The organism is Aeromonas allosaccharophila, from assembly GCF_000819685.1.
Taxonomy (GTDB): Bacteria; Pseudomonadota; Gammaproteobacteria; order Enterobacterales; family Aeromonadaceae; genus Aeromonas; species Aeromonas allosaccharophila.
The window spans coordinates 1-57,671 of the sequence record NZ_CDBR01000017.1 but is presented as its reverse complement, the minus strand read 5'-3'; the positions used below and the strand labels follow the sequence as shown (position 1 = coordinate 57,671).

Here is a 57,671-nt window from a genome sequence, read left to right as displayed (position 1 = left end):
CTGATCGCGGATCCCTGCCAACTCGCTCAATCCCTGAGCCACCGCCTCATGAGCCATCCCCTGCTCTTGTGCCTGAAAATGGCGGATCGCCTCGTCAACCAACAGCGTTTGACGCGGCAGAACATCGGCGAATTTACGCCCCTGCGAGCCGATAAACCCCGCCGACATGCCCCGCTCCTTTTGCAGTTCATGCACCAGCTGGGCACTGCTTTTCACCACGGTGAGCTGCTGCAGGGCTTGCTCCATCTCATGGGCAGCCTGATACCTGTCGTATGCATAGTGGCTGGCGAAAAATAGCAACGCTAATAACGGCAGGCAAATTGCCAGCAACATCTTGCTAGCTAATCCGAGTCTGTTCATCCCGAGCTCCTGTTATTTTTGTCAACTCATTGATTATATTTAACCATCTCGCTGATACAGCCGGTTGTGCCGCTCATTCGCAAGAACTATGAGCCACATCAAGCATTTCCGATTAGAGCAGTATTGCAATAAATGTTTTTCATCTCTGGACAGTGTCAGCATATAGCCCCACTGGTTACACTACCGTTCACCTGCGTCAAGACAGCCCTAAGGAAGCTCGCTACAGTAAGGGCAAGGCCACCAGACTCCGCTGATCGGGAACCACGCGCATGCTCCGACCTTTATCCTCTTTATTGCTGATGTTGTTACCGATGCTGCTGGCGCTATCCGGCAGCGCCGTCCATGGCGCGACACAAGAGCAGGAGTGGGCACAGGATCGTGCCAATGCGGTGCTGTCGCTGATGACCTTCACCGTGGTGCCCGACATCACCGCCAGCAACCTGAATATCGGCAGCGGCACCGATCAATCCGCCGCCCTCAACATGACCCAGATCGGTGGCGGTGCCACCATGAGCGAGGCCGTGCCCATCTATCTGGAAGGGGCGATCGGTTTTAGCCGCTACGATCCCCAGTTTGTGGTGAGCAACGGCACCGATAGCCGCACCATCCCGACCAAATGGAACAGCGTGACCGCCTCGGGCGGGGTTGGCTGGGATATCGCCCTTCATGAAGACCAGCATGGCGGCCACTGGGTACTGCGCCCCATCGCCAACGTCTCGCTGGGCACCATGGCCAGCGATCTGCGGATCGGCAACTGGCTGCTGGATCGCACCAAGGGCTACTCACTGGATTTTCTCGATAACGGTCAGCTCAATATGTACGGGCTGGGGGGCTCGCTGATGCTCGACTACGAGCTATTTTCCAAAACCCAGGATATCGATGCCGAATTGCGTTACTCCTACCAGCACCTGCAGAGCTTTGGCAACACCACGCAAAGCGTACGCGGCAGCGCCGAGGCGGAGAACCTCGGCCTCTATCTGCGCCGCCGGGCCCCGGTGTTTGACTGGACCCTGCTCGATCGTCCGCTGCGCTATGTGATGGAGGGTGCGCGCACCGAATACCTCGGTGAGCAGCGCGGCCTGCTCGGGTTCAACTCCCTCAACTCCCTTGGTCTGGGGCTGGAGATCGACAGCAGCAAATACGACATCATCGTCAGCCGCACCCGTCTGGTCGCCCGCTATATGTTCAGCCACAACACCAACGGTTATTCCATCGGGCTGGCCATGAGCTTCTAAGCCGTTATTTTGTGCCTGCCTAGCGATGGCAATCAGGTCAAGCCGAGCCACAGCGGCCGCATCCTGTTCGATTGATAATCCCTACACATGCTTTGTCAGGCACCAATCCCCACCAAGGGGCTTTTTTGCACCTGCGATTTGCCATCAACCACAGCCTGCTCCGAAAAATCCCGCCTTGTCACAGAGTTAGTGCAATCAATCACATATTCCTTTTGATGGGATTGCTAGAATGGTTCACTTCGAAGCCCTATTGCCCATCTATCCAGGAGTGATCATGCGTTTCAAAGTCTTGCTGCTCTGCACCAGCCTGCTGACCCCGGCCGCCATGGCGATCCCGAATGTCTGGAGTAGTGGCTTCGGCCAGGGGGTCGCAGAACATCTCATCAAGAATGAACAGGGGGATACCTTCACCCTCAGCTGCGACGTGGGCTATTCAGAGAATGGCGAACTCACCGGTGTCAGTTTTGCCCTGGCGAACGGACAGGATCTTTCCCCCGCAGATAACCGCAAGGTAGAACTGCTGATCGATGGCAATGGCTACTGGCTACCGGAGAAACTGGGTTGGCGCAATGGAGACAATGCTTGGGCCTCTTTCCTTGAAGTCATCACCAAGGCCAGCGCATTCGACGTCTATGTCGATGACAAGAAGGTGGCCAGTTTTGCTCCCACCCCGCAGAGCACCAAAACGGTGCTTGGCGACCTGAGTGACTGCGTCTATCGGCCAGCGGGGATGTGATCCCTTCCGCAACATCTCAATCCTGACAAGCGAGCTGACATGGACGTCACTGCCATCATTGTCCTTCTGCTGGGCCAGCTCTGGTATCTGCTGCCCCTGCTGTTGATTGTCACCCTGATCAAAACGCTCTGGTTCAAGGGGATGATCGGGGAGGCATTCATCAATCTGGGCATCCGGCTTTTTCTCGACAAACGGGAGTACCACCTGCTCAAGAATGTGACACTGCCAACCCCGCAGGGCACTACCCAGATCGACCATGTGATCGTCTCGCGCTTCGGGCTGTTTGTGATCGAGACCAAAAACATCAAGGGGTGGATATTTGGCAATCCGGCCCATAAGAGCTGGACCCAGCAGCTCTATCGCCGAAGGCATACCTTTCAAAATCCGCTGCGCCAGAACTATCTGCACCTGATGACGCTCAAATCCCTGCTGGGTCTTGCTGATCATCAGCTCCACTCGATCATCTACTTTATTGGCGACTGCACCTTTAAAACCCCGATGCCGGATAACGTGATGAACCGCGGGCTTATTCGCTATATCAAAGGCAAAACCACGCCGGTGTTGACCCCTGCCGAAGTTACTCGGGTGATCGACACCATCCAGCGGGGACGACTGGCCGCCAATTGGCTGACCCATAAACAGCATGTAGCGCAGTTAAAAGCGCGTCACAGCGAGGTTCCCCAGCCGCTTTTATCCGTAGCTGCGATGCCAGTCGTCAATCAGGTGGTGAACGCCGCGCCAACCATCACCGAACCACTCACAAAACCGAATCCGCTATGCCCCAAATGCGGCAATCTGATGGTATTACGTACCGCCAAACGTGGGGATAACAAAGGCAATCAGTTTTGGGGATGCAGTGGATATCCAACATGTCGGGGAATTACACCACACCAATAAACATGCCGACTTAAAGTACGGCCCGAGCCATAAAATTTTCACCCATATTCACATTCACATTCACAAACCAAAATACATCTATTCAAAGGGAGTTGATTAATGAACATCAAGAAAATGTCGGTATTAGCAGCAGTGGCCAGCATCAGCATGCTAATGACATCCTGTGCATCACCACCACAACCGACATGGAAAAAAGAAGGCGTTACAGATGACGATACCCTCACTGCATTATCTCAATGCAAATATGAGATACGTCTTAACGATATTTCTGCTGAAGAAAAAAACGAAGTCATCACGGATTGCATGCAAGCTAAAGGCTTCCGTTGGAGAGTCTATTAAGCATGTCTGCTGGTTGCCATTAACAATGGCAACCAGCATGGCAACTTGTCTCGAAGTAAACCCAGTCCTACCTAATCGTCGCCATCTGCCGCACGCAGCGCTGTTCCCGGTCATCCACTCGCTTGGCAAACCAGGCGGTGGTGAGGTTGCGGGTAATTTTCGGGCTCTTTAGCACAATGCCGGGCAGGATGGCGCGGGGCTGCCGCTTGCCCGCTTGCTGGTCGGCCAGGGTAAAGACTCGATGGTAGAGGTCGGTCTCGGCAAACTCGGCGGTATCGCCAAGTTTGAGGCTCTGGTGGATCGCCTGTTTGCTCATATTGACTCGGTTGGCGAGGGTGTAGACGGCCAGTTCGGTGTTGCCCGGCAGATCCGAGTCATAGCGGATCAGATCCCCGTCCAGCGCCAGAGTTTTGCCACTCAAGCGGCTGACGGCGGCCTGAAAGGCGGCGTTACGGCTGGCATACCAGCCGGCGTTGAAATCGGCAAAGCGGTAGAGGGTATCCGGGTAGTCAACGGGATAACCGAAAATATGCTTGGTGCCAAACCAGATGCCGCCGCGACGGGTAAAGACTTCGTGACGAATGGAGTTCTTGACGGGATAGGGGTAACCGCGAGCGTTGGCCTCGGCAAAGGCGATACTCACCTGCATCGGGCCACCGGTATGCACCGGGTTGAGGTTGCCAAACAGCGTCTTGCCCATCGGCAACATGCTGATCATGTCTTCGAAAATTTCGCTCATCTCCCGCTCGGTACGCAACTTGTCGATGCGCTCGGCGTAGCTCTTGCCGGTCGGCGAGTTGATAGAGAGCGCGGCCCGCACCATAAATTCGGGGATCAGCAGCTTGGCTGCCCGTGAGTTGATCTCTTTCCAGGCGATCTTGCCAAGACCCGGCACCACGGGGTCGGCCTGATAGGTGGCTTCCTGCTCCGCCACCGCCAGCACGCTACAGACGTTGTGATCACTGACCGTCACCCCCTGGGTGGTGAGCGCCGTCACCACGTCGTTGGCCCACCCCTGTTTGTCCGGCACCTGACGGGGCAAGAAGCGCACGATGCGGCTCTTCATATCCGCCGGTTTGCGCGGCTGCATGGCTGGCGGCGTTTTGGGGTTACTCACGCTCACCTCTTTGGTTGGTGCAGAGGCGGGATCACTGGCACAACCGGCCAGCAGCAAGGCAGAGCAGAAGGCGAGAAGACGACAGGAAGGCAAAGCGGTCATAAGCATGTCCATTTTTGTTGGCCCTACAGGCAGCGCCGCTGGCACTGCACTGACAAGCAAAGTGGCGCCATTGTAGAGGATTGCCTGCTGCAGTTGAAACCCGCGCTCGCGGCATTCCCTCCCCTTGCCTGCTTTTGCCACCCCACACGCCATCCGCTGTCTGCAATGCAGCACTCATCACCGTCATCAATGACTCACCCGGCCCGAACCGAACGGTTAGCGACAGATAAAAAGAAACCCCCGCCATCGCTGGCGGGGGTTGATCGTCTGGCGAGTCGGGCTGATGCCCGCGGCAAACCGCTTAGCGGTTTTTCACCTTCTGGTGCAGCTCCTGCACCGAATTGACGTTGGCGGTGGCATCCACGCTGATGGCCATGCAGGTGGCAAACGCCTCATTCATGGTGGTGGTATAAGCCACCTTGTTCTGCAAAGCGGCGCGGCGCAGCTGCTTGGAGTCCTGGATCGCTACCCGCCCTTCGGCGGTGTTGACGATGTAGGTGTACTCGCCATTCTTGATGCGGTCGAGAATGTGCGGGCGCCCCTCGTGCACCTTGTTGACCAGGCGCGGGTTGATGCTCGCTTCACCCAGTGCGACTGCGGTGCCGTGGGTGGCATCCAGCTCGTAACCCAGCTCCAGCAGCTTGGCGGCCAAATCAACCACCTGCGCCTTGTCGCTGTGACGTACCGACAGCAGGGCGCGGCCCTCTTTCGGTACGGCGTGGTTGGCACCCAGCTGCGCCTTGGCATAGGCCTCGGCAAAGCTGCTGCCCACCCCCATTACCTCACCGGTGGAGCGCATCTCTGGCCCCAGCAGCGGGTCAACCCCCGGGAACTTGGCGAACGGCAGTACCACCTCTTTCACCGAGTAGTAGGGCGGGATGATCTCTTTGGTAAAGCCCTGTGCTTGCAGCGACTGACCGGCCATCACGCGGGCGGCAATCTTGGCCAGCGGGGCACCAGTTGCCTTGGAGACGAACGGCACGGTACGGGCGGCACGCGGGTTCACCTCGATGAGGTAGATGTCATCGCCCTTGACCGCAAACTGCACGTTCATCAGGCCGATAACACCGAGCTCCAGCGCCAGCTTGCGCACCTGCTCGCGGATCTCGTCCTGAATTTTCTTGGACAAGGTGTAAGGAGGCAGGGAGCAACCTGAGTCACCGGAGTGGATACCGGCCTGCTCGATGTGCTCCATGATGCCGCCGATAACCACATCGGTACCGTCGCAGATGGCATCCACGTCCAGCTCGGTGGCATCGTCCAGGAAGCGGTCCAGCAGCACCGGCGACTCGTTGGAGACGCTCACCGCCTCGGCGAAGTAGCGACGCAGGTCGGTCTCGTCATAGACGATCTCCATGGCGCGGCCACCCAGCACGTAGGAGGGGCGCACCACCAACGGATAGGTGATCCGCTCGGCGGTTAGCACGGCCTGCTCCAACGCGGTGACGGTGCCGTTTTCCGGCTGCTTGAGGCCAAGGCGCTCGACGGCAGACTGGAAGCGCTCGCGGTCTTCGGCACGGTCGATGGCATCCGGGCTGGTACCGATGATCGGCACACCGTTGGCTTCCAGTGCGCGAGCCAGTTTCAGCGGGGTCTGGCCACCGTACTGGACAATCACGCCCTTGGGTTTTTCGATGCGCACGATTTCCAGCACATCTTCCAGGGTCACCGGCTCGAAGTAGAGACGATCCGAGGTGTCGTAATCGGTGGAGACGGTCTCCGGGTTGCAGTTGACCATGATGGTCTCGTAACCGTCTTCGCGCAGGGCCAGCGCCGCGTGCACGCAGCAGTAGTCGAACTCGATACCCTGACCGATGCGGTTCGGGCCGCCGCCGATGATCATGATCTTGTCGCGGTTGCTCGGAGCCGCTTCGCACTCCTCGTCATAGCTGGAGTACATGTAGGCGGTGTTGGTGGCGAACTCGGCGGCGCAGGTATCGACCCGCTTGTAGACCGGGAAGATGTTGTGGCGGGCACGCAGTTTGCGCACTTCGCCTTCGGCCACGCCGAGGATCTTGGCCAGACGGGCATCGGCAAAGCCTTTGCGCTTGAGGGCGCGCAGGAAGTCGGCATCGAGACCGGCCATGCCGCGCTCTTTCACCTCTTCTTCCAGCTTCACCAGATCTTCAATTTGCACCAGGAACCAGGGGTCAATCTTGGTCAGCTTGAAGATGCCATCCATGGAAAGACCGGCGCGGAACGCATCGGCGATGTACCAGATACGGTCGCAGCCAGCGTCCTGCAGCTCGTGGCGAATGCGGGTCAGGGAGTCCGGGGCATTGAGGTCAACCATGGGGTCGAAGCCGGTCTTGCCGGTCTCGAGGCTGCGCAGCGCCTTGTGCAGGGACTCCTGGAAGTTGCGACCGATGGCCATCACTTCACCGACCGACTTCATCTGGGTAGTCAGACGGTCGTTGGCACCGGCGAACTTTTCAAAGTTGAATCGCGGCACCTTGGTGACCACGTAGTCGATGGCCGGCTCGAAGGAGGCCGGAGTGCGACCGCCGGTGATGTCGTTCATCAGCTCGTCGAGGGTGTAACCGATGGCGAGCTTGGCCGCGATCTTGGCGATGGGGAAACCGGTCGCCTTGGAGGCCAGCGCGGAGGAGCGCGACACCCGCGGGTTCATCTCGATGATGACCATACGGCCATCTTTCGGGTTGATACCGAACTGGACGTTGGAGCCGCCGGTCTCGACACCGATCTCGCGCAGTACCGCCATGGAGGCGTTGCGCATCAGCTGGTACTCCTTGTCGGTCAGCGTCTGGGCTGGCGCGACCGTGATGGAGTCACCAGTGTGGATACCCATGGGGTCGAAGTTTTCGATGGCGCAGACGATGATGCAGTTATCGTTGCGATCCCGCACCACTTCCATCTCGTACTCTTTCCAGCCGATCAGCGACTCGTCGATGAGCAGCTCTTTGGTCGGCGACAAATCCAGACCGCGCTCGCAGATCTCGACGAACTCTTCGGTGTTGTAGGCGATGCCGCCGCCCGAGCCGCCCATGGTAAAGGAGGGACGGATGATGCAGGGGAAACCGACCATCTGCTGCACGCCCCACGCCTCTTCCATGTTGTGGGCGATACCGGCGCGCGGGCACTCGAGGCCGATGCTCTTCATGGCGATGTCAAAGCGACGGCGATCTTCGGCCTTGTCGATGGCATCGGCAGTGGCGCCGATCATCTCGACACCGAACTCGGCCAGCACGCCGTGCTTCTCCAGATCCAGTGCGCAGTTGAGCGCAGTCTGGCCGCCCATAGTGGGCAGGATGGCGTCCGGGCGCTCTTTCTTGATGATTTCGCGCACCACTTCCCAGGTGATGGGCTCGATGTAGGTGGCGTCGGCCATCTCCGGGTCGGTCATGATGGTGGCCGGGTTGGAGTTCACCAGAATGACGCGGTAGCCCTCCTCACGCAGGGCTTTGCACGCCTGGGCGCCGGAGTAGTCAAATTCGCAGGCCTGGCCGATGACGATGGGGCCGGCGCCGAGGATCAGGATGCTCTGAAGGTCGTTACGTTTTGGCATGGCTTCTCTTTTCCTCTTAAGCGCGATACTGCTTGATCAATTCAATAAAGTGGTCAAAGAGACCGGCACAATCGTGCGGGCCCGGGCTCGCTTCGGGGTGTCCCTGGAAGCTGAAGACCGGACGGTCGGTGCGATGGATACCCTGCAGGGAGCCATCGAACAGGGAGACGTGGGTGGCGCGCAGGCAATCCGGCAGGCTGTTCTCGTCTACCGCAAAACCGTGGTTCTGGGCAGTGATCATCACGGTGTTGTCATCGAGGCTCTTCACCGGGTGGTTGGCACCGTGGTGGCCAAACTTCATCTTGACGGTCTTGGCACCGGAGGCCAGACCCAGCAGCTGGTGCCCCAGACAGATGCCGAATACCGGCGTGTTGGTATTGAGGAAAGCCTTGATGGCCTCGATGGCGTAGTTGCAGGGCTCGGGGTCGCCGGGGCCGTTGGAGAGGAAGATGCCATCCGGGTTCATCGCCAGAACTTCGGCGGCCGGTGTCTTGGCCGGTACTACGGTCAGGCGGCAGCCACGGTCAACCAGCATCCGCAGGATGTTGCGCTTGACGCCAAAGTCATAGGCCACCACGTGGTATTTGAGCTGGTCGGCATCCGGGGTGACGTGCCCCTTGCCAAGCTGCCAGCTCCCTTCGGTCCAGTTGTACGCCTCACCAACCGTCACCTCTTTGGCCAGATCCATCCCTTTCAGACCGGGGAAGGCGCGGGCCTGTTCGAGGGCGAACGCTTCATCTATCTGCTTGCCAGCTAGAATGCAGCCAGCCTGAGCGCCTTTCTCGCGCAAGATGCGGGTCAGTTTGCGGGTGTCGATGTCGGCGATGCCAACGATGTTGTGAGACTTTAGGTAATCGGAGAGGGATTGCTGATTGCGGAAATTGGAGGCAAGTATCGGAAGGTCCCGGATGATCAATCCCTGAGCATGGATTTGACTGGACTCTTCATCTTCGCTGTTGGTGCCGGTGTTGCCTATATGGGGGTAAGTGAGGGTGACTATCTGACGGGAATAAGAGGGATCGGTGAGGATTTCCTGATAGCCCGTCATCGACGTATTGAAAACCACTTCACCAACGGAACATCCCTCGGCGCCTATCGACACGCCTTTGAACACAGTTCCATCTTCCAGCACTAGCAATGCAGTGTGATTCAAGACAACCTCCAGTTATTTAGCTTTAAATTCAGCAATTTACCTGGGTGTTGCGGGCTCGGTTCCGGTCTTGGACAGGACTCGAACCCGGCAGATTTCTGGCAAATTGGGCGCATTCTACTTAAAAAAAGTGGCATTTCAACGTCTTTTCTCAGATGAAATGCATCTAAATTCAATAAACAAGCAACATTACCCATTATCTATGCACTCTATCGCTTTGCAACCCCCTCTCGCGAAAGAAAAGGAAAAACCACTACCAAAAGACGCACCCAAGCCCGCAATAGCGACAAAAACCAACAAAAAACCCAATAAAAACAATGCAATTTTTTTCAAAATTAAAATGATTAATGATTAATCCGACTTCTTTTAGGTGACAAGATTGAACGAGAAAAATAGAAAACGTTTTTCTGCGTTTGAATTTTTAGTCTTTTTTGTGGTGTGTAAAAAAATGGCTGTATCAGCCATAAAGATGCTCAAATCCGTTACCTGGCGATGACATTTAGAAAGGAAAAATCTGGGGGATAAAGCAATGATGCGATTTATAAGGCATTCAGAGATAAAACAGCGGCAGAGCCTTATTTTTCACACACTCTGAATGGCAGGCAGCAAAAACCCCGGCAAGCCGGGGTTCTTCACTGGGTACCAGTCGCACAACCGTGCCGCACAGAGGCATCACTTGAGATTGAGCACGTCCTGCATGTCATAAAGACCGGCACCCTGCTGGCCAAGCCATTTGCCCGCCCGCACCGCACCGTTGGCGAAGGTCAGGCGGCTGGAGGCCTTGTGGCTGATCTCCACCCGCTCGCCGATATCGGCAAACATGACGGTGTGCTCCCCCACCAGATCGCCGGCGCGGATGGTGGCAAAGCCGATGGTGTTGCGATCCCGCTCACCGGTGATCCCCTCACGGCCATAGACGGCACACTCCTTGAGATCGCGGCCCAGCGTTTTGGCGACCACCTCCCCCATGGAGAGCGCGGTGCCGGAGGGCGCATCCACCTTATGGCGATGGTGCCCTTCGATGATCTCGATGTCGGTGTAGTCGCCCATCACCTTGGCGGCCTGCTCCAGCAGCTTGAACACCAGGTTGACCCCGACCGAGTAGTTGGAGGCGAACACGATACCGATCTGCTTGCCAGCCTCTTTCAGGGCGGCCTTGCCTGCCTCGTCAAAGCCGGTGGTGCCGATCACCATCTGCTTGTGGTGGGCCAGCGCAAAGGCCAGATTGGCCAGCGTCACCTCGGGGCGGGTGAAGTCGATGATAAGATCAAACTCATCGCGCACCTTGTCCAGACTGTCGCTAATCGCCACCCCCAGATGGCCCAGGCCGTTGAGCTCACCGGCATCGAGACCGATCACCGCAGAGCCCAGCCGCTCCAGCGCCGCCCCGACCACCACGCCATCGGCATGAGTAATGGCCTCCAGCAGCACCTTGCCCATACGACCATTACAGCCCATCACGGCCACACGGATCGGATTGTCCATCTCCACCCTCTCATCTCTTTATTATGGAAAGAGACCGTTTTACCAGCCCGCGCCCGCTTTGAAAAGCTCACTCTGCACCACCACACCACCTCGACATATAAACGGAAATATTGGATAAATCAGAATATTTAACGGAATTAATCACACAGACAAAATCACCAAACAAAAACACCTATCCGTCTGGACGTCTATCTTGACCTTGCAGGGTTGACTCACTACTGTGGGCCCCCAATGCGGCAGGATGCCCGCCCTGTTTTCCCCCTATCCCTATCCCTATCCGATACAGGCACAAAGCAGTTCATGACAGGAGGTCATTGTTCAATTTCAGAGGAACACATGATCCAGACTCAACCCAGTGCCAGGGCCTTGCTGCCACTTCTGGTTTTTCTCGCACTCTTTATCGGTACCGGTACCTGGCTGACCCTGCAGGGGGTCGAATTCGCCTTCTATCAGCTGCCTGCCCCCGTCGCGGCCCTGCCTGCCGTGATGCTCGCCCTGCTGCTTGGCAAAGAGGGCTTCAACAGCAATCTGGAGACCTTTTTCAAGGGGGTCGGCCACAGCAACATCATGGCGATGTGCCTTATCTATCTGCTGGCGGGCGCCTTTGCCAGCGTGGCCAAGGCCACCGGCGGCGTAGATGCCACTGTGGCGCTGGGTCTGTCGCTCATCCCCGGCTGGGCGCTGTTGCCCGGACTGTTCCTGATCTCTGCCTTTATTGCTACCGCCATGGGTACCTCCATGGGCACCATAGGCGCCGTAGCGCCCGTGGCCCTTGGCGTGGCGCAGGCGGCCGGCATCGATCCGGTGCTGATGGCGGGCACCATTCTCTCCGGCGCCATGTTTGGCGATAACCTCTCCATCATCTCAGACACCACCATTGCGGCCACCCGCAGCCAGGGCTGCGAGATGAAGGACAAGTTCCGCGAGAACTTCAAGATTGCCGCCCCCGCCGCCATCACGGTGATCCTGCTCTATCTGACCCTGGGGTCTGTGGGTGAAGCCCCTGCCAACGACACTGCCATCGAGCTGTTCAAGGTGATGCCTTACCTGCTCATTCTGGGGTTGGCGCTCGCCGGGGTGAATGTGTTCGTGGTGCTGGGGATCGGCATTCTGGCCGCCGGTGCGGTGGGCATGGTCAACGGCTACGCCATCGGTCAGTTCAGCAAGGATATCTATCAGGGCTTTACCGGCATGCAGGAGATCTTCCTGCTCTCCATGCTGATCGGCGGCCTCGGCGCCCTGATGGAGCGTCAGGGTGGTCTGGCCTGGATCAGCGAGCGCATCAGCGCCCTGATTGCCCGTTTCACTCGCGAGCACAACGGCGAACAGAACGAGAAAGCGGCGGAGCTCGGCATTGCCGGGGTGGTGAGCCTCACCAACCTCTGCACCGCCAACAACACGGTGGCCATTATTGTCGCCAGCAAGGTGGCCCGGGATCTGGCCGAACACCACGGTGTCACCCCGCGCCGCGCCGCCTCCATGCTCGATATCTTCTCCTGCGTGGTACAGGGTCTGATCCCCTGGGGCGCACAGGCGCTGCTGTTGGGCTCCATCTTCGCCCTGTCGCCGTTGGCCGTGGTGAGCATGAGTTTCTACCCGATGGCACTCGCGGTAGCGGCACTGATTGCCGTGTTCGTGAAGCACCAGATGCGCGGCAAGGCTGACAAGTAACAGACCAGACACTGGCGTGCTGAGATGCCATCAACAGGGGCCGCACCCTAGTCACTGTTGATGCAATATCGGATACGCCAGCATTTATCCCCCCCGCCCCGGGCATCAGCTGTCCGGGGCGGGAGTTCTCCTGTCACCCCCCCTTAACGTCCAGAGTGAATGTGCTAAGGTAGAGCGCGTTCACGCCATCGATGCGCAGCTATACCAGAGGTTCCCCATGCATGAGTCCCAACCCGAACGTCAATCCCTGCGCCAGCTGGTTCGTCAACGCCGCAAAAATCTGAGTCCGGCCGAGCAGCAAGAAGCGGCCCAACAGCTGCTGGCCCAGTTCAAGCAGCACCCCGAGATCCTCGCCGCCAAACGCATTGCCCTCTATCTGGCCAATGACGGAGAGATCAACCCCCTGCCCACCATCCACTGGCTGTGGGCCCAGCACAAAGAGGTCTACCTGCCGGTGCTCCACCCCTTTACCCCGGGTCACCTGCTCTTTTTGCGCTATACAGCCACCAGCCCCATGGTGCGCAACCGCTACGGCATCGAAGAGCCGGAGCTCGATATCCTGCAGGTGGTGCCCCACAGCACCCTTGACCTGATTTGCACCCCGCTGGTGGCTTTCGATGCCCAGGGCAATCGCCTTGGCATGGGGGGCGGCTACTACGATCGCACTCTCGCCATCTGGCATGAACACAAGCTGGGCCCCAAACCCCTTGGCATTGCCCACGACTGCCAGCAGGTGGATGCTGTCCCGCAAGAGGAGTGGGATGTACCACTGCCCCAGATCATCACCCCGAGCTACTGCTGGCGCTTTGAATAGGCGGTTATTGGCCAGCTGACCCGGCTTTGTGCGCGCAAACGCAGAATAAACAGGCAAACGATTTACCAATCACCGCTTTTTACCCCGGAACGTGAGCAACAAGGTCGCGACGGGGTACAGGGTTGGATATAATGCGCCCGCTTTTTTCTTAAGGAACGATCATGACTCAAGATGAAATGAAGAAGGCGGCCGGTTGGGCTGCGCTCAAGTATGTGGTTCCCGGCACCATCGTCGGGGTGGGCACCGGCTCTACCGTCAACCACTTTATCGACGCGCTGGCGACCATGAAGGACGAGATCAAAGGGGCGGTATCCAGCTCCGTGGCCTCCACCGAGCGCCTCAAGGGCTTCGGCATCACCGTATATGATCTCAACGAGATCGACGCCCTCTCCGTCTATGTGGATGGCGCTGACGAGATCAACGGCACCCGCGACATGATCAAGGGCGGTGGCGCTGCCCTGACCCGCGAGAAGATCGTTGCCGCCGTGGCTGACAAGTTCATCTGCATCATCGACAACACCAAGACCGTCGAGGTGCTGGGCCAGTTCCCGCTGCCGGTGGAAGTGATCCCGATGGCCCGCGAATACGTGGCCCGCGAAATCCGCAAACTGGGTGGCAACCCGGTGTGGCGTGAAGGGGTGGTCACCGACAACGGCAACCACATTCTGGATGTGAAAGGCATGGCCATTACCGATGCCAAGGCGCTGGAAGTGCAGCTCAACGCCATCGTCGGCACCGTCACCAATGGCCTGTTCGCGGCTCGTGGTGCTGACGTTGTGCTGATCGGTACTCCGGACGGCGTGATTACCCAGTAATCCCAACGCGAGCAACACGGTGCAATGGCATATCCCCTCACCCACCATCGCCACGCAGCCTGCCTTGACGCAGCAGCGGCGTTGATTGGCCCCCGGGATGGGATGCGAAACCCAACATTGCACTATGAATAAATGACGGCGCCTGATGGCGCCGTTTTTATTTATCCCTCAACAAGTTGCATACGGATGTTTACAACATTCGTTGATAACTTCAAAGAATTTGACTTTCGTCACAAATATTCCCTCTCCCAAACGTTTTTGCTACTTTACGGTTTTCTTCGCACACCAAATCTGCACTTACGTTTGCACATACAGAGGGATCGTCATGACTGCCAAGTTTTCGTTGGACAAGGATAAAATCAAGGTTCTGCTGCTGGAGGGAGTCCATCCCAACACCGTAGAGACCTTTCGTGCCGCAGGTTACACCAGTGTGGAGTATCTCAAGACCTCGCTCTCCGAAGAGGAGCTGATCGAGCAGATCCGCGACGTCCATTTCATCGGGCTGCGCTCCCGCACCCAGATCACCGAAAAGGTACTCGACGCCGCCAACAAGCTGGTCGCCATCGGCTGCTTCTGCATCGGCACCAACCAGGTCGAGCTGGAAGCGGCCCAGATCCGCGGCATTCCGGTCTTCAACGCCCCCTTCTCCAACACCCGTTCGGTCGCCGAACTGGTACTGGGTGAGATCCTGCTGCTGCTGCGCGGCATCCCCGAGAAGAACGCCAAGTGCCATCGCGGCGTGTGGGAAAAACTCGCCAACCGCTCGGTGGAAGCGCGCGGCAAGAAGCTTGGCATCATCGGCTACGGCCACATCGGTACCCAACTTGGCATCATCGCCGAGAGCATCGGCATGAAGGTTTATTACTACGATATCGAGAACAAGCTCTCGCTGGGTAACGCCATTCAGGTGCCAAGCATGGTCGAGCTGCTCAATATGTCTGACGTCATCAGCCTGCACGTACCGGAGACCGCCTCCACCAAAAACATGATCGGTGCCGAGCAGCTGCGGATGATGAAACCGGGCGCCATCTTCATCAACGCCGCCCGCGGTACCGTGGTGGATATCGATGCGCTGGCTGACGTCATCAAGAGCGGCCATATCGCCGGCGCCGCCATCGACGTCTTCCCGGTCGAGCCCAAGTCCAATGACGAGGAGTTCCAAAGCCCGCTACGTGGGCTGGAGAACGTGATCCTGACCCCGCACATCGGTGGTACCACCCATGAAGCGCAGGAGAACATCGGGCTGGAAGTGGCCAACAAGCTGGTCAAATACTCCGACAACGGCTCCACTCTCTCCGCTGTCAACTTCCCGGAAGTGTCGCTGCCGGGCCACAAGGGCTCCAGCCGCCTGCTGCACATTCACCGCAACCAGCCGGGGGTGATGAACAAGATCAACCAGATCTTCGCCGAAGAGGGGATCAACATCGCCGGTCAATACCTGCAGACCAGCAGCCATATCGGTTACGTGGTGATCGACGTGGAGACCGAGCACAGCGAGAAGGCGCTCGCCAAGCTCAAGGAGATCAGCGGCACCATCCGCGCCCGCATCCTCCACTGATAGACCCGTTTATCCAAGCAGCAAAAAGCCCGTCGTGATGACGGGCTTTTTTATGATGCGACGCTCAACGCACATCCGCATCTTGGCTCTTTTGCCCCCTTCTCCCCTCGCGGGAGAAGGGTTGGGGATGAGGGGCGAGAAGATACAAGTCTCACCCTGCCCTCTCCGAGAGAGAGGGTGCCAACTCACCCGCAAGATATGTGATCTACCACCAACCCAGCAGATTACGGCCTACCAGCGCGCCCCAAACCAGCGCATTGAGGGCCAGCGCGATAAAGACGGCGGCGGAGCCCAGATCCTTGGCACGACCGGAGAGCTCGTGATGCTCGGAGCCCACCCTGTCAACCACCGCTTCGATGGCGGAGTTGAGGATCTCGACGATCACCACCAGCCAGCTGATGACGATAAGCAGCAGGATCTGGTTGAGAGAATCCCCCAGCCAGAAGGCCAGTGGCATCAGCAACAGGATCAGCATCAGCTCCTGCCGAAACGCCGCCTCGTTAATCCAGGCTGACTTGAGCCCCTTCATGCTGTAACCGGTTGCGTTGATGATGCGGGTGACCCCGGTTGCCCCTGGCTTTGCCACGCTATCTACCTCATTTGGAATCGATTTTGGCCTCACATCCTATCAGAGCCCCCCAAGGTTTCAATCAGGGGACTTTTGCTTTATTTTATCTCTTTGCTTTTTCGCCCCTTGCGGCTGACACCACCCACTCGAGACTTGAGTTGTATGTCCATTCACACAGATGAATTGCGCACCCGTCGCCTGGAGTCACTGATCACTCCGAGCGAGCTCGCACACGCGTTTCCGATCACCGATACCATTGCCCAGAATCTGCTGGATGCCCGTCGCGAAGTGGAAGCCATTCTGGCCGGAGAGGATCAGCGCCTGCTGGTCATCGTCGGCCCCTGCTCCATCCATGATCCCGCTGCTGCTCGCGAGTATGCCCTGCGTCTCAATGCCCTGCGCGAGCAGTATAAAGAGAGCCTCTGCATCGTGATGCGCACCTACTTCGAGAAGCCGCGCACCATCGTCGGCTGGAAGGGGCTCATCAATGATCCGCGCCTCGATGGCAGCTTCGACGTCAACGAAGGGCTGAAACTGGCTCGCAAACTGCTGGTCGACATCAACGAGATCGGCATGCCCACCGCCACCGAGTTTCTCGATATGGTGACCGGCCAGTATATTGCCGACCTCATCACCTGGGGCGCCATCGGCGCACGCACCACCGAATCCCAGGTACACCGCGAGATGGCTTCGGCTCTCTCTTGCCCGGTCGGCTTCAAGAACGGCACCGACGGTAACACCCGCATCGCCATTGATGCGGTGCGCGCCGCCCGTCACAGCCACATCTTCTATTCACCGGACAAGGACGGCAAGATGACCATCTACCGTACCGCCGGCAACCCCTTTGGTCATGTGATCCTGCGTGGCGGCCACCGCCCCAACTACGACACCGCCAGTGTCGATGAAGCGTGTGAAGCGCTGGCCGATGTGGGCCTGCCGGAGCGTCTGGTGGTCGATTTCAGCCACGGCAACAGCATGAAGGATCACCGCCGTCAGCTGCTGGTGGCGCAAGACATCTGCGATCAGCTGCGCCGCGGCCGCACCGGTATCGCCGGTATCATGGCCGAGAGCTTCCTGGTGGAAGGGCGTCAGGATGTGGAGAACGGCTGCGCCGCCACCTTTGGCCAGAGCATCACCGATGCCTGCCTGTCATGGAGCGATACCGAAACTCTGCTGACGATGCTGGCCGAAGCCGCGCAGGTTCGGTTGAACAAAGCAAACCTGCGGTAACGGCTGAGGCATCCCCCCTCGGCCTGAGCAAACAAGTTTGAACTGCGAATAAAACCAAAGGGGCCGGTATTGTTGATACCGGCCCCTTTTTCTTGCTGTCGGCCGATTACGCTTCGCTCATCGACCCTACATGCACACTCTTTCCTCTACACCCCGCTTACAAACTGGGCATAAACCACACGCGCCCTGCCGCTTCGATGCGGTCGGTACGGATCTGGAATACCAGCTCCAGCAGTGCCTGATCCACCAGCTCGACGCCCCCTTCACGCACAACCCGGCCCTGTTGCAGGCAGAGAATGCGGTCGGCCCAGTCGATGGCCAGATTGATATCGTGGATGGCGAGCACCACCAGCAAGCCCTGCCCGGCCAGGTTTTTCAGCAAGCGCAGCAGCGCCAGCTGGTGATGAAGGTCGAGCCCAGCCAGCGGCTCATCCAGCAACAGCACCTTGCCGGTTGGATTGAGGCTCGGCCACACCTGCAGCAGGGTGCGGGCAATCAGCACTCGCTGCTGCTCACCGCCCGACAAGCGGCTGAAGTCACGTGCCAGCAAAACCTCCAGCTCCAGGGCCTCGCACAGTGCGTTTATCGCTTCATTCTGTCTGGCGGGCACAACCGCCTCATTGAGCCCCAGGCTCAACACCTGAAACACCGGAATATGAAACAGCTGGGACTGGCGCTGGGGCAACATAGCGCGCCGTTTGGCAAGCTCGGGCCAACTCAGGTCAGTGAGCACTTCCCCACCCAGCAGGACGGTGCCTTCAGCGGGCAAGATCCCCGCCAATGCGCCGAGCAGGGTCGACTTGCCACTGCCATTGGGGCCGAGCAGTGCCACCAGCTGGCTGCCATGCCAGCGCAGATCGAGGGGGGAGAGCCGACCGGCAATGGCGAGTGCATGCGCCTCCAGCAGCGGAGCAGCAACAGAGATGGGATCAGCGGGCGACATCGGCATCTTGCCTCAACAACGGGTAAATAAGGAGAGTGCGCGCCCCGACCAAATCATGCAGATATTCATGCAGCACCATCGGCAGTTTGCCTCAATAGCAGGTAGATAAAGAGCGGTGCCCCCACCGAGGCGGTAATCACCCCGATGGGCAACTCACCGGCACTGAGTGCCGAGCGGGCTAACAGATCGGCGGCCAACAGCAGGGCTCCGCCACCGAGCGCCGAGGCGGGCAGCAGGAAGCGCTGATCGCTGCCACCACAGAGCCGCAGCAGATGGGGTACCACCAGCCCGACAAAACCGATGACGCCACACAGCGACACTGCCACACCAGTGAGCAGACAGACCGCCAGCACCAGCCGCACCCGCATCCTGTCCACATCCATCCCCATCAGGCGGGCCTGGGTCTCCCCCAGCAGCAACTGTTGCAGTGCCTTGCCCTGCCAGCAGAGCCAGCCCAGGGTGAGCGGCAGCACCAGCCACCACCAGCCGAACTGCTGGCTGCCGTAAGAGAGGCTGCCCATCATCCAGAACATGAATTCACGCAAGGAGCCGTCGTCGGCAAAGTACATCAGCCAGGTCATGGCGGCATTGGTGAGAATGCCGATGGCCACGCCAAACAGCAGCAAGCGCGCATGGCCGAGACGTGCGCGGCGAGCCAGCCGAATGAGCAGCATGGTCACCAGCAGGGCGCCAGCGAAGGCCGCCAACGACAGCCCCCAGCCGGGCAGATAGAGGCCGAGGGATTTGGCCACCGCCATCGCCACCATGGCGGCCAGTCCTGCTCCGCTCGAAACGCCAAGTAGCCCGGGCTCTGCCACCGGATTGTGCAGCATCACCTGCAGCACGGCGCCGCCACAGGCGAGCGCCGCGCCTGCCAAGAGGGCCAACAAGGCGCGGGGTAGCCGCAGCTCCAGCAGGATGCGCTGTTCGAGATCGCCAAGGGGCTGCCAGGGCAGCAGCACAAACTCGCCCCAGACGAGGGAGAAGAGAAACAGCAACAGGGTCAGCAGCGTCAGGCCACAGAGCCAGCGCCGCTGCCAACGCTGCTGGCGGGCGATAAGGGAGAGGTACAAGGATGATCCCCGACAATAACTAGGCTTTATCCCAGGCCCTGTCGCAGAGCCGGGGAGAAGCAGGAAAAGGGCATGATAACAGCGGCTTGCCACCCAAGGTCAAGGCTGGTAACGCTTGGCCATCACGCTTATCTCGCCACTGGCCACCAGATTTTGCAGCGCCACCAACAAGGGCTGGCGCAGTGACTGGTGAGGTGAGTGCTTGCTCATCCCCAGATAGAGGGTCACCGGACTGGCGGGGCGGTAGTCCGCCTTACTCACCCGGTTGGCATTTCCCTGACTCAGGGCATAGTCCACCTGGCAGTCGGTGCCAATCATCAGCGGCAGGTGACCGCGCTGCACCATGCGCAACAACTGCTCCTCGGTGGGCACCCCGTGCTTGTCGAGGCGACTGTCAGAGTTGAAGGGCTCAAAGTAGGCGGAGTTGAGCACATAGCCCACCTTCACCCCCTGCAAATCGCGGTATTGGTGGATCCGGGCCACATTGACCGGCTGACCATAAAACGCGGGCCAGCACTGGTAGTAGGCAGGCTGCAGATAGTCGATGAACTGCGCTCGCTCGGCGGTATAGGCGAGGCCAATCATCAGATCGACCCGACCGGTCTGCATCTGCTTGAGCGCCCGTCCCCAGGGCATCCGTTTCACCTTAAAGCGAATGCCACTGCGGCTCTCCAGCTGTTGCAGAATATCCATGTCCAGCCCGTAAAACCGGCCATCCGGTTGCAGGATACGAAACGGCGGCCAGAGATCGGTGGCCACCGTCAGCGTCGGGGTCGCTCGCACCGGCATGGCAAATAACAGTAATAACGCTATCCAACTTAACTTGCCCATCCCGTCGCATACCTCGCACGGCCCGATCCTGTTGGTTAAAAATACCCTTCCGCACCACGTATGAAAACCCGTGGTTCAGGGATAAAATGCGCCGGATTTTAAAGGAGAACCCTATGAACCCGATTTTCGCCAGTATCGGCCTGCTGCTGTGCAGCAACGTCTTCATGACCTTCGCCTGGTACGCTCACCTCAAGAGCATGAACCACAAACCCTGGATCATTGCCGCGCTGGTGAGCTGGGGCATCGCCCTGTTCGAATACCTGTTGCAGGTGCCCGCCAACCGCATCGGCCACACCGTGATGAGTGTGGGGCAACTGAAAATCCTGCAAGAGGTGATCACCCTCACCGTATTCGTCCCCTTCTCTGTCTTCTATCTCAAGGAAGATCTGAAATGGGACTACCTCTGGGCAGGGCTCTGCATTATGGGTGCGGTCTTTTTTGTCTTTCGCGAGAAACTGACCGGCGCCTGACGCTGTACACTCAATATCATCCCGCTCATGGCATCTCATTGATCGACGAGGCAAAAAAATGGAATTGCGAGACATGTTACAGATCCTGGCCAAGCAGGATGGCTCAGACCTCTATCTGTCGACCGGCGCCCCTCCCTGCGCCAAGTTCAACGGCGGCCTGCGCCCCCTGAATGAAACGCCGCTGGAGCCGGGAGAGGTGGCACGGATCGCCGCCGAGATCATGGATGGCGAGCAGAAACTGCAGTTTGACAAGGAGCTGGAGATGAACCTCGCCATCTCCCTGCCCCAGATCGGCCGCTTTCGGGTCAACATCTTCAAGCAGCGCAACGAAGTCTCCCTGGTGGCGCGCAACATCAAGACCGAAATCCCCCGCTTTGAAGACCTGAAACTCCCGCCTGTATTGCTCGACACCATCATGGAGAAACGGGGACTGGTGCTGTTTGTCGGCGGCACCGGCTCGGGCAAATCGACCTCGCTGGCGGCACTGATCGACCACCGCAACCGCAACAGCGGCGGCCACATCATCACCATCGAGGATCCGGTGGAGTTCGTTCATCGCCACCGCAAGAGCATCATCAATCAGCGGGAAGTGGGGGTCGATACCCGCAGCTTCCACGCTGCGCTGAAAAACACCCTGCGTCAGGCGCCGGACGTGATCCTGATCGGTGAAATTCGCGACCGCGAGACCATGGAGCATGCGCTGGCCTTCTCCGAAACCGGCCACCTTGCCATCTCCACCCTGCACGCCAACAACGCCAACCAGGCGCTGGATCGTATCATCAACTTCTTCCCCGAGGAGCGCCGTCCGCAGTTGCTCAACGATCTGGGCAACAACCTCAAGGCCTTTGTCTCGCAGCGGCTGGTGAAAACCACCGATGGCGGCCGCCGGGCCGCGGTGGAGATCATGCTCGGCACCCACACCATCCGCGACATGATCAAGCGCGGCGAATTTGGCGGCCTGAAAGAGGTGATGGAAAAATCCAAGGCGCTCGGCATGGTCACCTTCGACAGCGCCCTGTTCGATCTGGTGGTGGAAGGGGTGATCGAGGAGGAGGAAGCAGTGAAGAACGCCGACTCGGCCAACAACCTGCGCCTCAAGATCAAGCTGTGGAAGGAGAAGGGACAGATTGCCAGCAGCAGCGATGCCACCGGCTGGAGCCTCGAACCCACCAAGGACGAGAAAGACGATATGTTCTAATCTGCCACCAGCGAGAACCCCGGGCCTGCCCGGGGTTCTCTTTATCCGGCACACCCCATCCGGTTTATCCGCTCACCCCGCACAGGTTACTGCCCTTCAGCACCAGCGGCGAACGCGCTGGCAATACGCCACATACTCGTCGCCGAAGCGGGCGCGCAGCAGCCGCTCCTCCGGCACGATCTGGAAACGGGTCAACCAGCCCACCAACACGATTGGCCCAACCCAGACCCAGATTCCACCGAGATAACAGCCCCAGGCGGCCAGCCAGCAGAGCAGCCCCAGATACATGGGATTGCGGCTGAAGCGATAGACGCCACAGGTCACCAGACGGCTGGTGTGCTGAGGCCTGGTGGGACTGACCGTGGTCTGATGGTGACGAAACCGTTGCAGGGCGCCAAAGCCCATGATGGCCCCTACCACGATCAGCGCAGCCATCAGCACCATTGCCCAGATACCGGGCTGGCTCTCCCCTCTTAGCCACCACATGGTTCCCGCACAGAGCAGGAAGATCAGCGGTGGTGGCAAACGTAACTCAAGATTGACCATTTTATTCCCCTGACAAGTGTCAGCCGACCCCGTGTTGCGGTAGACTCCCAACCAGTCAGCGCCTGTTGAGAGTGACAAAGATCATAATAATAACAACAAGTTGTCGTTAGACCACAGCCAATGTTGACGCTCTCATCCAAACTATCCAACGCGAACAACAAAAAGGAATCACCATGCACAAGAAAACGCTATTGGCCACCCTGATCTTCGGCCTGCTCGCGGGCCAAGCCGTTGCGGCTCCCTATCTGCCCCTTGCGACGGATCATCGCAACGGTCAGGAGCAAACCGCCAGCAACGCCTGGTTGGAAGTGGATCTGGGCGCCTTCGAACACAATATCCAGACCCTCAAGGATCGCCTCGGTGACAAGGGTCCGCAGATCTGCGCCATCATGAAGGCAGACGCCTATGGTCATGGCATCGACCTGCTGGTCCCCTCCGTGGTCAAGGCCAATATCCCCTGCATCGGCATCGCCAGCAACGAAGAGGCGCGCGTCGCCCGCGAGAAGGGCTTTACCGGCCGTCTGATGCGGGTGCGTGCCGCCACACCGGCCGAAGTGGAGCAGGCGCTGCCCTACAAGATGGAAGAGCTGATCGGCAGTCTGGTGAGTGCCCAGGGGATCGCTGACATCGCCCAGCGCCACCACACCAATATTCCGGTACATATAGGTCTCAACTCTGCCGGCATGAGCCGCAACGGCATCGACTTACGTCTGGCCGATGCCAAGCAGGATGCACTGGCCATGCTCAAGCTCAAGGGGATCACCCCGGTCGGCATCATGACCCACTTCCCGGTGGAAGAGAAAGAGGACGTCATGATGGGGCTGGCCCAGTTCAAACTGGACTCCCAGTGGCTGCTGGAAGCGGGCAAGCTGGATCGCAGCAAGATCACCATCCACGCCGCCAACTCCTTCGCCACCCTGGAAGTACCGGATGCCTACTTCGACATGGTTCGCCCGGGTGGCCTGCTCTACGGTGACTCCATCCCCTCCTACACCGAATACAAGCGGGTGATGGCATTCAAGACCCAGGTCGCCTCGGTCAACCACTACCCGGCGGGCAACACCGTCGGCTATGACCGCACCTTCACCCTCAAGCGCGACTCCTGGCTCGCCAACCTGCCGCTGGGCTACTCCGATGGCTACCGCCGTGCGCTCAGCAACAAGGCCTATGTGCTGATCCAGGGTCAGAAGGTGCCTGTGGTCGGCAAGACCTCCATGAACACCATCATGGTGGACGTCACTGATCTCAAAGGGGTGAAACCCGGTGACGAGGTGGTGCTGTTTGGCCGTCAGGGTGAAGCCGAAGTAAAACAGGCTGATCTGGAAGAGTACAACGGTGCCCTGTTGGCGGACATGTACACCATCTGGGGCTACACCAACCCCAAGAAGATCAAACGCTGATACGTGACATGAAAAGGGCCCCCTATGGAGCCCATTTTTGTTATTGCTTCATTGTCTGCCGCGCTCAAGCGGCTTTTTTACGGGTCACAAACAGACTCAACCCCATGGATGCCAGCAGGATCAGCGCAACTACGCCCAGTGCAATGTCACTCAGGGGGATTTTGAACAGACCCCACCGAGATGATTGAGGCCGCTTCACACCGCCTTTTTACGGGTCACAAACAGACTCAGCCCCATGGATGCCAGCAGGATCAGCGCAACTACACCCAGTGCAATGTCACTCAGGGGGATCTTGAACAGACCCCACCGAGATGATTGAGGCCGCTTCACGCCGCCTTTTTGCGGGTCACAAACAGACTCAACCCCATGGATGCCAGCAGGATCAACGCAACTACGCCCAATGCAATGCCGGTCGGGATCTTGAAGATATCCAGCAGCAGCATCTTGACCCCGATAAACATCAGGATCAGCGCCAGACCGTACTTCAGCAGGGCAAAGCGATCAGCCACACCGGCCAGCAGGAAGTACATGGCACGCAGACCCATGATGGCGAAGATGTTGGAGGTCAGCACGATGAAGGGATCCGTAGTCACCGCGAAGATGGCCGGGATACTGTCCACCGCGAAGATGAGGTCGCTCACCTCCACCAGCACCAGAATGAGCAGCAGCGGAGTGGCATAACGCACACCGTCGCGCCAGACGAAGAACTTCTCCCCTTCCAGGGTCTCGGTCACCTTGAAGCGACGGCGCATCCAGCCCAGCAGCGGGTTGTTGGCCAAGTCAGGCTCCTTGTCGGCCGCCCACAGCATCTTGGCACCGGTCAGCAGCAAGAAGGCGCCGAACAGATAGAGGATCCAGTGGAACTGCTCGATGAGCCAGCTGCCCGCGAACACCATACCGGCACGCATCACGATGGCACCCAGTACCCCGTACAGCAGCACCCGGCGCTGCAGCTCGGCCGGAATAGCAAAGTAGCCAAACAGCATCAGCCAGACGAAGACGTTGTCCACCGCCAGCGCTTTCTCGATAAGGTAGCCGGTAAGGAACTCCAGCCCTTTCTGGTTGGCGATTTCACGGCCTGCGCTGTGATCCAGCCAGAGCCAGATCGCGAGGTTGAAGAGCAGGGCCACACTGATCCAGATGAGGGACCAGACACCCGCCTCTTTGAGAGACACCTTGTGTGACTTGCCGCCACCAACAAAGCGTATGTCTATCCATAACAGGACCAGCACTATGCTGAAGAAACCGGTCCACATCCACCATTCACCCATTTTCACTTCTCCCAAAAACGACAAAACCCACGACCGAGAGGCGTGGGTTTGCGTTTGGAGCAGATACACCTTGCCTCTCGGCAAGGTCTCACTTACAGCTGATTTTCATCAACTGCCCGGCTGCCGGGTGCACTGCAGGATATGGGTGCACCGTAATGACGACAAACCGGCGAGAAGTTACTCCCCTTGTGCGGCGGATATTAACAGCGGGAAAAGATAACGCCAAGAGGCATCTTCACTGTCGTCAAAAATAAATCGGGGCTCCATCAAGGAGCCCCGTAAACAAGTTCAAGATATCCCCATCAGAGCGGATCGACCTTGAGGCAGGAGACCGCGTGATCGAAATTCCCCTCCAGCACGGGCCGGGTCTTGGCGCACTCGGGGCCTGCCACCGGGCAGCGAGTACGGAACACGCAACCGGACGGTGGATTCATCGGTGAGGGCAAGTCCCCCTCCAGGATCTGGATCACCTTGTTGCGCTCCAGCTCCGGGTCCGGGATCGGCACCGCTGACATCAGCGCCTTGGTGTAAGGGTGCAACGGATTGGCGAAGATCTCCTTGCGGGTTCCCAGCTCGACGGCGTTGCCCAGATACATCACCAGCACCCGATCGGAGATATGTTTGACCACCGACAGATCGTGAGCGATGAAGATGAGCGACAGCCCCATCTCCTTTTGCAGCGACTTGAGCAGGTTGACCACCTGCGCCTGAATGGAGACATCGAGCGCCGAGACCGGCTCGTCACAGATGATCATCTTGGGCTCGAGGATCAGCGCCCGGGCAATCCCGATCCGCTGGCACTGGCCGCCGGAGAACTCGTGCGGGTAGCGGTTGACCAGGTTGGGCAGCAACCCGACCTTGCTCATCATGGCGCGCACCTTCTCCTTCACCTCTTCCCGTGGCAGCTTCGGGTAGAAGGTGATGAGCGGCTCGGCGATGATGTCGCCGATGGTCATGCGCGGGTTCAACGAGGCCAGCGGGTCCTGGAAGATCATCTGGATCTCTTTGCGCTTCTCGCGCAGGGCATTCTGGTCAAGCTTGGTGAGGTCATCGCCGAGCCACACCACCTTGCCATCGGTGGCCGGTACCAGACCGATGATGGCGCGGGCAAAGGTCGACTTGCCGCAGCCGGACTCGCCTACGACTCCCAGGGTCTCCCCTTCGTAGAGACGCATGGTCACGCCATCGACTGCTTTCAGATCAGACGGCTTGGCCCAGGGCCACGCCTTGCCACTCTTGATACTGAAGTGGACCTTGAGGTCAGACACTTCCAACAGCAATTTTTTGTCGGCACCCATTTAGTTGGCCCCCTTGTTGATGGCATCCGAAACCCAGTGGCAAGCACGCTCCCGACCGTCGTTGAACGGGGTCAGGATCGGTGACTGCTGGCCGCAAATCTCGCTGACCCGGTGGCAACGCTCCTGGAAGGGGCAGCCGGTCGGCAGACGCAGCAGGTTGGGCGGATTGCCCGGGATGGTGGGCAGCACTTCCCCTTCGGTATCGAGACGGGGAATGGCGCGCAGCAAGCCTTCGGTGTAGGGGTGGCTCGGGCGATAGAAGATATCGTCTACCTTGCCGTACTCCATGGTACGACCGGCATACATCACCAGCACCTTGTTGCAGATACCGGCAACCACGCCAAGGTCGTGGGTGATCATGATGATGGCGGTGTTGAACTCGCGCTTGAGCTCGTTCATCAGGGTCATGATCTGGGCCTGTACAGTCACGTCGAGCGCTGTGGTCGGCTCATCGGCGATCAGCAATTGCGGCCGGCAGAGCAGCGCCATGGCGATCATCACCCGCTGACGCATGCCGCCGGAGAACTCGTGGGGATACATCCCCATCCGCTTGCGCGCTTCGGGAATTTTCACCGCATCGAGCATCCGCACCGACTCTTCGAACGCTTCCGCCTTGCTTACCCCTTTGTGCAGCATCAGCACTTCCATCAGCTGATCCTTCACCTTCATGTAGGGGTTCAGCGAGGTCATGGGGTCCTGAAAGATCATGGCGATCTTCTCGGAGCGGATCTTGTTGAGCTTGGACTCCGGCAGGTTGAGGATCTCCTCCCCCTGAAACTTGGCGGAACCGGTAATAATGCCGTTTTTGGCCAGCAGGCCCATGATGGCAAAGGCAGTCTGGGACTTGCCAGAGCCTGACTCACCCACGATCCCCAGGGTCTCGCCCGCGGCGAGGGAGAAGTTGAGGTCGTTGACCGCCACCACATTGCCGTCCGGGGTCTTGAACTCGACCCGCAGATCTTTCACATCCAGTAACTTCATATAAAAACTCCTTATCGATCTTTCGTGATGCTTTCCTGTCGATCCGATGCTCGATTAACGATCTTTCGGATCGAGGGCGTCACGCAGACCATCCCCGAGGAAGTTGAAGCAAAACAGGGTCACCACCATAAAGCAGGCGGGGAACAGCAGTTGCCAGATGGCCACTTCCATCGACTTGGAGCCTTCATCCAGCAGGGCACCCCAGCTGGTCATCGGTTCCTGAACACCAAGGCCCAGGAAACTCAGGAAGGATTCAAACATGATCATGCCCGGCACCAGCAAGGTGGCGTAAACGGCCACGATACCGAGTACGTTCGGTACGATGTGACGGGTGATGATCTTCCACTTGGAGACGCCACAGACGTGGGCCGCCTCGATAAACTCCTTGCTCTTGAGACTCAGGGTCTGGCCGCGCACGATCCGCGCCATGTCGAGCCAGCTCACCGCCCCGATGGCGATAAAGATGAGCGCCAGATTGCGACCAAAGAAGGTGACCAGCATGATGACGAAGAACATGAAGGGGAAGGCGTTGAGGATCTCCAGTACCCGCATCATCAGGCTGTCGACCCGACCACCGATAAAGCCGGAGGCCGCGCCATACAGGGTGCCGATGATGACCGCCACCATGGCGCCCATGATGCCGACCATCAGGGAGATACGGCCGCCCAAGAGGGTACGCACAAACAGATCGCGCCCCAGACTGTCGGTGCCGAAGTAGTGACCCGCTTCCATATCCGGCGGCGACTGCATCGCACCCCAGTCCGGATCGTCAAAGGTGTATTGGGACAGATGGGGGCCAAAGATGACCGCCAGACCGATGATGGTCAGAATGATCAGGCTGGTCAGTGCCGCCTTGTTGCGCAGGAAACGGCGACGGGCATCCTTCCACAGGGAGCGCCCCTCCACCACTTCTACTTTTTGCGCGAACGCCTCGACGGCATCGCGTTTTTCAGTTGAAACAACCATGATGAACTCCCGAATTAGTAACGGATCTTGGGATCGATAAAGGCGTAGAGAATATCGACCACAGCGTTAAAGGTGATGGTGAGGGCGCCGACCAGAATGGTCAGACCGAGCACCATGGAGTAATCACGGTTAAGGGCACCGTTGACGAACAGCTGACCGATCCCCGGCAGGCCGAAGATGGTCTCGATCACCACGGAACCTGTGATGATGCCGACAAAGGCCGGGCCCAGATAGGAGACCACCGGCAGCATGGCCGGACGCAGCGCGTGTTTCAGGATGATATGGCGCAGCGGCAAGCCCTTGGCACGGGCGGTACGGATGAAGTTGGAGTTCATGGTCTCGATCATGCTGCCCCGCATGATCCGCGAGATCGCGGAGATGTAGTACATCATCATGCCAAACACCGGCAGCACCATAAACTGCACACCGCCACCCTGCCAGCCACCGGCAGGGAACCAGCCCAGATGAATACTGAAAAACAGCACCAGCAAGGGCGCCAGCACAAAGCCCGGTATCACCACCCCGGCCATGGCCGACGACATCAGCAGATAGTCGATGATGGTGTTCTGTTTCAGGGCAGCAATGGTGCCGAAGGTGACCCCCAGCAGCACGGCGAAGAAGAAGGCCGCGGTCCCGATCTTGGCAGACACAGGCAACGCCTGACTCACCAGATCATTGACGGTGAAATCCTTGTATTTGAAAGAGGGCCCCAAATCACCCTGCACCAGGTTACCCAGGTAGGTGAGATATTGCATGCCAATGGGTTTGTCGAGCCCGTATTTGGCCTCGATGTTGGCGATGACTTCGGGGGGCAGTGAGCGCTCGCTGGTAAAGGGGTTACCCGGGGCGAAACGCATCATAAAGAAAGAGACGGTGATCAAGACCAGCAGAGTCGGGATCGCTTCCAATAGCCGTTTAAAAATGAATTTCAACATAGACATTACCTGTCCTGAACTGCTTCCAAATGGTCGCGGTTGTAATAAAGGCCCGCCGTCTGGCGGGCCCTGCTTGTTATGCGACTTGTTGCTTTAAATCAGTGAGCAATGATGTACATATCTTTGCTGTAGAGGTTATCCAGCGGGTTGGCCGGGTAGCCGCCTACATAGGGTTTGACCATACGGGCAGTCACGTACTGGTAGATGGGCGCAATCGGCATGTCCTTGGCCAGGATCTCTTCAGCCTGGACGTAGAGCTTGTTGCGGGCAGCCACATCGACCTGATCACGGGACGAATCCATCAGCTTGTCGAACTCCGGATTGGAGTACTTGCCGTCGTTGTTGCCGTGGGTGGTCTGCATCAGATCCAGCATGGACGAGGCTTCGTTGTAGTCGGCGATCCAGCCGGCACGACCTACGTCAAACTGACCCTGTTTCTTGGTTTCCAGGTAAGTTTTCCACTCCTGGTTGACCAGGCTCACCTGCACGCCCAGCTTCTTCCACATGGAGGCAACGGCCACAGCCACTTTCTTGTGGTTGTCGTCGGTGTTGTAGAGCAGCTCGAACTTCAGCGGCTTGCTGGCATCGAAACCGGCCTCTTCCAGCAGCGCCTTGGCCTTGGCATCACGCTCGGCCTGAGTCATCTTCGACCACTCGGGGGCGACCGGCTTGAAGCCATCGACGAAGTCCGGCACCAGGGTGTAACCCGGCGTCTGACCCTGACCCATCACCTTGTCGGCGATCACGTTACGATCGATGGCATAGGAGAGCGCGGTACGGACACGCACATCGTCAAACGGCTTCTTCTTGACGTTGTACTGGTAGTAGTAAGTGCCGACATAGCCAGTCACTTTCAGCTCGTCCGGCTTCTCTTTCTTCATCTGCTTGAAGCGCTCGATGGGCATCTGATAGGTGATGTCCACTTCGCCCGCCAGATAGCGGCTCAGATCGGCGTTGGTAGACTGGATCGGCAGATAGACCACCTTGTTGATAACGGTCTTGCCATCGTTCCAGTAGTGCTTGTTGCGTTCCACTTCAACGCGCTCGTTCACCACCCAGCTCTTCAGGGCATAGGCACCGTTGGATACCATATTTTCCGGCTGGGTCCACTTGTCACCAAACTTCTCGATCACCTTCTTCGGCACCGGGTAGGTGGTGGTGTGGGAGAGCATGCTGACGAAGTAAGGGATCGCTTTCTCAAGCTGCACTTCGAAGGTGTAGTCGTCGGTCGCCTTCACGCCCAGCGTATCGGACGGCTTCTTGCCAGCGATGATCTCGGATGCGTTGGCAATGGTCGGGATCTCCAGATACCAGGAGTAAGGAGAGGCGGTTTTCGGATCGACGGCGCGTTTGAAGGCAAATTCGAAGTCGTGCGCGGTGACCGGGTCACCGTTGGACCACTTGGCATCTTTGCGCAGGTGGAAGACGTAGTGCTTGTTATCCTTGGTTTCCCAGGATTCGGCCACCGCCGGGAGAATTTCCCCTTTCGGGCCGGAAGCAACCAGACCCTCGAACAGGTCGCGCAGGATATTGGATTCGACCGTTCCTTCGGTCTTGTGCGGGTCAAGGGTCGCAGGCTCCGAGCCGTTGCCTTTTACCAGTTGCTGGACTTCAGCCAGCTTGGTTCCCGCCGGGACATCGGCAGCCTGAGCCACATTGACGCCACCAAACAGTGCAGCCATCAGCAGTGTGTTAATCATTGTTTTTTTATGAGTCATTTCCCTACTCCAACAAGAACATTCCATGCGTTTTTTAAAGTGACGGGGTTAAAACCCGCTCCCAGCATAATTCCCTGCCAATTCCGATAATGCAACAGATATTGTCAGGGTAATCGGCATTTTCTGGTCAAAAAACCAGCAGCAGCGTGCTTTCTCAGTATTAAAACACCAGCGCCACGCTCATTTTTTACACAAACGACCGATTCTAGAAAAGCGCGGGCAAAAAGCAACCAATAAAAAGCCGGTCACGAGGACCGGCTTTCATAAAACAGACCTGGCTCACATCAGGCTGGGGAAAACCCCCTTGATGCCGGCCACCATGATCTCGATGCCAAGGGACATCATGATAAGGCCCATGATACGGGTCACCACGTTGATGCCGGTGTTGCCCATGATCTTGAACAGCAGCGGTGCGGCGCGGAAGATGAGCCAGGAGCAGAAGGAGAAAACAACGACAACGACTGACATGCCGAGCAGTTGCTGCCAGTGACTCTGGCTGGCATAGACGATGACCGAAGAGATGGCACCGGGGCCCGCCATCAGCGGCAGCGCCAGCGGCACCACGGCGATAGACTCGCGTACCGCCAGTTCACCCTTCTCCTGCTTGTTGTGTTTCACTTCACCGAGCTTGCCCTGCAGCATCGACCAGGCGATCAGGGTGATGAGCGAACCGCCGGCAATGCGGAACGACGCCAGCGAGATGCCAAACCCATCGAGGATCAGCTGCCCCATATACATGGAGACCAGCAGGATCACCATCACCGCGATATTGGCGGTGGTATTGGTTTTCATCCGCTCGGCCTGGGTATGGTGGCTGGTCAGGCTGACAAACACCGGCAACAGACCCAGCGGGTTGATAATTGCGAACAAACCGACAAAAAACTTCAGATACAGCGAGACGTCAATTGCTGCCATAGGCGCCTTCCAATAGAGTTTCGGGCCCACTGGGCCAGTCCATTAATTTCGTGCGTAAATTTACATCATAGCCAGAGCGGGCACCAATCAAATAATCTCACCATTTTTGGGGGTTTTTAGTTAGTTCATCTAATGCATCCGCGCTAACTGGCATAAACAAATGCCAAAAGCCCCTGCCACCGCCCGACCCGCGTCACAAGAGTGAACGCGAGCCTGTTTAATCAGGCCCTGCAGCGCTGACGGTGACTGACTGGATGGAAAGGCGACCCGAGAGACTCCACCTGCGACGTTCCCCATCTTTCAGGCCCGGCACCACTGACATGAATCGGCCGGAGAGCCGCAATGCCAAAACGGGTAAAGCGGGCAGAAATGGCTCCCTCGGGCAATAAAGCAGATTAGTCATGGATTAAAACAACAATCATTTTCGCAACAAATGCGGAAATAAAGCGCGTTTGTCGGTGGTTTTGAAACCGATTCACTCATATTTGCTAACCAATACCGCCAAAACAGCTCTTCATCCCGATCTCAAAATGCAATTAACCATTTGATAAATGTGGTTTATTACCATGTATTAACAAGTCACTCGCCTTCCCCTTGCCAGCACACTCCTGTAACATCAGTCAAACAAGGATTGTGAAATAAAATTTCTTTTGTTCTTTTGTTACACATGATCCAGATCAAGTTTTTCTGAGTCAGCCCCGCTCTATAATCGACTCAGAAAGCGATTTAGTAAGGCATGTGAAAAAGCTGTTGCAACGATACCGCCTTGACAGGGCGACTATAATTGCCGGGCATTGCCAACGTCTTACTAAACAGTTTTCAAATAATCAGGAGATAAACATGGCAGTAACCAATATGGCTGAACTGGATGCACTGGTCGCCCGCGTTAAGGAAGCCCAGCGTGAATTCGCCAGCTTCTCACAAGAGCAGGTAGACAAGATCTTCCGTGCCGCCGCCCTGGCCGCCAGCAATGCCCGTATCCCCCTGGCCCAAATGGCCGTGGAAGAGTCCGGTATGGGTATCATCGAAGACAAGGTTATCAAGAACCACTTCGCCTCCGAATACATCTACAACAAGTACAAAGAAGAGAAGACCTGCGGCATCCTCAGTGAAGATGACGAGATGGGTACCATCACCATCGCCGAGCCGGTAGGTATCATCTGCGGTATCGTACCGACCACCAACCCGACTTCCACTGCGATCTTCAAATCCCTGATCTCCCTGAAGACCCGCAACGCAATCATCTTCTCCCCGCACCCCCGTGCCAAGAACTCCACCAATACCGCTGCCAAGCTGGTACTGGATGCAGCCATTGCCGCCGGTGCACCGAAAGACATCATCGGCTGGATCGATCAACCGACTGTTGAACTGTCCAACGCCCTGATGAAGCACAACGACATCAACCTGATCCTGGCCACCGGTGGCCCGGGCATGGTGAAAGCTGCTTACTCCTCCGGTAAGCCGGCTATCGGTGTAGGTGCCGGTAACGTACCTGTTGTTATCGACGAAACTGCCGATGTGAAGCGTGCTGTTGCCTCCATCCTGATGTCCAAAACCTTCGACAACGGCGTAGTCTGTGCCTCCGAGCAAGCCGTTATCGTGGTTGACTCCATCTATGACCAGGTGAAAGAGCGTTTCGCGACTCACAACGGTTATGTACTGACCAAAGAAGAAGCTGACAAGGTCCGTAAGGTCATCCTGATCAACGGTGCCATGAACGCCAACATCGTGGGCCAGCCTGCTACCAAGATCGCCGAAATGTCTGGCGTGACCGTACCTGCTACCACCAAGATCCTCATCGGTGAAGGTCTGGAAGTGTGTGAAGAGGAAGAGTTCGCTCACGAGAAGCTCTCCCCGACTCTGGGTATGTTCCGTGCCAAGAACTTCGAAGAAGCCGTCGAAATGGCCTGCAAAATGGTCAACCTGGGTGGTATCGGCCACACCTCCGGTCTGTACACCGACCAGGATCGCAACGCCGACCGCATCAAGTACTTCGGCGACAAGATGAAAACCGCCCGTATCCTGATCAACACCCCGACCACTCAGGGTGGTATCGGTGACCTGTACAACTTTGCCATTGCTCCGTCTTTGACGCTGGGTTGCGGTTCCTGGGGTGGTAACTCCATCTCCGAAAACGTGGGTCCCAAGCACCTGATCAACAAGAAGACAGTCGCAAAACGGGCAGAAAATATGCTGTGGCACAAACTTCCGAAATCCATCTACTTCCGTCGTGGTTCCCTGCCGATCGCTCTGGGCGACCTGGAAGGTAAAAAGCGCGCACTGGTCGTGACCGACCGCTTCCTGTTCAACAACGGCTACGCCGACGAAGTGGTTCGTCTGCTCAAGGGCCTGAAGATGGAAGTGGAAGTGTTCTACGAAGTAGAAGCTGACCCGACTCTGTCTGTGGTACGCAAAGGTGCCGAGATGGCGAACTCCTTCAAGCCTGACGTTATCGTTGCGCTGGGTGGTGGTTCACCGATGGATGCGGCCAAGATCATGTGGGTCATGTACGAGCACCCGGAAACTGCGTTCGAAGATCTGGCCATGCGCTTCATGGACATCCGCAAGCGTATCTACAAGTTCCCGAAAATGGGCGTGAAGGCCGAACTGGTCTGTATCACCACCACTTCCGGTACCGGTTCTGAAGTGACTCCGTTTGCGGTCGTGACCGACGACGCCACTGGCATGAAATACCCGCTGGCTGACTACGAGCTGACCCCGAACATGGCCATCGTTGATGCCAACCTGGTTATGGGCATGCCGAAATCCCTGTGTGCCTTCGGTGGTATCGATGCCGTGACTCACGCCATGGAAGCCTACGTCTCCGTACTGGCTAACGAGTACTCCGACGGTCAGGCGCTGCAAGCTCTGAAACTGTTGAAAGAGTACCTGCCGTCCAGCTACCTGAACGGTGCCAACGACCCGGTTGCTCGCGAGAAAGTACACAACGCCGCTACCATCGCCGGTATCGCGTTCGCCAACGCCTTCCTGGGTGTGTGCCACTCCATGGCTCACAAACTGGGTGCTGAATTCCACATTCCGCACGGTCTGGCCAACGCCCTGCTGATCAGCAACGTGATCCGCTACAACGCCAACGACAACCCGACCAAGCAGACTGCGTTCTCCCAGTACGACCGTCCGCAAGCTCGCCGTCGTTACGCCGAAGTGGCTGACCATCTGGGTCTGAGCGCTGCCGGTGACCGCACCGCTGCCAAGATCGAGAAGCTGCTGGTATGGCTGGACGACCTGAAAGCCACTCTGGGCATCCCGGCCTCCATCCGTGAAGCTGGCGTGTCTGAAGCTGACTTCCTGGCCAAGGTTGACCAGCTGGCCATCGAAGCCTTCGATGACCAGTGCACCGGCGCCAACCCGCGCTACCCGCTGATCAGCGAGCTGAAAGCCATCCTGATGGACACCTACTACGGCCGTCCGTTCACCGAAGGCGTTGCTGCTCCTGCTGCCGCCCCGGTTGAAGCCAAGGTTGAAAGCAAGAAAAAATCCAAGGCCTGATAACCAGCCCTGAGATTACAAGCCCGCGCATTGCGCGGGCTTTTTTTATCTGCCACTTATCACCACCCTCCTCTCCCTGCCGATTGCGGTATCTTCCCAACCAACCAACCAACCAACCAACCAACCTGCAAACCCTGCCCCGGCTAATCCGTTATCAGCATCCCGACCTGTGACCGGCATTGATGGCCACCCTGTGATCACAAGGGCGCGCCCCCATCACCTCGTCTCCCCTACCCGTAACGCAATTGCCCTGACCGACAGATGCGAGCAGTCAACGCCATCTAAAGAGCTGAGCGCGTGATAAACGGGATAAGTGGAGCCGCGCCATCACCACGCCACACAGCAGAGCGCCGAATAGCGTATGTTTGGGGCGAACCAGCCCACAGGATGCCAGGAATGACCATCAACAGAGAAAACGGAAGAGGAATGAGTGGAGAGCGCTGTTGCAGCGGCGGCTCACCTGACTCGTCAGCGGTTGCCCCGATGCAAGGATAAAAAAATGGCAGCCATCAGGCTGCCATCGGGAGAGCAAGCTTCAGCGATCAGAGGGTCGCAGCAACTTCATCGGAGATGGAGCCGTTGTGATAGACCTCTTGCACGTCGTCCAGATCTTCCAGCATGTCGATCAGACGCATCAGCTTGGGCGCAGTTTCAGCATCCAGCTCGGCTTCGGTGGAAGGGATCATGGTCACTTCGGCGCTCTCGGCCTTGAAGCCGGCGGCTTCCAGACCATCCAGCACGGTGCCGAAGTCGTTCGGGGTGGTATACACCTCGATGGAGCCATCTTCTTCAGTGACCACGTCATCGGCACCCGCTTCCAGTGCGGCGTCCATCAGGGCATCTTCGTCAACGCCCACGAAGGTCAGCAGACCTTTCTTGCTGAACAGATAGGCAACAGAGCCGTCGGTGCCGAGGTTGCCACCACACTTGCTGAAGGCATGACGCACTTCGGCAACGGTACGGTTGCGGTTGTCGGTCAGGCACTCCACCATCACGGCAGAGCCAGCCGGGCCATAGCCTTCGTACACGATGGTCTCGAGCTGTTCGCCATCGCCACCACCGGCGCCACGCTGGATGGCACGGTTGATGGTGTCGCGGGTCATGTTGTTGGTCAGGGCGGCAGTCACCGCGGCACGCAGGCGCGGGTTGTTGGCCGGATCCGGGTCACCAAGACGCGCGGAAGTGGTGATTTCGCGGATCAGTTTGGTGAAGATCTTGCCACGCTTGGCGTCCTGAGCGGCCTTGCGGTGTTTGATGTTGGCCCATTTACTGTGACCTGCCATAGAGACTCTCCGTTATTTTTTAAATGTCAGTAACACTGGTCATGACTAACCCAAGGAAAACACGGAGGCCGCACGGCGGCGGCCTCCGGTGCCGGTATCGGCTTACTCGTCGCCCTTGACGGTGGTTGCAATCGCCAGCTCACCCAGTTGGGCTGCGTTGGCAAGGCTGGGGGCGTCTGTCATCAGACAGGCAGCCGCGGTCGTTTTCGGGAAGGCAATCACGTCCCGAATGTTTTCGGTGCCGGTCAGCAGCATGCTGAGACGGTCCAGACCGAAGGCCAGACCGGCGTGCGGCGGGGTACCGTACTTCAGGGCATCCAGCAGGAAGCCGAACTTCAGGCGCTGCTCGGCCGGGGTGATACCCAGAATGTCGAACACGGTAGACTGCATCTCGCTGTTGTGGATACGGACAGAACCGCCACCCACTTCGTAACCGTTGATCACCATGTCGTAGGCGTTGGCGTAAGCCGCCACCGGGTTGGCTTTCAGCTCGCTCGGGCCCATGTTGCTCGGTGCGGTAAACGGGTGGTGCATGGCAGCCAGACCGCCTTCGCCATCTTCCTCGAACATCGGGAAGTCGATGACCCACAGCGGCTTCCAGCTGTTCTCCAGCAGACCCAGATCGCGGCCCACTTTCAGACGCAGGGCGCCCATGGCATCGCAGACCACTTTCTTGGAATCAGCGCCGAAGAAGATGATGTCGCCGTCAGCAGCGCCGGTACGGGCCAGGATCTCGCGCACGATCTCGTCGGAGAGGAACTTGGCAACCGGAGACTGTACGCCTTCGAGGCCGTTGGCGGCTTCGTTGACCTTCATCCAGGCCAGGCCCTTGGCACCGTAGATGCCGACAAACTTGGTGTACTCGTCGATCTGCTTGCGGGAGAGCTCGGCGCCGCCCGGGACTTTCAGGGCTGCCACGCGGCCTTTCGGATCGTTGGCGGGACCCGCGAACACGGCGAACTCGACGGAGGTCAAGAGGTCTGCCACATCGACCAGCTCCATCGGCAGACGCAGGTCTGGCTTGTCGGAGCCGAAGCGACGCATCGCTTCGTCGAAGGTCATGATCGGGAAGTCGCCCAGATCCACGTTCAGGATGTGCATCCACAGTTTGCGGATCATCTCTTCCATGATCTCACGCACTTGCGGCGCGGTCATGAAGGAGGTCTCCACGTCGATCTGGGTGAATTCCGGCTGGCGGTCGGCACGCAGGTCTTCGTCACGGAAGCACTTGACGATCTGGTAGTAGCGGTCGAAGCCGGACATCATCAGCAACTGCTTGAACAGCTGCGGAGATTGCGGCAGCGCGTAGAACTTGCCCTTGTGCACGCGGCTCGGCACCAAATAGTCACGAGCACCTTCCGGGGTGGCCTTGGTGAGCATCGGGGTCTCGATATCGAGGAAGCCGTGCTCGTCCATGAAGCGGCGTACGAAGGCGCTGGCCTTGGCACGGGTCTTCAGGTACTTGGCCATCTCGGGGCGACGCAGATCCAGGTAGCGATACTTGAGGCTGATCTCTTCGCTGTTGACCTGGTTGAAGTCAAGGGGCAGCGGCTCGGCACGGTTGATGATGTTGAGTTCGTGGGCGAACACTTCGATGGCGCCAGTGGCCATGTCGCTGTTGCGCTGGGAGTCCGGACGGGTACGCACCACACCGGTAACCTGGATGCAGAACTCACCGCGCAGCTCGGAGGCCAGCGCGAACGCGTCCGGCTTGTCCGGATCGAAGAACACCTGAACGATCCCTTCCCGGTCGCGCATATCGATAAAGATCAGACCGCCGAGATCACGACGACGATGAACCCAACCGCACAATGTAATGGTCTGCCCTGCATGGGCCTCATTGACCTGTCCGCAATAGATAGAGCGCATGGACTTCTTCCTTCGAAATTGTAGAGAGACGGTTAACCTTGGGCCGCCGGGCACGACTGGCAAGCACCGTCTGTCTCACAGCTGGCCAGATTCTTTTTCTTACCCGGTTTGAAATCAGTCTCGTACCATCCGGTTCCCTTGAGCCGGAAGCCTGCCGCCGATATCAGCTTGACCAGATTCGGCTTGCTACAGGCCGGACAGTCGGTCAGGGGGGCATCGGAAAGCTTTTGCAGTTTTGCCAATTCATGGCCACAGACGTCGCAACGATATTCGTAGATAGGCATGGGTCACAAGAAATTGAAAAACAAAAGGGCTGGCATTATAGAGGAAAACCCCCTTTTGGGTAAAATGGCCAGCAGCCTCCTTTCGCCAGTTTTTTGCACTCGATGGCAAAAAGCGGGCAAAAAATCGGCACGAATGCACCAAAAGCGAAGAGAATAGCCACCATGAGCCTCTATTTGGGCCTGCCACAGTGGTCCCACCCCAGCTGGCCCGGCCAGCTACTGGGCCTTGGCGCCAAGCCTGCCGAGCACCTCGCCCACTACGCCACCGTGTTCAATTCGGTGGAGGGCAACACCACTTTCTACGCCCTGCCGACCCCCGATACGGTGCAGCGCTGGGCCGATGCAGTTCCCGATCACTTTCGTTTCAACTTCAAGTTTCCGCAAACCATCAGTCACCAGAGCGATCTGGTGAGCGCAGATAAACAGGTGACCGACTTTATTCGGCTGCTTGCGCCGCTACACGACAAGCTGGGGCTGCTCACCCTGCAACTGCCTGCCCGCTTCGGCCCGGAGGGGTTGGCCAGACTGGCGGCCTTTCTCGAGCGGCTGCCGCGGGCGTTTCGCTACGCCCTCGAGGTGCGCCACCCCGACTTCTTCGCCAAGGGGGAGGCCGAGCGGGCATTGAACCGACTGCTGATGGAACAAGGGGTCAACCGGGTGATGCTCGATAGCCGCCCGCTCTTCTCGGTGCCAGCAACCACGGCGACCCTTGTCGATGCCCAGGGCAAGAAGCCGCGCCTGCCGGTGCATCTGCTGGCCACCGCCAGTGCCCCCATGGTGCGCTTTATCGGCCTGCCGGATCCGGCGGCGAACCACCCCTTCCTGCCAAGCTGGCTCCCTCACTGGCGTCAGTGGCTCGCGGAGGGGAAAGATCTCTACCTCTATATACATACTGCCGACAACGCCCGGGCACCGGAATTGGCCCGCCAAATCACCCGCTTGCTGGAGCAGGAGATGGCCCCCTGGCCGGGGGAAAACGATCGCGCGCGTCAGGGAGTGCTGCGCTTTTAGCCAACCCATTCTGCGGCCATCGTTTCGCTGCAAAAAAAGCGCTTTTTTGTGGCGAGGCAAGCCCTGGCGTCAAGACAAACGGCCATCAATCCTCTACACTACCGCCCCAAGTAAGGGTCCGGAACATGGCCCGTACGAACAGGACAGGTCCAAAGGATTTCATGACCAGCCACCCCGTTCGTAAACAGATGATTGACCTACTCTGATGGGTATCATCCAACGACTCAATTGAACAATACAGCCGGGTGATGTCCCGACTGTCAGGTTGCGCCAGCATGCAGACCAAAGACCAAATTTTTGCCGCCCCGATCGCCCGATTGGGCGACTTCTGTTTTGACGAACAGGTCGTCGACGTATTTCCCGATATGATCCAGCGCTCGGTGCCGGGTTACAGCAACATCATCTCCGCCATCGGCATGATGGCCGCCCGCTACGCCCAACCCGAGAGCCGACTCTATGATCTCGGCTGCTCACTGGGCGCCGCCACCCAGGCGATGCGTCGCCATATCAGCCAGCCCGGTTGCCGCATCACCGCGGTGGATCTCTCCCACCCGATGATCGAGCGCGCCCGCGCCCACCTCTCCGGTTTCAAATCCGAGGTGCCGGTGGAGTTGGTGGAAGCGGATATCTGCGACATCGAGATCGAGAACGCCTCCGTGGTGGTGCTCAACTTCACCCTGCAATTTGTCGAGCCAGAGAAACGGGCCGCCCTGATCCAGCGCATTCACGATGGTCTGCGCCCGGGCGGGATCCTGATCCTGAGCGAGAAGTTCCGCTTCGAAGATGAGCCGGTCAACGAGCTGCTTATCGAGCTGCACCTGGATTTCAAGCGGGCCAATGGCTACAGCGAGCTGGAGATCAGCCAGAAACGCACCGCCCTTGAGAACGTGATGCGCACCGACAGCCTGGAGACCCACCGTGCCCGCCTGCGGGATGCCGGTTTCACCCATCAGGATCTCTGGTTCCAGTGCTTCAACTTCGGCTCCATGATTGCCATCAAATCCAGCGACGCCCAGCCATGATCGACTTTGCCAATTTCTATCAACTGATTGCCAAAAACCGGCTGAGCCACTGGCTGCATACCCTGCCCGCCCAGCTGCATGCCTGGCAACATGACAACCAGCATGGCGATCTGCCGCGCTGGAATCGTGCCCTCAACAAGCTGCCGGTGGTATCCCCCGGCAACATCGAGCTGAAAAGCCGGGTCGAGATAGGCTCGGCCGAGAGCCTTGGCGAAGGGGAGCGAAAGAAGGTCGAGAGCCTGCTGCGCCACTTTATGCCATGGCGCAAAGGTCCGTTCACCGTGCACGGCATCCACATAGATACCGAGTGGCGCTCTGACTGGAAGTGGGATCGGGTGTTGCCCCATATCAGCCCGCTCGAGGGACGCTACGTGCTGGATGTAGGCTGTGGCAGCGGCTACCACCTCTGGCGCATGGTGGGTGAAGGGGCCAAGCTGGCAGTCGGCATCGACCCGAGCCCACTGTTCCTCTGCCAGTTCGAGGCTATTCGTCACTTCGCGGGCAATGATCAACGCGCCCACCTGTTGCCGCTCGGTATTCAGGAGTTGCCGGAGCTACGCGCCTTTGACACCGTCTTCTCCATGGGGGTGCTCTATCACCGCAAATCCCCCATCGAGCACATCGAACAGCTGCGCAATCAATTGAAAGACGATGGCGAGCTGGTGCTGGAGACCCTGGTGATCGATGGTGGCGTCAACGATGTGCTGGTGCCGACCGACCGATACGGCAAGATGCGCAACGTCTGGTTTATTCCCTCCAGTGCCGCCCTCAAGCTGTGGGTCGAGCGCTGCGGCTTCACCGACGTGCGGATAGTAGACGAGAATATGACCAGCACCGACGAACAGCGTCGTACCGACTGGATGATTAATGAATCCCTGAGTGACTATCTGGATCCAGACAATCCGGCACTCACGGTAGAAGGACACCCGGCGCCGAAACGTGCCGTACTGATTGCCCGCAAGGCCAAAGACTAGCCGGTGGCGCTTGTGGAAGTTACACTGACCCCATTCCAGGAAGCACAGTTAAATGAATGACATGAAAAGCAAATTAAAAGGAATGACCCTGCTCTCCCTGCTTAGTCTCGGCGGGTGTGTCAATATGGAAAAAGCGCCTCAGGTTCCAGCTCTGACGCTGGCCGAGCTTCGTAGCGAGCTGAGCCAGAGCGAGCAGCGCCTGCAAACATCCATGGAACAGCAACAGAAGCAGTATGTGCAGCAACAGCACCTGCTGGTTCAGCTCAACACAGATGTCACCAATATGAAAGAGTCCGTCAAGCAAGTAGACCACAAGCTCGCCACCCTCCCGTCCGAGCCGCCCAAGCCGATGGCCATCCCCACCGAGAAGTGCCCGGCCCCCAATCAGGGTCACACCATCGATGGCAAGCTGATGGTCGGTGAAGCAGAGTGGATCTGGGTTGATGCCGCCAACGACGCCTTCCAGGCACGGGTCGATACCGGTGCGACCACCTCCTCCATCAGTGCGCAGGAGATCACCATTTTCGAGCGCAACGGCAAAAACTGGGTGCGCTTCTTCCTGAGCCATCAGGATGTGGACGACAAGATCCAGATCGAAGCGCCGCTGGTACGTCACGTGCGGGTGCGTCAGGCCTCTGCCGACGATCTTGACCGCCGTCCGGTGGTGCGTCTGGCCGTGCGCATTGGCGACATGACCGAGAAAGCCGAATTTACCCTGAAAGACCGTAGCGACATGACCTTCCCTGTGCTGCTGGGTCGCGAATTTTTGAAAGACATCGCCGTGGTTGATGTGGCCCGCGAATATATCCAACCCAAACCCAAGCTCAAGGATGTGAAATAATCCATGGTTTCCCGTAAGCCGTTCTATTTGCTGGTAGCCCTGCTGTACATTGTCGGCCTGGGGATGACGATCTATCACCATATCGCGTTGGATGTGCCGCTGACGCCCGGTGAAAAGCGCCAGATCTGGTCCATCGAAGCCAAGCTGGAGTTCGAGGCGACCGGTGATCCGGTGATCGCCTCCCTGGCCATTCCGGGCACCCAGCCCGGTTTCACCCTGATGAACGAGAACGCCGCCAGCCCCGGCTACGGTCTCTCCTTTGTCGAGAAAGATGGCGATGCCCGCGCCGAGTGGTCCATCCGCACCGCCTCTGGCCGTCAGGAGCTCTACTACCGCGTCGACATGATGGCGGATGCCCATGCCAAACCGGCGGCCAATCCGCAGCCGCCCGCCATCGAGAAGCAGATCGAGAGTGAGCCTTATGCCACCGCGATGAAGCAGATCCTCGAGCGGGCGCAGGAGCGCTCTGCCGATGGCTACACCCTGACTCGCGAGATCATCAAGGAGATCGAGAAGCAGGAGCAGAACGCCGAGCTGCTGAAAAAGCACAAGAGCCGCGCCAACCTGATCGCCGAGCTGCTCAACAATGCTGACGTGCCGACCCGCGTGGTACATGCCCTGAATCTGGAAGATGGCCGCCGTCGTCAGGAGCTGGTGGATTACCTGCAGGTGTTCAACAGCCCGACCGACTACAAGCTGTTCAACCCGCAAACCGGTGAGCAGGGCCGTCCGGCCAACCTGCTGCTGTGGGAATACAACTCCGGCGCCCTGCTGGACGTGACCGGTGGTCATAACTCCCGAGTCAGCTTCTCGATGATCGAGCAGGAGCAGCCAGTCAGCGTGGCGCTGGCGCAGAAGTTCGAGAAATCAGAGATGATGAACTTCTCCATCCACAGCCTGCCGCTGGAAGAGCAGACCCTGTTCAAGGGCTTGCTGCTGATCCCGATCGGCGTGCTGATGGTGGTGTTCCTGCGGGTGCTGGTGGGGATCAAGACCTCCGGTACCTTCATGCCGGTGCTGATCGCGGTCGCCTTTATCCAGACCTCGCTGGTCACCGGTCTGATCGGCTTCCTGCTGATCGTCGGTACCGGTCTTGTTATCCGTTCCTATCTGTCGCGGCTTAACCTGCTGCTGGTCGCCCGAATATCGGCCATCATCATCATGGTTATCTCGATGATCGGTATCTTCTCCGCGTTCGCCTTCAAGCTGGGGCTGACCGACGGGATGAAGATCACCTTCTTCCCGATGATCATCCTCTCCTGGACCATCGAACGGATGTCCATCCTGTGGGAAGAAGAGGGCCCGAAAGAGGTGTTCCGCCAGGGTGGTGGCTCTCTGCTGGTTGCCGTCATCGCCTATCTGGCCATGGATAACGAGCTGATCCGTCACCTCACCTTCAACTTCCTCGGCCTGCAGCTGGTGCTGATGGCGACCGTACTGTTGATGGGTAACTACACCGGCTACAAGCTGAGCGAACTGAAGCGCTTCAAGCCGCTGGTGGACGAGATGAAATCTGGCGTCACCCCGGGTAAGGACAAGTAACCGATGTGGTTCTGGGAAAAATACACCACCCCGTGGAGCCTGTCCCAATCAGGCATCCTCGGCATGAACAAGCGCAACCACTCCTACATCAGCCGCTACAATCCGCGCAGCCTCTACCCGCTGGTGGATGACAAGCTGCAGACCAAGCGGATTGCGCTGGATGCAGGGGTCACCGTGCCGGAGCTTATCGGCACCATCCGTGCCCAGCACGATGTGGGTCGCATCACCGAGCTGGTCAAAGATTGGCCGGGCTTCTGCATCAAGCCGGCCCGTGGCTCGGGCGGCAAGGGGATCCTGGTGATCCTGCGTCAGGAAAATGGCCTCTTCTACAAGCCCAATGGCAGCGCCTCTACCGGTCAGGATCTGGAGCGCCATGTCTCCAACATTCTGGCGGGGCTCTATTCGCTGGGCGGCAAGCCAGACGTGGCGCTGGTCGAAGGCCTCATCAACTTTGATGATGTGTTCGACGGTTACTCCTTCGAAGGGGTACCCGATGCCCGGGTCATCATCTTCAAGGGGTTCCCGGTGATGGCGATGATGCGCCTCTCCACCGCCGCCTCGGACGGCAAGGCGAACCTGCACCAGGGCGCCGTGGGGGTGGGTCTGTGCCTGCGTACCGGTCGTGCCCTGCGGGCGGTGCAGTTTGGCAATCCGCTGCGTCACCACCCGGATACCGGCCTCGATCTCTATGAGCTCAAGGTGCCCCACTGGGATACCCTGCTCACCCTGGCTGCCTCCTGCTACGAGATGTCGGGTCTGGGCTATATCGGAACAGACATGGTGCTGGACAAGTTCCGCGGCCCCATGCTGCTGGAGCTCAACGCCCGCCCGGGTCTGGCCATTCAAATCGCCAACGGTCGCGGCCTGGTGCCCAATCTCAAGACCATCGAGAAGCTGGGCCAGGTGAAGATGAACGTGGAGCAGCGGGTCAATTTCGCCAAGGATCACTTCGGGATCTTTGAGGAGTAACGCCTCTGCTTGTGAACTGAGCGCGCCTATGGCGCGCTTTTTTTTTATGGCTCATGTTTGTCTGTCGGCCCATCCCGTTCCCAACCATAGGGTCAGCATCTCATCCCGAAACGGCGAGTGCGCCAGCGAACAGCAGCTTGGAATAGCGTGGAGCGAAGGAGCGAAGGAGCGAAGGAGCGAAGGAGCGAAGGAGCGAGAAGAGTGTGACCGCTATGTCAGGGGATAGGTAAATCGCAGGTATAAAAAAACCGGCGCCAAGGCGCCGGTTCTTCACGCAGAGTGCGACCCGATTACAGGGAGTCAGCATTCTCGGACAGGTACTTGGCAACGCCATCCGGAGAGGCTTGCATACCTTTTTTGCCTTTTTCCCACTGAGCCGGGCACACTTCGCCGTGCTCTTCGTGGAATTGCAGGGCATCGACCATGCGCAGCATCTCATCGATGTTGCGGCCCAGCGGCAGATCGTTGACAACCTGATGACGAACGACACCGTTCTTGTCGATCAGGAAGGAGCCACGGAACGCCACACCAGCTTCCGGATGTTCAACGTCATAGGCTTTGCAGATTTCGTGTTTCACGTCGGCGATCAGCGGGTACTTGACCTGACCGATACCGCCATCTTCCACTTTGGTATTGCGCCATGCGTTGTGGGAGAACTGGGAATCGATGGAAACACCGATCACTTCCACGCCACGCTTCTGGAACTCTTCATAACGGTGATCGAAGGCAATCAGCTCGGACGGGCAGACGAAGGTGAAATCGAGCGGATAGAAGAAGACAACGGCAGCTTTGCCTTTGATGTGGGATGACAGGTTGAATGAATCAACGATCTCGCCATTACCCAGAACAGCAGCGGCGGTAAAATCGGGTGCGGGACGGCCTACCAATACCATATTCAATTCCTCTTTATGTGAAGTGAACAATCCGGTGAGGATTGGGCTACCTAGAGCCAAGTCCATCTAATTCAAGCGACAAACTATAGACCCGGTGGTAGATTAGTTAAATCAAATTAAATAGATAGCATCAATCGGGTTTTTCTATGCAACGTTGGCCCAGTCTCAAACAGCTGCAATATCTGGTCGCTCTCGATGAGCACAAGAACTTCAACCGCGCCGCCAAGGCCTGTCATGTCAGCCAGTCGACCCTGAGTACCGGGATCCAGACGCTGGAGGACATGATGAACCTGCAACTGGTGGAGCGGGATCACAAGAGCTTCATTATGACCCCGGTCGGCATGGAAATCGTCGAGCGCGCTCGCAATTTGCTCTCCGATGCACGGGATCTGATGGAGCTCGGTCAACATCAGGGTGGCGTGATGCAGGGCACAGTGCGCCTTGGCTGTATTCCCACGATTGCCCCCTTCCTGCTCAGCAAGCTGCTCAAAGAGTGCAGCAAGACCTATCCTGACCTCGAATTGTTGCTGCGTGAAGACACCACCAGCAACCTGCTCAAGCAGCTGGAACAGGGTCAGCTCGATCTGCTGATCCTCGCCCTGCCCATCGAGATCGGCGGATTTCACTGCAAGACCGTCGGTCAGGATCCGTTCCACATGGTGATGCCCGCCAGCATGGCGGCCGGTCTGCATACCCCGTTCGACTACAAGGAACTGCCCAACCAGAGCATCTTCCTGCTGGAGCGGGAGCACTGCCTCACCGAACATGCGGTGAGCGCCTGTCGCCTGCGGGACAAGAGCAAGATCAACCCGTTCGCCGCCACCAGCCTGCACACCCTGGTGCAGATGGTGGAAGCGGGTCTCGGCACCACCTTCCTTCCGCAGATGGCCATCGATGCCGGCATTCTTGCCAACTCCGATCTGGTGGCCATCCCGCTGCCGGGAGAGACCCCCTATCGCGAGATCGGTCTGGTCTGGCGCCCCAGTACCACCCGGGTGCAGACCTTCTACAAGCTGGCCGAGCTGCTGACCCCGCTGGTCAGCCACTGCGAGTGACAGCAAGCGCCAGCCCCCGGGCTGGCGTTTTTCAATCCCCCGCCACATTTTTCCCTCCAGAGACTAGGTATGAAGCCAGATCCCTGTTTATGATGGAAAAGTTGTCGCGCCAGCGCCTGTAGCCAAAACGGTGTCGCAGAAACTGGCGCGCGATGAATATCTCGTTTGGTAGATCCGTCCGTGGAGAGAGCCCCGATGTATCGCACACTGCTGCTATCCCTGCTGACTCTGTTGCTGGCCGCCTGCTCCAGCACGCCGGAGCCCCCTCCGGCCCCCCGGCAGAGCAGTGCCTTTGATGGCTTCTACCAGCAGTGGCGCGGTGTTCCCTACCGGATGGGCGGCGCCAGCCGCGCCGGGCTCGACTGCTCCGCCTTCACCCAGCTCGCCTACAGTCAGGTGCTGGGCTTCAACCTGCCAAGAACCACCGAATCCCAGGCCAGCATCGGCAAACCGGTGGATCGCTACCGGCTGCAACACGGGGATCTGGTCTTCTTCAAGACCGGCTGGCAGCAGTACCATGTGGGGGTCTACACCGGTGCCGGCGAGTTTATCCACGCCTCCACCAGCAAGGGGGTGATCCGCTCGCGCCTCGACAACGTCTACTGGAACAGCCGCTACTGGCAGGCGCGTCGGGTGACCCAGTAACGGCTTACACGCCTGCTCGTGGCACACGTTGCGTGCCGATACTCTCCGTCAATCTCTGTCGTTATGTCGGGATACTCAGCTCACGCTTATAACTCAATTGGCCCCAAAGCCTGCATCTCACACCATTTTGTGATAAAGTGGTGGCCAATTTTTAACACTTTCGCCGATTTCTCATACGCTATCTGTCCTGATTGACAACAAGCGAGGCGATAACAAGCAGCGCGCGGCGAAGGTGGAGTGTGGTGCAACACTGCAGGACGGGTGGCCCACAGCAGCAGTATCAAGGGTTAAATAGATAAGGAGATCTGCAATGAAACAGTATCAAAGCTGGCTGGGGCAATACCTGATGAGTCGCCGTGACGGTGACCACGCCATGGCATGCGAGATGGCGAGTTCCATCTGCGAGTTCTGGCAGCAACAGGGTGATGAAAACGAACTGGACAAGTGGCAGCAGATTTACCAGAACCATCTGGAAAAGACCACCTGATCCCAACCGTTGCCTTGCTGCCAGCCTTCCGGTGTTGGCAGCAAGGCAACTCGCAACCAACCACCATCAGCCAACCTCTCTCCCCCAATATTCCCGCCATGTTAAACCGCTACCTTCGTTCACCCGCGCTTTACCGTCTTCATTTTGCGCTTGCGCACCGGCCTCTGTTCATTCCATCTCGGCAGCCATCCCCTGTGCCCAGTCGATAAAGGCCTGGATCTTGGGGCACTCGCGGTTGGGCAGGGTCGCCATGTAATAACGCTGCTCGCACTTGACCTCCAGCCCGGCAAAAGGGGCCACCAGCTCGTTGCGCGCCAGCCGCTTGCTCACCAGATTCTTGCGCCCCATGGCGATACCTGCGTGATTCATGGCGGCGATAATGGCGAGATCCGAGCGATCAAAGCCCATGCTCAGCTGACATGCCTCGAGGCTAACCCCCGTCTGGCGAGCCCAGCAGCTCCACTCGTCGGTGTCCGAGTCAAATCCCCATGCCTGCCGATCATGGAGCAGACGACACAGGGACAAGTTGGCGGGATTGCCGACAAGCCCGTGCTGCTCGGCATATTCCGGGCTGCAAACCGGCAGCATGAACTCATCCATCAGCGGGTGGATGGCGAGCCGATCCGGGCTCTTCTCATCGAAATAGAGGGTCAAATCGATGCCATAACCGTGCAGGTTGATGTTCTCGTTGCCGGTGATGATATTGAGCTCGATCTGCGGGTAGAGACGAGAGAAATCCGCCAGCCTGGGCACCAGCCAGCACTGGGCGATGGAGGGGCGCGAATAGATGGTCAGGGTGCCGGAGAGCTCCTGATTCTTGATCTCCAGGATCTCCTGATTGATGAACTCCAGCGAGGATTTGAGCGCCCAGAAGACTCGCTGCCCCTCCGCCGTCAGTACCACCTTGCGGTGGAAACGCTCAAAAAGCTTAAAACCCAGCTCCTCTTCCAGCGCGCTGATCCGGTGGCTCACGGCACTGGGGCTCAGCGACAGTTCATCGGCCGCCATGGCAAACGATCCGTAGCGGGCGGCCGCCTCGAAGGTATGCAACTTGGCCAGCTGGTAGCCACTCAGCAGCTTATTGCGCGATATGTAATTATCCCCGTTATACATTCATCCCCCTCTTCGCAATGGCCGCCGATGATACACCCAAGGACCCGCCTTCAGGGTGATCTGAGAAGAACCAAAAAATGTAGTTTCGAGAAAATGTGATGAATGTGGCGAATTAGCATCATCTCAATTCACCCAAGAGCCGAATTTCATCATTTGTCAGCGACCCGCCATTTTCATTCAATAGCGCATAAACAATCACACACAACAGATGTCGAGGCGCAGTATGAGTTCAGAATTGTGGGTCATCGCAACATTGCTAAGCAGCATCATTCTTATCGTGGTTACCATAGTGAAGGGCAAGGTACACCCTTTCCTCGCCCTGCTGCTGGCAAGCTTCTATGTCGGCACCATGATGGGGATGAACCCTCTCAAGATGGTCAGTGCCATGGAAGAGGGCATTGGTGGCACCCTGGGCTTTCTGGCTGCCGTCATCGGCCTTGGCACCATACTCGGCAAGATGATGGAGGTGTCTGGCGCGGCGGAGCGCATCGGTCTCGCCCTGCAGCAATGCCGCTGGCTCTCGCCCCAGGTCATCATGGTGCTGGTGGGTCTGGTGTGCGGCATCACCCTGTTTGTCGAAGTGGGGGTGGTACTGCTCATTCCGCTCGCCTTCTCCATCGCCCGTAAAACCAGAACCTCGCTGCTGACCCTGGCCATTCCGCTCTGCACCGCCTTGATGGCCGTGCACTGCATCGTGCCCCCCCATCCGGCGGCGCTCTATGTCACCAATCAGCTGGGTGCCGACATCGGTTCCGTCATCGTCTATGGTCTGGCGGTGGGACTGTTTGCCTCTCTGGTGGGCGGCCCGCTGTTCCTGAAGCTGCTGGGTAAACGGGTGCCATTCAAGGAGGTGCCCGCAGCCTTTGCCGACATCAAGGCGCGCGATGAGGCAACTCTCCCGACCTTAAGCGCCTCACTCTTTACCGTGCTGCTGCCCATCCTGCTGATGCTGGCCAAGACGGTGGCCGAGCTCAACATGGATCACGCAAGCCACCTCTATGTTGTGCTGGAGTTTATCGGCAACCCCATCACCGCCATGTTTATCGCCGCCTTCACCGCCTACTACGTGCTGGGGATCCGCCAGCAGATGAAGATGGAAGGACTGCTCAACAAGACCGAGGAGTGCTTCTCCTCCATCGCCAACATTCTGCTGATCATCGGCGCGGGGGGCGCCTTCAACGGGGTACTCAAGGCAAGCGGGCTGGGCGACTCTCTGGCCACCATCCTCTCCCAGCTGGACATGCACCCCATACTGCTGGCCTGGCTGGTGGCCATCGTGCTGCACGCCGCCGTGGGCTCCGCCACCGTGGCCATGATGGGCGCCACCGCTATCGTCTCCCCCATCATGGTGCACTACCCGAACATCAGCCCGGAGATCATGACGCTGGCCATCGGCTCCGGCGCCATCGGCTGCACCATGGTGACCGACTCCCTGTTCTGGCTGGTCAAGCAATATTGCGGTGCCACCCTGAACGAAACGCTCAAGTACTACACCACCGCCACCTTTGTTGCCTCCCTGATGGCACTGGCCGGTACTTTCCTGCTCTCCTGCATCGTGTAACAAGAAGACCGAGAAACCTATGAAAAACATCGACGTACAACAGCTCACACGCCAATTTCCGCTGGTGCAATCCCTGATTGATCTCAAGCCGGTCAGCTGGTTCAACCCCAACGCCACCACCCTGGCGGTCGGTCTGCCCTATGTCGGGCTCGATAACCACAATGTGGCGGACGCCTCCGCCCGCCTGGCCCGCTTCGCCCCCTACATGTGCGAAGCCTTCCCGGAGACCCGCGTCAGCAATGGCATTCTGGAGTCCGAGATCGCTGCCATTCCGGCGATGCAACGCACCCTCAATGAGCGTTATGGGGTTGAATTGACCGGTAAGTTGCTGCTGAAAAAAGACAGCCACCTGCCCATCTCCGGCTCCATCAAGGCGCGCGGCGGTATCTACGAGGTGCTGACTCACGCCGAGCAGCTGGCGATCAAGGCAGGTCTGCTGCGGGAAGAGGACGACTATCGCAAGCTGTTCAGCGACGAGTTTCGCCAGTTCTTCAGCCAGTACAGCATTGCAGTGGGCTCCACCGGCAACCTCGGCATGTCCATCGGCATCATGAGCGCCAAGCTCGGCTTTACCGTCACCGTCCACATGTCTGCCGATGCGCGGGAGTGGAAGAAGCGCAAGCTGCGCGAGCACGGGGTGATCGTGGTCGAATATGCCGAAGATTACGGGGTGGCGGTGGAACAGGGGCGCAAAGAGGCCGAACGCGATCCCAACTGCTTCTTTATCGACGACGAGAACTCCCGCACCCTGTTCCTCGGCTATTCGGTCGCGGGCGAGCGGGTGAAAAAGCAGTTCGATGAGATGGGCATCAAGGTGGATGCCGAACACCCGCTGTTCGTCTACCTGCCCTGTGGTGTCGGCGGCGGCCCGGGCGGGGTGGCCTTTGGTCTCAAGCTCGCGTTCGGGGATAACGTTCACTGCTTCTTCGCAGAACCCACCCACTCCCCTTGCATGCTGCTAGGGGTCCACACCGGATTGCACGATGCCATCGCGGTGCAGGATCTGGGCATCGATAACCTCACCGCCGCCGATGGTCTGGCGGTAGGTCGCGCCTCCGGTTTCGTCGGCCGCGCTATGGAACGGCTGCTCGATGGCTTCTACACCCTGAGCGATCAGGAGATGTATGACCTGCTGGGGCTGCTGGCGCGCGATGAGCAGATCAAACTCGAACCTTCCGCCCTGGCGGGTATGGCAGGCCCGTGGCGCGTGGCGGCCAACCCGGAGTGGCAGGCGGCGCGTGGTTTCGATGAGACCACCATGGCACAGGCCACCCATCTGGTATGGGCCACCGGTGGTGGCATGGTGCCCGCCGAGGAGATGGCAAAGTACCTGGCCAGCGCCAAGATCTAGGCTGTTTCGCCACATTTATCTGCAAAAAAACCCGCCATCACGGCGGGTTTTCTGTTTTGGGAACAAGGGGATGGGACCGATCCATTGCAATCCGTGGCGACAATTTCCCCAAGTTGCTCAGTTTGTGCTAAAATGGCGCTCGTTTTTTGACATCTCGCGTCACGTTCGCCGCCAGATTGCCCATCGGGCACTCTGCCCGGGTCGTGACTCTGCACCATCATGTCTGGTGATGTTACCCCTCATGGCGAGCCACCCGGTTCCCATCAGAGAGGACACCATCAAGGGCACATGAGATAAGGAGATCGGGTAATGAAACAATATCAAGGCTGGCTGGGTGATTATCTGATGAGTCGCCGTGACGGAGATCACGCGATGGCGTCGGAACTTGCCAACACCATTTGCGCCTTCTGGAAGGCACAGGGTGATGAAGCAGAAACCAGCAAATGGCAGCAACGCTACCAGCAACACGTAGAGCAGGCGCAATAAGCCCCCTCGCTCTTCACCGATAAAAAAACCGGCGCTCATGGCGCCGGTTTTGCATTTCTGACCCTCAACCGATCATTACATCTGATCGATCATGTCCTGGGCGAACTGGGAGCAGGAGCGCAGGGTGGCACCTTCCATCAGACGCTCGAAGTCATAGGTGACGGTCTTGTTGGCGATGGCCGCTTCCATCCCCTTGATGATGAGATCGGCCGCTTCGACCCAGCCCATGTGGCGCAGCATCATCTCGGCAGAAAGGATCAGCGAACCCGGGTTGACCTTGTCCTGACCGGCATATTTCGGCGCAGTACCGTGAGTAGCCTCGAACAGCGCCACGCCGTCACCGATGTTGGCACCCGGCGCGATACCGATACCCCCCACCTGAGCGGCCAGCGCATCGGAGATGTAGTCGCCGTTGAGGTTCATACAGGCGATGACGTCATACTCGGCCGGACGCAGCAGGATCTGCTGCAAGAAGGCGTCGGCGATAACATCCTTGACCACGATAGTCTTGCCGGTTTTCGGGTTCTTGAAGGAGCACCAGGGGCCGCCGTCAATCAGCTGGGCACCGTACTCGTTCTGGGCCAGAGCATAACCCCAATCCTTGAAGGCACCTTCGGTGAACTTCATGATGTTGCCCTTGTGCACCAGAGTCACGGAGTCGCGATCGTTGTCGATGGCATACTCGATGGCGGCACGCACCAGACGCTCGGTACCGGCCTTGGACATCGGCTTGATGCCGATCCCGCAGGACTCGGGGAAGCGAATTTTCTTCACGCCCATCTCGTTTTGCAGGAAGGCGATCACCTTGTTCGCTTCGGCACTGTCGGCCTTCCACTCGATACCGGCGTAGATGTCTTCGGCGTTTTCGCGGAAGATCACCATGTCAGTCAGATCCGGACGTTTGACCGGGCTCGGGGTCCCTTCGTAGTAACGAACCGGGCGCAGGCAGATGTAGAGATCCAGCTCCTGACGCAGGGCCACGTTGAGGGAGCGGATACCGCCGCCGACCGGCGTGGTCAGCGGGCCCTTGATGGCCACGCAATATTCGCGAATGAAATCCAGGGTTTCGGCCGGCAGCCAGGCACCTTCGCCATAGATATGAGTCGACTTCTCGCCGGTATAGATCTCCATCCAGGCGATCTTGCGCTCGCCCTTGTAGGCTTTCTCGACCGCAGCATTCACCACATTCAACATGGCCGGGGTTACATCAACACCGATGCCATCCCCTTCGATAAACGGAATGATCGGATGGTTGGGAACCTGCAGCTTGCCGTTGGCATCGACTGTGATTTTCTGACCCTGGGTCGGGATTACTACTTTGCTTTCCATCGGCATCTCCTAACTTCCGTTTGTTATCAACTTGTTTGTTGCGCGCGGCCATCTTAGCCCATTCATTTTCATAATAAAACGACAAGAAAGCATGTCAGACCAAAGAGGTAGCCACCCGCCAGTGCGCCGTCACCACGCCTCCCCGACCCCGCCCCGTTATCCCTCCAGCTCGCTAGCCGCCGCCTGCGGCTGACTCAGGGAACGGTACTGGGAAGGGGTCAAGCCGGTCTTCTGTTTGAACACCCGGCAGAAGTAGTTCACGTCGGTAAACCCGCAGCGATTGGCGACCTCTTCGAGGCGGAAGCGATACTTTTTCAGCATGAACTTGGCCCGCTCCAGCCGAACCCAGCTGATGTAGTCCGCCAGCCGCATATGCCCCTGCTGGCGGAACAAACGGGAGAGGTGACTGGGGGAGAGATTGAAGCGGGCGGCGATACATTCGCGGCTGATGGGGCGGTGAAAGTTTTCCTGAATGTAGATGCAGATGCCATGAAAGAGATCGGAGCCGCGAGGACGACCGCTCTCCGACTCCACCAGCAACTGCCGTGAGTAACTGAGCAGTGCCTGCAGCAGGTAATTGTCCATCGGCGCCCTTATCGGCTCCTGCGCCAGGGTATTAAGAGAAAGCAGGATATGATCGAGCGCCCGTCCGGCACCGGCCTGAATACTGTGCTTCTGCACATCGAAGAAGCCGGTGTCCCCCTTGTGCTTGCTCACCAGACTGAAGCCTATCTGGCGCTTGCCGAACAACAGGCTGAGCACGGAACAGTCGTTGTCCCAATCCGGCTTGTTCCAGCCGTTGGGGGGAATGTACATCGCCTCCCGCTGACCCATCTGTACCGACTGTACATCCCCTTCCGGGGACCAGATCTGGTTGAGATAGTGGCCGCTGAAGACCAGCTCGAGACGGGGAAAGTTGACCTGATAACTGAAGCAGGGTGGTACCCCTTTGTCAGAGGCAAACAACACCTTCTCAAAGCCTTCCCCCTCACTTAGAAAGCCATCCAACAGCTGGGTAAAGATGATACTCATGAATGATCCTGATCAAGATGCAGAGAGCAACCGATTGCGGTGCGCTGCCCCTGCCATGCTATAGTCCGCGCCAGACTGAAATTCCCAAAAAATCGTTCTGATACAAGGAGCCATCCATGAGCTACCCGCCGTTTTTTCTAATGTGCAACCCGATCCAGGATTATGTCTGGGGCAGTCGTGACTCTCTGACCACGCTGTTTGGCATCAAAAATCCCGAAGGCAAACCACAAGCTGAACTGTGGATGGGCGCTCACCCCAATGGCTGCTCCGAAGTGACGCTGGCGGGCGAGAGCGTGAAGCTTTCCAGCCTGATTGACGCCAACCCCGTCGCCATGCTGGGCGAAGCCACCCAGGCTCGCTTCGGCTCACTCCCTTTCCTGTTCAAGGTGCTCTGCGCCGAGCAGGCGCTCTCCATTCAGGTACACCCGAGCAAGGCACAGGCTGAGGCCGGTTTTGCCAGAGAAGAGGCCGCAGGCATCGATATCAAGGCGAGCAACCGCAACTACAAGGATCCGAACCACAAGCCGGAGCTGGTCTTTGCCCTCACCCGCTATCAGGCGATGAACGGCTTTCGCGCCATCCCGGCCATCCTGGCCCTGTTCGATCGCATGGCGCTGCCCGCGCTGGCCGACCTGACCGCGGCGCTGCGCCAATCACAGGATGAAGCTGGCCTGCAGCACTTCTTCCACCAGCTGCTGATCCTCAGCGGGGAGCGCAAGGACGAGGCGCTGGCTGGCCTGCTGACCTATGCCGCCGCCCATCAGGATGAAGAGACCTTCGCCACCATCAGCAATCTGGCCAACCAGTACCCGGGGGATGTGGGGCTCTTCTCGCCACTGCTGCTCAACGTGGTGACGCTTGAGCCGGGTCAGGCGATGTTCCTCAATGCCCAGACCCCCCATGCCTACATTCACGGCACTGGCCTCGAGATCATGGCCAACTCAGACAACGTGCTGCGTGCCGGTCTGACCCCCAAATACATGGATGTGCCGGAGCTGCTGGCCTGTACCCGCTGTGTCGCCAAACCGGACGACCAGATCCTGCTCAGCCCACGCATGGAAGGCACAGTACAGCACTTCGACGTACCGGTACCGGACTTCACCTTCAGCGTGTATGGCGCAGGGGAACATGCCCTCACCACTGGCAATGCCGAGATCCTGTTCGCCATCGATGGGCCCATCACCCTGATTGGCCAGGATGGCGAGCGTCTGACACTGACCATCGGGCAATCTGCTTTTGTGCCCGCCAGCACCGGCGATTATCGCGTGACGGCTGAAGGGCGTTTTGCCCGCGCCAGCAACCGCTGATCCTGCTGAGCCATCGGCTCACTACCGTCTGTTCAAAGGGCCCTTCAGGGCCCTTTTTTCCAGCTCATCTGACCACGTGGGGGTGGGTGCGACTCACAAAATCGGTCATTTAACCCAATGCCGAAGAATAACACGTTGACTTATAATGATTAATATCATTTAGCCTCCGTGGTCACGCCACCCTGCGGTTATGCGAGCCAGCTCACACCCTTCCCCACACGTCATAAAAATCCAGTTAATGCCATTTTTTTCCTCTGTCCCCGGATATTAATCAAAGAAATAATAGAAACCGTTAATTTACAGGCAGCAGGAAAAACATTTAAGAGCATTTATATATTCCAGATGTGACACAGCTCAGCCACTTATTTCAGCAATGTAAGGGGTGATCTTTTAAATCAGGCTATGGCTGCCTGTTATTTTCCTGCGCTTTTATTTTTCTGCCTGTATGGCCAGATCGTTTTCACTATCCATGTTATCTGGCTGATATTTGCCCCTGTCACGCTGACTATCCAGTGGCAGCCGGGATAATACATGCAGATGGCCCTCTCATCCGGCAGATATTCATTGGCTGATCCGGCGACTGCATTATCGGTTTTTATACGTTCGATACCCTACTTTCATTAACCTGTGGCGACAAATATGAAACTGAAACGTTCCTTACTTGCGTGTGCCGTACTGGCTGGCCTGGTTGGTATATCCGGCTGTCAAAATGACTCAGATACCGCTGTCGATAACAATAAAGAGACCAGCGTCTCCCGTTACGTCAATCCGTTTATTGGCACAGGAAATCTGGGTAACACCTACCCCGGCGCCACGACCCCGCATGGCATGGTGCAACTTTCGCCCAACAACGGCGCCAATGGCTGGGAATATATCTCCGGCTATTACTACCACGACAATCGCCTCGCCGGATTTTCTCATACCCACCTCTCGGGGGCCGCAGGGCAAGATCATGAACG

Annotated in this window: 50 protein-coding genes and 1 pseudogene (1 of these 51 running past the window's edge); 27 read left to right on the top strand and 24 right to left on the bottom strand. The window is 58.2% G+C overall.

The window, feature by feature from the left end; translation table 11 throughout:
• Window positions 1-360: the start of a methyl-accepting chemotaxis protein gene (locus BN1115_RS03320; protein ID WP_042656058.1), read on the bottom strand. The gene continues 1,614 nt to the left of window position 1, outside the view; the window shows 360 of its 1,974 coding nt (coding positions 1-360); its start codon is at window positions 358-360; its stop codon lies off the left edge, out of view.
• Between the two features lie 311 nt (window positions 361-671).
• Here BN1115_RS03320 and BN1115_RS03315 point away from each other — a divergent pair, with 311 nt between their 5' ends.
• The 4 genes from BN1115_RS03315 (at window position 672) to BN1115_RS21515 (ending at window position 3,567) form a co-directional block, all read left to right on the top strand.
• Complete coding sequence (locus BN1115_RS03315) at window positions 672-1,595, top strand: hypothetical protein (RefSeq protein WP_425247471.1); 924 nt, start codon at window positions 672-674, stop codon at window positions 1,593-1,595.
• Window positions 1,596-1,869: 274 nt separating this feature from the next.
• A complete protein-coding gene (locus BN1115_RS03310; RefSeq protein ID WP_042656056.1) occupies window positions 1,870-2,331 on the top strand; it encodes a hypothetical protein in 462 nt (153 codons plus the stop codon).
• A 39-nt stretch (window positions 2,332-2,370) separates the two neighbouring features.
• Window positions 2,371-3,228, top strand: a complete 858-nt coding sequence (locus tag BN1115_RS03305) for a nuclease-related domain-containing protein (RefSeq protein WP_042656055.1) — start codon at window positions 2,371-2,373, stop codon at window positions 3,226-3,228.
• A 99-nt stretch (window positions 3,229-3,327) separates the two neighbouring features.
• Window positions 3,328-3,567, top strand: coding sequence for a hypothetical protein (locus BN1115_RS21515; RefSeq protein ID WP_075113096.1), 240 nt, complete (start codon window positions 3,328-3,330; stop codon window positions 3,565-3,567).
• 67 nt (window positions 3,568-3,634) lie between these two features.
• On the opposite strand, the gene BN1115_RS03300 is transcribed toward BN1115_RS21515, so the two are convergent.
• The 4 genes from BN1115_RS03300 to dapB all read right to left on the bottom strand — a co-directional run bounded on the left by BN1115_RS03300 (window position 3,635) and on the right by dapB (window position 10,947).
• The gene (locus BN1115_RS03300) at window positions 3,635-4,786 is read right to left on the bottom strand and encodes a DUF1615 domain-containing protein (protein ID WP_042656054.1); all 1,152 of its coding nucleotides are present in this window, start codon (window positions 4,784-4,786) and stop codon (window positions 3,635-3,637) included.
• 301 nt (window positions 4,787-5,087) lie between these two features.
• A complete protein-coding gene (gene carB, locus BN1115_RS03295) occupies window positions 5,088-8,312 on the bottom strand; it encodes a carbamoyl-phosphate synthase large subunit (RefSeq protein ID WP_042656053.1) in 3,225 nt (1,074 codons plus the stop codon).
• 16 nt (window positions 8,313-8,328) lie between these two features.
• The gene (carA, locus tag BN1115_RS03290; RefSeq protein WP_042656052.1) at window positions 8,329-9,465 is read right to left on the bottom strand and encodes a glutamine-hydrolyzing carbamoyl-phosphate synthase small subunit; all 1,137 of its coding nucleotides are present in this window, start codon (window positions 9,463-9,465) and stop codon (window positions 8,329-8,331) included.
• Window positions 9,466-10,134: 669 nt separating this feature from the next.
• Window positions 10,135-10,947 (bottom strand): 4-hydroxy-tetrahydrodipicolinate reductase, encoded by an 813-nt coding sequence (gene dapB / locus BN1115_RS03285; RefSeq protein ID WP_042656051.1) that lies wholly within the window; start codon window positions 10,945-10,947, stop codon window positions 10,135-10,137.
• A gap of 336 nt (window positions 10,948-11,283) precedes the next feature.
• Here dapB and BN1115_RS03280 point away from each other — a divergent pair, with 336 nt between their 5' ends.
• The 4 genes from BN1115_RS03280 to serA all read left to right on the top strand — a co-directional run bounded on the left by BN1115_RS03280 (window position 11,284) and on the right by serA (window position 15,805).
• Entirely contained in the window at window positions 11,284-12,618 is a 1,335-nt protein-coding gene (locus BN1115_RS03280) for a Na+/H+ antiporter NhaC family protein (protein WP_042057743.1), read from the top strand.
• Window positions 12,619-12,835: 217 nt separating this feature from the next.
• Entirely contained in the window at window positions 12,836-13,432 is a 597-nt protein-coding gene (locus BN1115_RS03275; RefSeq protein ID WP_042656050.1) for a 5-formyltetrahydrofolate cyclo-ligase, read from the top strand.
• A gap of 161 nt (window positions 13,433-13,593) precedes the next feature.
• A complete protein-coding gene (gene rpiA, locus BN1115_RS03270) occupies window positions 13,594-14,247 on the top strand; it encodes a ribose-5-phosphate isomerase RpiA (protein ID WP_042656049.1) in 654 nt (217 codons plus the stop codon).
• A gap of 325 nt (window positions 14,248-14,572) precedes the next feature.
• The gene (gene serA, locus BN1115_RS03265) at window positions 14,573-15,805 is read left to right on the top strand and encodes a phosphoglycerate dehydrogenase (RefSeq protein ID WP_042057749.1); all 1,233 of its coding nucleotides are present in this window, start codon (window positions 14,573-14,575) and stop codon (window positions 15,803-15,805) included.
• A 205-nt stretch (window positions 15,806-16,010) separates the two neighbouring features.
• Here serA and BN1115_RS03260 read toward each other — a convergent pair whose 3' ends face one another.
• Entirely contained in the window at window positions 16,011-16,391 is a 381-nt protein-coding gene (locus tag BN1115_RS03260) for a diacylglycerol kinase (RefSeq protein WP_005337641.1), read from the bottom strand.
• A 144-nt stretch (window positions 16,392-16,535) separates the two neighbouring features.
• Between BN1115_RS03260 and BN1115_RS03255 the strand changes: the two genes are divergently transcribed.
• On the top strand, window positions 16,536-17,603 hold the full coding sequence (locus BN1115_RS03255) for a 3-deoxy-7-phosphoheptulonate synthase (protein ID WP_042656048.1): 1,068 nt from the start codon (window positions 16,536-16,538) through the stop codon (window positions 17,601-17,603).
• A 157-nt stretch (window positions 17,604-17,760) separates the two neighbouring features.
• On the opposite strand, the gene BN1115_RS03250 is transcribed toward BN1115_RS03255, so the two are convergent.
• The 3 genes from BN1115_RS03250 to BN1115_RS03240 all read right to left on the bottom strand — a co-directional run bounded on the left by BN1115_RS03250 (window position 17,761) and on the right by BN1115_RS03240 (window position 20,450).
• Window positions 17,761-18,546, bottom strand: coding sequence for an ATP-binding cassette domain-containing protein (locus BN1115_RS03250; RefSeq protein ID WP_042656047.1), 786 nt, complete (start codon window positions 18,544-18,546; stop codon window positions 17,761-17,763).
• 65 nt (window positions 18,547-18,611) lie between these two features.
• Window positions 18,612-19,619, bottom strand: a complete 1,008-nt coding sequence (gene btuC, locus BN1115_RS03245) for a vitamin B12 ABC transporter permease BtuC (protein WP_042656046.1) — start codon at window positions 19,617-19,619, stop codon at window positions 18,612-18,614.
• A gap of 99 nt (window positions 19,620-19,718) precedes the next feature.
• Window positions 19,719-20,450, bottom strand: a complete 732-nt coding sequence (locus BN1115_RS03240; RefSeq protein ID WP_042656045.1) for a substrate-binding periplasmic protein — start codon at window positions 20,448-20,450, stop codon at window positions 19,719-19,721.
• 113 nt (window positions 20,451-20,563) lie between these two features.
• Here BN1115_RS03240 and BN1115_RS03235 point away from each other — a divergent pair, with 113 nt between their 5' ends.
• Both BN1115_RS03235 and tapW read left to right on the top strand, forming a co-directional pair.
• Window positions 20,564-20,920, top strand: a complete 357-nt coding sequence (locus BN1115_RS03235) for a DMT family protein (protein WP_005314602.1) — start codon at window positions 20,564-20,566, stop codon at window positions 20,918-20,920.
• Between the two features lie 58 nt (window positions 20,921-20,978).
• On the top strand, window positions 20,979-22,118 hold the full coding sequence (gene tapW, locus BN1115_RS03230) for a type IVa pilus ATPase TapW (protein WP_042057762.1): 1,140 nt from the start codon (window positions 20,979-20,981) through the stop codon (window positions 22,116-22,118).
• 96 nt (window positions 22,119-22,214) lie between these two features.
• Here tapW and BN1115_RS03225 read toward each other — a convergent pair whose 3' ends face one another.
• On the bottom strand, window positions 22,215-22,664 hold the full coding sequence (locus BN1115_RS03225; protein WP_042656044.1) for a methyltransferase family protein: 450 nt from the start codon (window positions 22,662-22,664) through the stop codon (window positions 22,215-22,217).
• A gap of 173 nt (window positions 22,665-22,837) precedes the next feature.
• Between BN1115_RS03225 and alr the strand changes: the two genes are divergently transcribed.
• Window positions 22,838-24,064 carry an alanine racemase gene (gene alr, locus BN1115_RS03220; RefSeq protein WP_042656043.1) on the top strand — a complete coding sequence of 409 codons (1,227 nt, stop codon included), beginning with the start codon at window positions 22,838-22,840 and terminating at the stop codon, window positions 24,062-24,064.
• Window positions 24,065-24,390: 326 nt separating this feature from the next.
• On the opposite strand, the gene BN1115_RS03215 is transcribed toward alr, so the two are convergent.
• The 7 genes from BN1115_RS03215 to BN1115_RS03185 all read right to left on the bottom strand — a co-directional run bounded on the left by BN1115_RS03215 (window position 24,391) and on the right by BN1115_RS03185 (window position 32,148).
• Window positions 24,391-25,335 carry a TerC family protein gene (locus BN1115_RS03215; RefSeq protein WP_005353134.1) on the bottom strand — a complete coding sequence of 315 codons (945 nt, stop codon included), beginning with the start codon at window positions 25,333-25,335 and terminating at the stop codon, window positions 24,391-24,393.
• A 302-nt stretch (window positions 25,336-25,637) separates the two neighbouring features.
• On the bottom strand, window positions 25,638-26,633 hold the full coding sequence (gene oppF / locus BN1115_RS03210) for a murein tripeptide/oligopeptide ABC transporter ATP binding protein OppF (RefSeq protein ID WP_042057772.1): 996 nt from the start codon (window positions 26,631-26,633) through the stop codon (window positions 25,638-25,640).
• Entirely contained in the window at window positions 26,634-27,614 is a 981-nt protein-coding gene (oppD, locus tag BN1115_RS03205) for an ABC transporter ATP-binding protein (RefSeq protein WP_033137998.1), read from the bottom strand.
• Window positions 27,615-27,668: 54 nt separating this feature from the next.
• The gene (gene oppC, locus BN1115_RS03200; protein ID WP_005337670.1) at window positions 27,669-28,580 is read right to left on the bottom strand and encodes an oligopeptide ABC transporter permease OppC; all 912 of its coding nucleotides are present in this window, start codon (window positions 28,578-28,580) and stop codon (window positions 27,669-27,671) included.
• Window positions 28,581-28,594: 14 nt separating this feature from the next.
• A complete protein-coding gene (gene oppB / locus BN1115_RS03195) occupies window positions 28,595-29,515 on the bottom strand; it encodes an oligopeptide ABC transporter permease OppB (protein ID WP_042057779.1) in 921 nt (306 codons plus the stop codon).
• A gap of 98 nt (window positions 29,516-29,613) precedes the next feature.
• Complete coding sequence (locus BN1115_RS03190) at window positions 29,614-31,233, bottom strand: ABC transporter substrate-binding protein (protein WP_042656042.1); 1,620 nt, start codon at window positions 31,231-31,233, stop codon at window positions 29,614-29,616.
• A gap of 279 nt (window positions 31,234-31,512) precedes the next feature.
• A complete protein-coding gene (locus tag BN1115_RS03185) occupies window positions 31,513-32,148 on the bottom strand; it encodes a YchE family NAAT transporter (protein ID WP_005337678.1) in 636 nt (211 codons plus the stop codon).
• An 840-nt stretch (window positions 32,149-32,988) separates the two neighbouring features.
• Here BN1115_RS03185 and adhE point away from each other — a divergent pair.
• Window positions 32,989-35,658: a bifunctional acetaldehyde-CoA/alcohol dehydrogenase gene (gene adhE, locus BN1115_RS03180; RefSeq protein WP_042656041.1), complete on the top strand. Its 2,670-nt coding sequence runs from the start codon at window positions 32,989-32,991 to the stop codon at window positions 35,656-35,658.
• A gap of 542 nt (window positions 35,659-36,200) precedes the next feature.
• On the opposite strand, the gene BN1115_RS03175 is transcribed toward adhE, so the two are convergent.
• From BN1115_RS03175 to BN1115_RS21510, 3 genes are all read right to left on the bottom strand, one after another.
• Complete coding sequence (locus BN1115_RS03175) at window positions 36,201-36,941, bottom strand: YebC/PmpR family DNA-binding transcriptional regulator (RefSeq protein WP_033137210.1); 741 nt, start codon at window positions 36,939-36,941, stop codon at window positions 36,201-36,203.
• 102 nt (window positions 36,942-37,043) lie between these two features.
• The gene (gene aspS / locus BN1115_RS03170) at window positions 37,044-38,810 is read right to left on the bottom strand and encodes an aspartate--tRNA ligase (protein ID WP_042656040.1); all 1,767 of its coding nucleotides are present in this window, start codon (window positions 38,808-38,810) and stop codon (window positions 37,044-37,046) included.
• 32 nt (window positions 38,811-38,842) lie between these two features.
• Entirely contained in the window at window positions 38,843-39,094 is a 252-nt protein-coding gene (locus BN1115_RS21510) for an FmdB family zinc ribbon protein (protein WP_005337686.1), read from the bottom strand.
• Between the two features lie 162 nt (window positions 39,095-39,256).
• Between BN1115_RS21510 and BN1115_RS03160 the strand changes: the two genes are divergently transcribed.
• The 6 genes from BN1115_RS03160 to BN1115_RS03135 all read left to right on the top strand — a co-directional run bounded on the left by BN1115_RS03160 (window position 39,257) and on the right by BN1115_RS03135 (window position 45,453).
• Window positions 39,257-40,105, top strand: coding sequence for a DUF72 domain-containing protein (locus BN1115_RS03160; RefSeq protein ID WP_042656039.1), 849 nt, complete (start codon window positions 39,257-39,259; stop codon window positions 40,103-40,105).
• 275 nt (window positions 40,106-40,380) lie between these two features.
• Entirely contained in the window at window positions 40,381-41,127 is a 747-nt protein-coding gene (cmoA, locus tag BN1115_RS03155) for a carboxy-S-adenosyl-L-methionine synthase CmoA (RefSeq protein WP_042656038.1), read from the top strand.
• Window positions 41,124-42,101 carry a tRNA 5-methoxyuridine(34)/uridine 5-oxyacetic acid(34) synthase CmoB gene (gene cmoB, locus BN1115_RS03150; RefSeq protein ID WP_042656037.1) on the top strand — a complete coding sequence of 326 codons (978 nt, stop codon included), beginning with the start codon at window positions 41,124-41,126 and terminating at the stop codon, window positions 42,099-42,101. The genes cmoA and cmoB overlap by 4 nt, the downstream gene beginning before the upstream one ends.
• A 52-nt stretch (window positions 42,102-42,153) precedes the next feature.
• Window positions 42,154-42,942, top strand: a complete 789-nt coding sequence (locus BN1115_RS03145) for an ATP-dependent zinc protease family protein (protein WP_040067873.1) — start codon at window positions 42,154-42,156, stop codon at window positions 42,940-42,942.
• A gap of 3 nt (window positions 42,943-42,945) precedes the next feature.
• Window positions 42,946-44,484 (top strand): inactive transglutaminase family protein, encoded by a 1,539-nt coding sequence (locus tag BN1115_RS03140; RefSeq protein WP_040067874.1) that lies wholly within the window; start codon window positions 42,946-42,948, stop codon window positions 44,482-44,484.
• Between the two features lie 3 nt (window positions 44,485-44,487).
• On the top strand, window positions 44,488-45,453 hold the full coding sequence (locus BN1115_RS03135) for an alpha-L-glutamate ligase-like protein (RefSeq protein WP_040067876.1): 966 nt from the start codon (window positions 44,488-44,490) through the stop codon (window positions 45,451-45,453).
• 290 nt (window positions 45,454-45,743) lie between these two features.
• Here the strand turns inward: BN1115_RS03135 and BN1115_RS03130 are convergent, their stop codons facing one another.
• Window positions 45,744-46,346, bottom strand: a complete 603-nt coding sequence (locus tag BN1115_RS03130) for a peroxiredoxin C (RefSeq protein ID WP_005337701.1) — start codon at window positions 46,344-46,346, stop codon at window positions 45,744-45,746.
• Window positions 46,347-46,492: 146 nt separating this feature from the next.
• Between BN1115_RS03130 and BN1115_RS03125 the strand changes: the two genes are divergently transcribed.
• The 3 genes from BN1115_RS03125 (at window position 46,493) to BN1115_RS22120 (ending at window position 48,533) form a co-directional block, all read left to right on the top strand.
• Entirely contained in the window at window positions 46,493-47,401 is a 909-nt protein-coding gene (locus BN1115_RS03125) for a hydrogen peroxide-inducible genes activator (RefSeq protein ID WP_042057802.1), read from the top strand.
• A 195-nt stretch (window positions 47,402-47,596) separates the two neighbouring features.
• The gene (locus tag BN1115_RS03120) at window positions 47,597-48,046 is read left to right on the top strand and encodes a C40 family peptidase (protein WP_042656036.1); all 450 of its coding nucleotides are present in this window, start codon (window positions 47,597-47,599) and stop codon (window positions 48,044-48,046) included.
• A gap of 310 nt (window positions 48,047-48,356) precedes the next feature.
• Complete coding sequence (locus tag BN1115_RS22120; RefSeq protein WP_005337704.1) at window positions 48,357-48,533, top strand: hypothetical protein; 177 nt, start codon at window positions 48,357-48,359, stop codon at window positions 48,531-48,533.
• A 168-nt stretch (window positions 48,534-48,701) separates the two neighbouring features.
• Here the strand turns inward: BN1115_RS22120 and dsdC are convergent, their stop codons facing one another.
• Window positions 48,702-49,646, bottom strand: coding sequence for a DNA-binding transcriptional regulator DsdC (gene dsdC / locus BN1115_RS03115; RefSeq protein WP_042656035.1), 945 nt, complete (start codon window positions 49,644-49,646; stop codon window positions 48,702-48,704).
• A gap of 223 nt (window positions 49,647-49,869) precedes the next feature.
• Between dsdC and dsdX the strand changes: the two genes are divergently transcribed.
• The 3 genes from dsdX to BN1115_RS22115 all read left to right on the top strand — a co-directional run bounded on the left by dsdX (window position 49,870) and on the right by BN1115_RS22115 (window position 53,044).
• Window positions 49,870-51,207: a D-serine transporter DsdX gene (gene dsdX / locus BN1115_RS03110; RefSeq protein ID WP_042656034.1), complete on the top strand. Its 1,338-nt coding sequence runs from the start codon at window positions 49,870-49,872 to the stop codon at window positions 51,205-51,207.
• Window positions 51,208-51,226: 19 nt separating this feature from the next.
• Window positions 51,227-52,558 carry a D-serine ammonia-lyase gene (locus BN1115_RS03105; RefSeq protein ID WP_042656033.1) on the top strand — a complete coding sequence of 444 codons (1,332 nt, stop codon included), beginning with the start codon at window positions 51,227-51,229 and terminating at the stop codon, window positions 52,556-52,558.
• Window positions 52,559-52,867: 309 nt separating this feature from the next.
• On the top strand, window positions 52,868-53,044 hold the full coding sequence (locus BN1115_RS22115) for a hypothetical protein (RefSeq protein WP_111805851.1): 177 nt from the start codon (window positions 52,868-52,870) through the stop codon (window positions 53,042-53,044).
• 75 nt (window positions 53,045-53,119) lie between these two features.
• On the opposite strand, the gene icd is transcribed toward BN1115_RS22115, so the two are convergent.
• Window positions 53,120-54,373 (bottom strand): NADP-dependent isocitrate dehydrogenase, encoded by a 1,254-nt coding sequence (icd, locus tag BN1115_RS03100; protein WP_042656032.1) that lies wholly within the window; start codon window positions 54,371-54,373, stop codon window positions 53,120-53,122.
• A 156-nt stretch (window positions 54,374-54,529) separates the two neighbouring features.
• A complete protein-coding gene (locus tag BN1115_RS03095; protein WP_042656031.1) occupies window positions 54,530-55,405 on the bottom strand; it encodes an AraC family transcriptional regulator in 876 nt (291 codons plus the stop codon).
• A 116-nt stretch (window positions 55,406-55,521) separates the two neighbouring features.
• Here BN1115_RS03095 and manA point away from each other — a divergent pair, with 116 nt between their 5' ends.
• Together manA and BN1115_RS21505 are read left to right on the top strand one after the other, a co-directional pair.
• Window positions 55,522-56,712, top strand: coding sequence for a mannose-6-phosphate isomerase, class I (gene manA, locus BN1115_RS03090; RefSeq protein ID WP_042656030.1), 1,191 nt, complete (start codon window positions 55,522-55,524; stop codon window positions 56,710-56,712).
• Between the two features lie 639 nt (window positions 56,713-57,351).
• A pseudogene (locus BN1115_RS21505) lies at window positions 57,352-57,671 on the top strand (GH92 family glycosyl hydrolase); the annotation flags it as partial.

Bases quoted from the DNA above. Each gene is read 5' to 3' on its own strand.
- BN1115_RS03315 (WP_425247471.1), top strand. From the start codon at position 672: ATGCTGCTGGCGCTATCCGGCAGCGCCGTCCATGGCGCGACACAAGAG.
- BN1115_RS03310 (WP_042656056.1), top strand. From the start codon at position 1,870: ATGCGTTTCAAAGTCTTGCTGCTCTGCACCAGCCTGCTGACCCCGGCC.
- BN1115_RS03305 (WP_042656055.1), top strand. From the start codon at position 2,371: ATGGACGTCACTGCCATCATTGTCCTTCTGCTGGGCCAGCTCTGGTAT.
- BN1115_RS21515 (WP_075113096.1), top strand. From the start codon at position 3,328: ATGAACATCAAGAAAATGTCGGTATTAGCAGCAGTGGCCAGCATCAGC.
- BN1115_RS03300 (WP_042656054.1), bottom strand. From the start codon at position 4,786: ATGACCGCTTTGCCTTCCTGTCGTCTTCTCGCCTTCTGCTCTGCCTTG.
- carB (WP_042656053.1), bottom strand. From the start codon at position 8,312: ATGCCAAAACGTAACGACCTTCAGAGCATCCTGATCCTCGGCGCCGGC.
- dapB (WP_042656051.1), bottom strand. From the start codon at position 10,947: ATGGACAATCCGATCCGTGTGGCCGTGATGGGCTGTAATGGTCGTATG.
- BN1115_RS03280 (WP_042057743.1), top strand. From the start codon at position 11,284: ATGATCCAGACTCAACCCAGTGCCAGGGCCTTGCTGCCACTTCTGGTT.
- BN1115_RS03275 (WP_042656050.1), top strand. From the start codon at position 12,836: ATGCATGAGTCCCAACCCGAACGTCAATCCCTGCGCCAGCTGGTTCGT.
- rpiA (WP_042656049.1), top strand. From the start codon at position 13,594: ATGACTCAAGATGAAATGAAGAAGGCGGCCGGTTGGGCTGCGCTCAAG.
- serA (WP_042057749.1), top strand. From the start codon at position 14,573: ATGACTGCCAAGTTTTCGTTGGACAAGGATAAAATCAAGGTTCTGCTG.
- BN1115_RS03255 (WP_042656048.1), top strand. From the start codon at position 16,536: ATGTCCATTCACACAGATGAATTGCGCACCCGTCGCCTGGAGTCACTG.
- BN1115_RS03250 (WP_042656047.1), bottom strand. From the start codon at position 18,546: ATGTCGCCCGCTGATCCCATCTCTGTTGCTGCTCCGCTGCTGGAGGCG.
- BN1115_RS03240 (WP_042656045.1), bottom strand. From the start codon at position 20,450: ATGGGCAAGTTAAGTTGGATAGCGTTATTACTGTTATTTGCCATGCCG.
- BN1115_RS03235 (WP_005314602.1), top strand. From the start codon at position 20,564: ATGAACCCGATTTTCGCCAGTATCGGCCTGCTGCTGTGCAGCAACGTC.
- tapW (WP_042057762.1), top strand. From the start codon at position 20,979: ATGGAATTGCGAGACATGTTACAGATCCTGGCCAAGCAGGATGGCTCA.
- BN1115_RS03225 (WP_042656044.1), bottom strand. From the start codon at position 22,664: ATGGTCAATCTTGAGTTACGTTTGCCACCACCGCTGATCTTCCTGCTC.
- alr (WP_042656043.1), top strand. From the start codon at position 22,838: ATGCACAAGAAAACGCTATTGGCCACCCTGATCTTCGGCCTGCTCGCG.
- BN1115_RS03215 (WP_005353134.1), bottom strand. From the start codon at position 25,335: ATGGGTGAATGGTGGATGTGGACCGGTTTCTTCAGCATAGTGCTGGTC.
- oppF (WP_042057772.1), bottom strand. From the start codon at position 26,633: ATGGGTGCCGACAAAAAATTGCTGTTGGAAGTGTCTGACCTCAAGGTC.
- oppD (WP_033137998.1), bottom strand. From the start codon at position 27,614: ATGAAGTTACTGGATGTGAAAGATCTGCGGGTCGAGTTCAAGACCCCG.
- oppC (WP_005337670.1), bottom strand. From the start codon at position 28,580: ATGGTTGTTTCAACTGAAAAACGCGATGCCGTCGAGGCGTTCGCGCAA.
- oppB (WP_042057779.1), bottom strand. From the start codon at position 29,515: ATGTTGAAATTCATTTTTAAACGGCTATTGGAAGCGATCCCGACTCTG.
- BN1115_RS03190 (WP_042656042.1), bottom strand. From the start codon at position 31,233: ATGACTCATAAAAAAACAATGATTAACACACTGCTGATGGCTGCACTG.
- BN1115_RS03185 (WP_005337678.1), bottom strand. From the start codon at position 32,148: ATGGCAGCAATTGACGTCTCGCTGTATCTGAAGTTTTTTGTCGGTTTG.
- adhE (WP_042656041.1), top strand. From the start codon at position 32,989: ATGGCAGTAACCAATATGGCTGAACTGGATGCACTGGTCGCCCGCGTT.
- BN1115_RS03175 (WP_033137210.1), bottom strand. From the start codon at position 36,941: ATGGCAGGTCACAGTAAATGGGCCAACATCAAACACCGCAAGGCCGCT.
- aspS (WP_042656040.1), bottom strand. From the start codon at position 38,810: ATGCGCTCTATCTATTGCGGACAGGTCAATGAGGCCCATGCAGGGCAG.
- BN1115_RS21510 (WP_005337686.1), bottom strand. From the start codon at position 39,094: ATGCCTATCTACGAATATCGTTGCGACGTCTGTGGCCATGAATTGGCA.
- BN1115_RS03160 (WP_042656039.1), top strand. From the start codon at position 39,257: ATGAGCCTCTATTTGGGCCTGCCACAGTGGTCCCACCCCAGCTGGCCC.
- cmoA (WP_042656038.1), top strand. From the start codon at position 40,381: ATGCAGACCAAAGACCAAATTTTTGCCGCCCCGATCGCCCGATTGGGC.
- cmoB (WP_042656037.1), top strand. From the start codon at position 41,124: ATGATCGACTTTGCCAATTTCTATCAACTGATTGCCAAAAACCGGCTG.
- BN1115_RS03145 (WP_040067873.1), top strand. From the start codon at position 42,154: ATGAATGACATGAAAAGCAAATTAAAAGGAATGACCCTGCTCTCCCTG.
- BN1115_RS03140 (WP_040067874.1), top strand. From the start codon at position 42,946: ATGGTTTCCCGTAAGCCGTTCTATTTGCTGGTAGCCCTGCTGTACATT.
- BN1115_RS03135 (WP_040067876.1), top strand. From the start codon at position 44,488: ATGTGGTTCTGGGAAAAATACACCACCCCGTGGAGCCTGTCCCAATCA.
- BN1115_RS03130 (WP_005337701.1), bottom strand. From the start codon at position 46,346: ATGGTATTGGTAGGCCGTCCCGCACCCGATTTTACCGCCGCTGCTGTT.
- BN1115_RS03125 (WP_042057802.1), top strand. From the start codon at position 46,493: ATGCAACGTTGGCCCAGTCTCAAACAGCTGCAATATCTGGTCGCTCTC.
- BN1115_RS03120 (WP_042656036.1), top strand. From the start codon at position 47,597: ATGTATCGCACACTGCTGCTATCCCTGCTGACTCTGTTGCTGGCCGCC.
- BN1115_RS22120 (WP_005337704.1), top strand. From the start codon at position 48,357: ATGAAACAGTATCAAAGCTGGCTGGGGCAATACCTGATGAGTCGCCGT.
- dsdC (WP_042656035.1), bottom strand. From the start codon at position 49,646: ATGTATAACGGGGATAATTACATATCGCGCAATAAGCTGCTGAGTGGC.
- dsdX (WP_042656034.1), top strand. From the start codon at position 49,870: ATGAGTTCAGAATTGTGGGTCATCGCAACATTGCTAAGCAGCATCATT.
- BN1115_RS03105 (WP_042656033.1), top strand. From the start codon at position 51,227: ATGAAAAACATCGACGTACAACAGCTCACACGCCAATTTCCGCTGGTG.
- BN1115_RS22115 (WP_111805851.1), top strand. From the start codon at position 52,868: ATGAAACAATATCAAGGCTGGCTGGGTGATTATCTGATGAGTCGCCGT.
- icd (WP_042656032.1), bottom strand. From the start codon at position 54,373: ATGGAAAGCAAAGTAGTAATCCCGACCCAGGGTCAGAAAATCACAGTC.
- BN1115_RS03095 (WP_042656031.1), bottom strand. From the start codon at position 55,405: ATGAGTATCATCTTTACCCAGCTGTTGGATGGCTTTCTAAGTGAGGGG.
- manA (WP_042656030.1), top strand. From the start codon at position 55,522: ATGAGCTACCCGCCGTTTTTTCTAATGTGCAACCCGATCCAGGATTAT.